Source organism: Pseudomonas sp. Marseille-Q7302, assembly GCF_965111925.1.
Window position 1 is genome coordinate 4,339,853 of the sequence record NZ_CBCOPK010000001.1, and the last position, 56,954, is coordinate 4,396,806.

Sequence of the window (56,954 nt, forward strand, 5' to 3'; positions counted from 1 at the left end):
CGGATAGGTCGTGGCGGCCTGGGCGCTAAGGGCGGAAACGGATAGCAGGCCGGCGGCGAGCAGCGGTGAAAGACGGCGAAGCATGGACTCTCCTTGGGATGACGCGTCCCTTGTGGATGATGGATGTCCCCTGGCGAGGTCTGGCTCGCTTCTTACGAAGCTCACAGTGGCGCGACCGCGCCGGACTCTCACCGGCTTCCCGCCAGGGAATAGGAAGGGTCGCCGAGGGTGGGCCAGCGACGACCAGGATTCAAGCATTAAATGTTACTTTATAACAATTCCGGATCATACCAGCGCGGCGTATAGACCCATTCGCCGCCATCGGCCCGCGGAAAGCGCCGGGTATGGCTGGAGCCGAGGATCACCAGGGTGCGTGAATCCACCATGTCGCTGCGCAGGGCGCCGAGGCTGGTGTATTCGAGCCCCCCGCCGGGACGGCCGACATCGCGGCCGAGGATCACCGGGGTGGTCGCCGAACGGCAGCTGCGCAGCACGTCCAGCGCGCGCTCCAGCTGGTGCGGGCGAGCCTTGGAGATGGGGTTGTAGAAGGCCATGGCCAGGTCCGCTGCCGCGGCCTGGCGCAGGCGCTGCTCGATCACCGCCCAGGGCTTGAGGTTGTCGGACAGGGAGATCAGGCAGAAGTCGTGGCCCAGGGGCGCCCCGGCCAGGGCAGCGCTGGCCATGGCCGCGGTGATGCCCGGCAGGATCTCCAGCTCCACCGCCGCCCAGCGCGGATCATCGGCGCCTTCCAGCACCTCCAGCACCGCGGCGGCCATGGCGAAGACACCCGGATCGCCGGACGACACCATGACTACCTGGCGCCCGCTGGCAGCCAGCTCGAAGGCATGGCGGGCACGCTGCAATTCTTCACGGTTGTCGCTGGCGTGGGCCAGCTGGTCCGGACGCAAGGGACCGGCCATTTGCACGTAGGTGGCGTAGCCGAGTACGTCCTGGGCCTGGTCCAGAGCGCGGCGCACCACCGGTGCCATGAGCTCGGCCGCGCCCGGGCCGAGGCCCACCACGCTGAGGCGGCCACGGCGCTGGCCGAGGTTCTCGGCGTCCAGGGGCCGGTCATGCAGGTGCAGGGCGATGCCCCGCTCCTGGGCCCGTTCCACCGTCGTCAGGGCGAAGTCCGGCGTGTTGGCGTCGACGAATCTCAACGGCACATCCAGCGCCTGGCTGAGCTCGACCAGGCCGGGCGCGGCCATGTCTTCCGCCCGCGCCAGCAGCACCGCCACGGCACCTGGCGCATAGCCGGTGCTGGCAAGCAGTTCGGTGACGGCGGCGGCGCTGGCATCGGCGCGTACCGCCACCAGCACGGCGCGGGGATGGATGAGCAGGGTGTGGTCATCGGCACTGGCCAGCGGCGAGACCAGGATGCGCTGGTGCGCAGCGGGGTCGCGGGCCAGGGGCACCTCATCCAGCCAGGGCGCCTCGCCTTCGATGCGTACCGGGGCGCCGGCCAGCAGATCGGCCACCCGGTGCTTGGCCACGTCGACGTCGGCCAGGGCATAGCCGGCCGGTGGATCGAGCAGGCAGGTGCCGAATCTCAGCTCACCACTGGTGGTGATGGCCGGGACCACGTCCAGCAAGGTACCCAGCTGGCGAGCCAGGCGATTGGCGCCGGCCAGGCCGCCCAACAGCGGCACCACGGCGCTGCCGTCCTCGGCCACCGCCAGTACCGGCGGCTCGGCGGTCTTGTCGTCCAGTAGGGGCGCCAGGGTGCGGATGACGATGCCGGCGGCGCAGAGCACCAGCAGCGGCCGCTGCTGGCGATAGAGGTCGCGCAGATGGTCGCCGAAAGCGGTGTAGGTCACGTCGCCCTTGACCCGCCCGGCCAGGCCGTGCACCAGGCTGCCCGGCAGGCCAGCCTGCAGGCGGCGGGCAGTGGCCAGGGCGCCGGGGCCGAGGATGACGATGGCCGGGCTCAACCCTTCCATTTCACCCCCGGTACCACCACCAGCGAGAAATACGGCGAGGCCATGGGGTCGACCTCGTCCAGCGCGACGATGCGCTGGTTGTCCATGGTGGCGCGTTCGATGTAGCGGGCGCGCTCGTCCAGGCCCAGGTCGCGCAACACCTGGCGCACCTTCTCGAAGTTGCGCCCGAGCTTCATCACCACGGCGGCGTCGGCGCTCGCGAGACGTGCCTTGAGCTCCTCGGCGGAGAGCACCCCGGAGAGCACCGTGAGGGTCTGGTTGCGATAGACCAGCGGCAGGCCGAGCATGGCGACACCGCCGAGCATGGAGCAGACCCCCGGCACCACCTGGGCCTCGTAGCGCTCGGCCAGGCGGTCGTGCAGGTACATGTAGGAGCCGTAGAAGAAGGGATCGCCTTCACAGATCACCGCCACGTCACGGCCGGCGTCCAGATGGTCGGCCACCTGGGCGGCGGCGGTGTCGTAGAAGTCGGCAATCACCGTCTCGTAGGACAGCGGCGGCGCCAGCTTCTCGGTGGTCACCGGATAGACCAGCGGCAGGCGTTGCTGGCCGTCCAGCAGATAGCCCTCGATGACGCCATAGGCATTGCCGCCCTGGCCCGCGTTGGCCTTGGCCTTGGCGACGAAATAGGCCACCACCGGCGCGCCCTGCAGGAGGCGCAGGGCCTTCAGGGTGATGAGTTCCGGATCGCCGGGGCCGACGCCCAGGCCGAGCAGGCGGCCGGCCATCACTCCACCTCCGTGGCCAGGGCATTGACCGCTGCCGCGGCCATGGCACTCCCGCCACGTCGGCCGCGCACGATGACGTAGGGCACGCCGCGACTGTCGGCGGCCAGGGCGTCCTTGGACTCCATGGCGCCGACGAAGCCCACCGGCATGCCGAGGATCAGCGCCGGCCTGGGCGCCCCGGCGTCGAGCATCTCCAGCAGATAGAACAGCGCCGTGGGGGCGTTGCCGATCACCACCACGCTGCCGGCCAGGTGCGGCCGCCAGCGCTCCAGGGCCACCGCCGAGCGGGTGTTGCCCTGGGCCACGGCCAGTTCGCGGATGCCCTCGTCGTGCAGGGTGCAGATCACCTGATTGGCGGCCGGCAGCCGGGTGCGGGTGACGCCCTCGGCGACCATGCGCGCATCGCAGAGGATGGGCGCGCCGGCCGCCAGGGCCGCGCGACCGGCCGCGCCGGCGCCCGGGGAAAAGGCCAGGTCCTGGACCACGTCGACCATGCCGCAGGCGTGGATCACCCGCACGGCGAGCTTTTCCAGGTCGGCGGGGATGGCCGAGAGATCGGCCTCGGCGCGGATGGTGGCGAAGGATTGGCGATAGATCGCCTGGCCGTCGCGTTCGTATTCAAGCATCACTAGGACTCCGGGCCAGCCAGGCGGCGGCCTCGTCGAGGGACAGATGGGTGGCGCGCCGTCGGCCCGGGCCGGGCTGGGTAGCGTCGCGCACGAAGAGGTCATAGCGGCCGGAGGCCACGGCCAGCAGGGTATGGGGGGCCTGTCCGGCCAGGGCGCAACTGCGCGGGCAGCCGGAGAGGTGTACCTCCACGCCTGCCGGCAGCCGCTCGGCCAGGCGCAGGGCGTCGCCCTTGGTATCGGCCTGGCCCTTGGCACAGCCTTGGCTGCCGGTACAGGCGATCAGCCGGGCCAGGGGCGCGGCGGGGTCGGTGGTCAGGTCCAGGGTGCCCAAGGCCGCGAGCAGGTCCGGCGCCGTGCCGACCGGCACATCGGGTAGCAGCAGGCCCTGCCAGGGCGTCAGGTGCAGTTCGCCATTGCCGTGGTGCTCGGCGAGTTCGGCGACCGCTGCCAGGGTCATGGCCGGCAGCCGCCCCAACGCGGGCTGGGCACCGACCCAGCAGAGGCCCGCCTGGCGCTGCGGATGACTGCCCAGGCGCCGCGCCGTTGCCGCTGGCGAACGAGGGGTAGCCGGAGCCGGCAGCAGGTCCAGTCCAGCCAGTAGCTCCGCAACCGGATGCTGCGCCAGCAGCTGGCGCATGCGGCTCTGCTCAGGGCCGGCGAGGTCGAGAAAACGGTGCAGCAGGGCTGCCACCGCCGCCCTCTCGCGCCCCGTGGGGATCAGGCCCAGCGGCGCATCCAGCGGGGTACCGGCCAGACCGAGGAGATAGCCTTCGGCGTGGGCCGACAGCCAGACGTCATGGGCATGGTCGAGCCGTGCCAGGGCCTCGCCGCCGTCCAGTTGCAGGGCGAACTTGGGCGACAGGCCATGCAGGCGGCGATCGCCTTCCAGCAGCGCGAGCAGTTCGGCGGCCAGGGGACGGACGTCCCGCCGTTGCTGCGGATCGCGGCCCGCGGCGGGGCTGAGCAGCACGTTGCGCACGTCGTCGGCGGCTGGATCGCTTGGGCCCAGACCGGCGGCCTGCAGCGCGGCCACCAGGGCGTTGGCGCCGTCCGGGCGCACGCCACGCAATTGCAGGTTGGCTCTGTTGGTCAGTTCCAGCACACCGCTCGCCCAGCGCTGGCTGGCCGCGGCGATGGCCCGCGCCTGGATCGCCGTGAGGCGTCCGCCCGGCAACTTCACCCGGCACAGGCCGCCATCGCGGGCGGGCACGATGCGCAGCAATCCCGGACAGGCCGAAGGCCGCGGGACGAGGGCGGAAGGAGACGGAGGATTCACGGCGGAAGGTCGGGCTGGACGGGGAAAGAGGCTATTATGCCCGCTTTGGTGCGACACGTATGCTCGTGTTGTGCTTGGTCGACCAGCTTAGTCTTGGCGCCGAAACCCTTGTTCTACAGGGGTTTGAAGCCTAAATAAAGCACGAGAGCCGGCTCTGCCGCGCCTGATTCGACCCACTTGTGGGGACAATGCGATCCCTGCTTGCCAGGGTAAGTACGTCTCAAATTTGGCCATTTTTTGGCTATAAATTGATCAATCAGACGTAACAGAGAGCAGTTTCCACCAAGGAAATTGTATCTAAACGTAACAAGACTCCCTGCGGGTGATTTGACCCCGCAAGGGGTCAATCCATCTTTGGGATGCCTTGGTATCATTTGGCCCATGCCAACGTCGTGAGACGTTAGGGTATCTCGTCCAAGCACGGAGCAACCGCTCCGCTGTGCATTGCTCAACTTCGCTGACATAGGAAGTACCGAGCCTGGCATGTACCTGCCAGTTCACTACATCGGCATGCGTCGGGGGCCAACCCTGGGGTGTGAAGCCCGATCGACAATGTCCTATCCCGTAAGGGACACGCTTGACTGGCAACAGCTTCGTGAAGCTTCCGAACTGCACGGAAGCTTAGGGCTAGTGACCCAACCCGTATGGTTAACGCATGTGAACCGTTGCTAGACCCCTCGTAAGCATAACTGGGCCTACGGCAGTTAATAGGCCCTGGCCAAAATCGGCAAAGCAGTCTGGCGCTCGTTGTCAAAGCTAACGACGCGGTACCACTACGACTGTCGGGGGAGAGACGGAACCTAACCGGGGAATCGATGCACAGCGGGGAACGTGGCAATCCCGACCACCCGCCTAACCAGCAACATCGGAAGGCAGGCAATCCGCAAGGAAAGCTGTTGGGTGTGGGGAATGGGAGGGTGCAAAAAGCGAATGGCTGTCTGTAATGGGCGGCATATCGGTTGAAACATCATCGACAGGGGCAACCCTGGCTGACGTGCACCTGGTTTACGGGCGCATGATCTAGTGCTGATTTCCAGCGAAACGACCCTAGGGGTGACTTCAACCCCTAGGGGGAGAAGTCCGTCCCGAAGGTTACTGACCTGAGGAGGACTGTATGAATACGCAACCAGCAACATCGGTTTCGTCTGCGTCTCCTGACGGCGTGAAGGGCTGGCACGATCTCGATTGGGCCAAGATCCAAATCTCCGTTCGGAAAACGCAGTTGAAGATTGCGCAGGCAACAATGGCCGGTGACTGGCGTAGGGTTAAACGCCTACAACGGTTACTGACCCATTCGTTTTATGGTCGCTGTTTGGCTGTAAGACGGGTGACTGAAAACCGGGGTCGCAAGACTCCGGGCGTTGATGGAGAAACCTGGGGGACGCCTCCAGCCAAGCTCTACGCCGCGAAGCGTCTATCGGAGAAACGAGGCTATCGGCCCAAACCGCTAAAGAGGGTTTGGATACCGAAGCCAGGGAAGAAGGAAAAGCGCCCGCTAGGTATACCGACGATGTTTGATCGGGCCATGCAAGCGCTCTACCTGTCAGCCCTGGAACCCGTCATCGAAAGCACCAGCGACCCGAAAAGTTTCGGCTTCCGGCCGGATCGCTCGACCGCTGATGCGATGGTTGAAATCTTTCAGTTAATGTCGAGAGACGACTCACCTATGTGGGTTCTGGAAGGTGACATCAAGGGGTTCTTCGACAACATCAATCACGAGTGGCTGTGCCAGAACGTCCCTATGGACAAGAAGGTACTGCGGCTGTGGTTGAAGGCCGGGGTAATTGACCGGCGACACTTCATGGCTACGGAGGCCGGGACGCCACAAGGCGGGATTATTTCGCCCTGTTTGGCTAACGCCACCCTTAACGGCTTGGAGATGCAGCTCAAAGGCCATCTGGCCAGAAAGCTAGCGGGTACCGACGCCGATACGCCCAGAGTGCATGTGGTGCGATACGCGGACGACTTCATCATCACAGCAGCTACCAAAGAGCTGTTGACTGACGAGGTCATACCTTGGGTCGAGCAATTCCTGTCAGTACGAGGGGTGAGCTTGTCCGAAGAGAAAACGCAGATAACCCACATCCTTCAGGGCTTCGATTTCCTAGGGTGGAATTTCAGGAAGTACGTCCCGAAGTCGCCTTACCGCCGGACCAAGCTATTCATCAAGCCCTCGAAAAAGAACATCTCAACGTTCTATCGCAAGGTTAGAGAAATAGTAAAAACCAGCGGGGCATTGACTCAGGAAGAGCTAATCGGACGCCTGAATCCGGTGCTGAAAGGGTGGGCTCAATACCACTCTCCAGCCGTAGCAAAGAAAGCCTTCAGCCGGTTAGACAGCTTGATCGTCTGGTTGCTGCGAAGGTGGGCGAAGCGCCGTCATCCGAAGAAGCAAGCTAATTGGTGCCGGAATAAATACTTCCACTCCATAGGCAAGCGAAATTGGGTTTTTGCGCATCCCTACAGAGGTAAGAAGGGTGAACGCAAGTTCTGCCAGCTATACCAGCTAGCGGACACTGAGATAAGGCGACAACCGCGGCTATCGGGTGGGTACCATCCATACGATGCGAAACACGAAGAGAAATGGGAAAAACTAAGAGTTCGACGAATGCAGCACAAACTGCATTTCAGAAAACAAATCCTGTATCTCTTCACGCGGCAGAAAGGACTCTGCGCCTTATGTGGTCACGCGGTAAATAAGGAAACTGGCTGGGACGACCATCACGTCATTCGACGGGTGGACGGCGGCAAGGACACCCTGAAAAATCGCGTGCTCATACACCCTAACTGCCACTCGCTGGTGCATAGCCAGCGGCAACAGGTAACCCTGAGATATAGCGGTCTATGATGTTAGGATCGCACGTCACAGTTGCCGGCCAGCCTATGGCTGGTTTTTCGTAAGCTTGAGCCGTGTGCTGCGAAAGTCGCAAGCACGGTTCTTAGGGGGCCCCGGGTCAGATAATGACTCCGGGGCCACCCGACCCCGACCCCTTGAAAACGGCCGGTCGGCTGACGTTCGATGAGGTTTGTTCATGATCCCCTGGCTGACCGTGGTGGGTATCGGCGAAGACGGCTACCCCGGCCTGGGCAAAAGCGCCCGGCGCGCCCTATTGGAGGCGCAGGCCGTCATCGGCGGCCCACGCCAGCTGGCGCTGCTGCCACCCTGCATCCGCGCCGTCCGCGAGCCCTGGCCGCAACCCTTCGCCCTCGCCCCCGTGCTGGACCGTCGCGGCACCCCGGTCTGTGTGCTGGCCAGCGGCGATCCCATGCTGTTTGGCGTTGGCGCGAGCCTCTCGCGCCAACTGTCGGCCGACGAACTGCAGGTGCTGCCAGCGCCCTCCTCCTACTCCCTGGCCGCTGCGCGCCTGGGCTGGCCCCTGCAGGAGATCGCGTTGCTGTCGGTGGTGGCACGGCCCCTGGCCGGGGTGGTGCGCCACCTGCATCCCGGCGCGCGCCTGCTGGTCTTGAGCAACGACGGCCACAGCCCCGCCGCCCTGGCCGCCCTGCTGGTGGACCAGGGCTTTGGCGCCAGCCAGCTGCAGGTGCTGGAGCACCTGGGCGGTCCGCTGGAGCGACGCATCGCCGGCCGCGCCGAGGCCTGGTCGCTGACCGAGGCGGCGGCGCTCAACCTGGTGGCCATCGAAGTCCTGAGCGAGACCGGTGAGGCCGGCCTGCCCCTCACCCCGGGCCTGCCGGACGACGCCTATCGCCACGACGGTCAGCTGACCAAGCGCGACGTGCGCGCCGTGACCCTGGCGCGCCTGGCCCCCCGCCCCGGCGAACTGCTGTGGGACGTGGGCGCCGGCTGCGGCTCCATCGGCATCGAATGGGCGCGTAGCCATTCCAGCTGCCGGGCGCTGGCCGTCGAGGCCGATGCCGGACGCCAGGCACACATCCTCTACAATCGCGACCACCTCGGTGCGCCGGCGCTGCAGCTGGTGGCCGGTCAGGCACCGGAGGCACTGACCGGCCTGGCGACCCCGGACGCCATCTTCATCGGTGGCGGCCTCACCGCGCCCGGGGTCCTGGATGCCTGCTGGACCGCCCTGCGGCCCGGCGGTCGCCTGCTGGCCAATGCCGTGACCCTGCAGACCGAAGCCGCCCTGGTGGCCTTTCGCGAATGTCATGGCGGCGACCTGACCCGCCTGCAGGTGGCCCAGGCCCAGCCGCTGGGCGCCTTCGACACCTGGCGCGCGGCGCTGCCCATCACCCTGCTGCACAGCCGCAAGCCCCATGCGTGACGAAACCCCCGAACAGCCCGCGCCCCTGCGCACCGGCCTCACCACCGGCAGCTGCGCCACCGCCACCAGCCTGGCGGCGGCCAGCCTGCTGCTGGGCGAGACGCCCGGCGATGCGGTGGAGATCGAGCTGCCCAAGGGACGGCGGGTCCTCATGCCCCTGGCCCACTGCCAGCGGCTGGAAGGCGGCGCCCAAGCCGGTACCTTCAAGGACGGTGGCGATGATCCGGACGTGACCCACGGCGCCCTGGTGTTCGCCCAGGTACGCCTGAGCACCACGCCGGGGATCGGCTTCCACGCCGGCCCCGGCGTCGGCACCGTGACCAAGCCCGGGCTGGTGCTGGCGGTGGGAGAACCGGCGATCAATCCGGTACCGCGGCAGATGATGACCCGCCACCTCGGCGAACTGGCACAGCGCCACGGCTATGGTGGCGGCTTTTCCGTGACCGTGGGCGTCGAGGGCGGCGAACACCTGGCGCTCAAGACCATGAACCCGCGCCTGGGCATTCTCGGCGGCCTGTCGATCCTTGGCACCAGCGGCATCGTCCGGCCCTTTTCCTGCGCCGCCTACATCGCCTCCATCCACCAGGGCATCGACGTGGCTCGCGCCAACGGCCACGGCCATCTCGCCGCCTGCACCGGCAACGCCAGCGAAGACGCCATGCGCCGTCGCTACGGCCTGGAGGAAACCGCCCTGATCGAAATGGGTGATTTCGCCGGCGCCGTGCTCAAGCACCTGCGCAAGGCGCCGGTGGCGCGCCTGAGTCTGTGCGGCGGGTTCGGCAAGATCAGCAAGCTGGCCGCCGGCCATCTCGACCTGCACAGCCGCAGCTCCAGCATCGACCTGCCACAGCTGGCCGCCTGGGCCGCCGCGCTGGGCGCCGACGCGGACCTGCAAGCCGCCATGATCGGCGCCAATACCAGCCAGCAGGCACTGCAACTGGCCCAGGCCGCCGGCATTCCCCTGGGCGATGCCGTCTGCCGCCAGGCGCTGGCCTTCGCCCGTGGCATCGTCCCGGCAGGCGTGGCGCTGGAGGTCCTGGCCATCGACCGCCAGGGCGGTATCGTCGGAGAAGCCCAATGAAGATCCTCTTGCTCGGGGGTACCACCGAAGCCCTGGCCATCGCCCGCCAGCTGCCGGCGAATGCCCTCTACAGCCTGGCCGGCCTCGGCCGCGTGCCCCAGGACCTGCCCTGCCAGGTGCGGGTCGGCGGCTATGGTGGCGCCGAGGGGCTGGGCGCCTTTCTCCGCAGTGAAGGCATCGACCTGCTGCTGGACGCGACCCACCCCTACGCCGCACAGATCAGCCACAACGCCGCCCAGGCCGCAGCCCGGACGGGTGTTCCCTGCTGGGCCCTGCGGCGCCCCGGATGGCAGGCCGGTCCGCAGGACGACTGGCGCGAAGTGACCGACTGGGCCGAGCTGCAGCGAGCCCTGGCACCTTTCGCCCGGCCCTTTTTCACCCTGGGTCGCGAGCCGCTGGAGCATCTCCAGGAGATTCCCGGCGGGCAGTTCTGGACCCTGCGCCTGCTCGATGCCCATCCCGGCCACGCGCGGGCACGGATCATCGCCGACCGCGGTCCCTTCGCCCTGGAGGCCGAGCGCGCGCTCTTCGCCCAGGCCGACTTCGATGTGCTGATCAGCAAGAACAGCGGCAGTGCCGCTACCCAACCCAAGCTGCAGGTGGCCCGCGAACGCGGCCTGCCGGTGCTGATCCTGCGCCGGCCTGCCCTGCCCAGCGTCGACCGCGAATTCGCCAGCGTCGCCGAATTGCTCGCCGCCCTGGCCGAGGAAACCCCATGACCGTCCATTTCATCGGCGCCGGCCCCGGCGATCCCGACCTCATCACCGTCAAGGGTCAGCGGCTGATCCGCCAATGCCCGGTGATCCTCTATGCCGGCTCCCTGGTGCCACAAGCGGTGCTGGAAGGTCACCAGGCCGAGACGGTGATCGACACCGCCAGCCTGGATCTCGACACCATCGTCGGGCATCTGGCCGCCGCCCATGCCCGAGGCCAGGACGTGGCCCGGGTGCATTCCGGCGATCCTTCGCTGTACGGCGCCATCGGCGAGCAGATTCGCCGCCTGCAGGCGCTGGGCATTGCCTACGAGATCGTCCCCGGCGTGACCGCCACCGCCGCCTGCGCCGCCCTGCTGGGTTGCGAGCTGACCCTGCCCGGCGTCAGCCAGACGGTGATCCTCACCCGCTATGCCAGTCGCACGGCCATGCCGGAAGGCGAGGCGCTGGCCGACTTGGCCCGCCACCGGGCGACCCTGGCCATTCACCTGGGCGTGGGCCAGCTGGAACGCATCGTCGCCGACCTCCTGCCGCACTACGGTCCCGCCTGCCCGGTGGCCATCGTCCACCGCGCCAGCTGGCCGGATCAGGACAGCGTCCAGGGCACCCTGGCCGACATCGTCGAGCGGGCGCGAGACAAGGATTTCCGTCGCACGGCGCTGATCCTGGTGGGCGAGGTGCTGGCGCCGGGGGATTTCAGCGATTCCAAGCTGTATCGGCAGGGGCCGGGGTGGCACCCGTAGGTTGGGCTGAGGCGGCTCCTCCGCCGAAGCCCAACACAAGGCGGCACCGTTGGGCTTCGCTGCGCTCAACCCAACCTACAGGCGTCCTGCTCTAATAACCCGCCCCACCCTCGCCGCCGCTGACGATGGCCACGCCCGAACTGGTCCCCAGACGGGTCGCGCCGGCCTCCAGCATGGCCTGGGCGGTGGCCCGGTCGCGGACGCCGCCGGAGGCCTTCACGCCCATCTCCGGGCCCACCTCCTCGCGCATCAGCCGCACGTCGTCGAGGGTCGCTCCGCCGTGGCCGAAACCGGTCGAGGTCTTGACGAAGGCGACCCCGAGATCGCGACAGATCCGGCAGGCTTGGCGCTTCTGGGTCTCGTCGAGCAGACCAGTCTCCAGGATCACCTTGAGCGGTACCGCGCCGCAGGCCGCCTGGACGGCGGCGATGTCGGCGGAGACCTCTTCCAGCAGGCCATCCTTGAGCCAGCCGATATTGAGCACCATGTCGATCTCCCCCGCCCCGGCGACGATGGCCCGCTCGGCTTCATAGGCCTTGGCCGCGCTGAGCCCGGCGCCGAGCGGAAAGCCCACCACCGCGCAGACCTTGACCGCGCTGCCGGCCAGTTGCGCCGCGGCGTGGGGGACCTGGGCGGAATTCACGCACACCGAGTAGAAGCCATGGGTACGCGCCTCCTGGCACAGGCGGTCGATCTGGGCGCGGCGGGCATCGGCGGCGAGCAGGGTGTGGTCGATGGTCTTGGCGAGTTCGCCGGGTTCAAGCTGCATGGGGCCTCCTCAGGCACGGGTAGCGTATGATCGGATCAGAATTCTTTGTTCGTGTGGCCTGTACGTCTTGTCGGACTCCCGTAGCACCTCTCATGGATAGCAAGAAAGCCGCTCGGCTCAAGCTGATGCACCAGGCGTTGCAGGACCAGCACGCCATTCACCTGCGCGAGATGGCCCAGCTGCTGGGTGTCTCGGAAATGACCCTGCGCCGCGACCTGCGGCTCCCGCCGGACGGCCTGCGGCTGCTCGGCGGTCATGTCACCCGCGATGTCGGCGGCAGCGAGGCGCCCGGCTACCAGGTGGTGGAACAGGACCTGCGCCAGGTCGAGGAAAAGCGCCGCATCGGTCGGCTGGCCGCGGCCCAGATCCGTGCCGGCGACACCATCTTCCTCGATTGCGGGACCACCACGCCCTTCGTGGTGGACTTCATTCCCGATGACCTGGAGTTCACCGCCGTCTGCCACTCGCTCAATGTGCTGCTCAAGCTGCAGCAGAAGGTCAACTGCACCCTGGTGGTGTGCGGCGGGACCTTCCAGCGCAAGAACCAGATCTTCGAGAGTCGCCTGGAGACCGGAGTGCTCGATGGCGTCCGCCTCACCCATGCCTTCGTCTCGGCGGCCGGGGTGAGCGCGGACTTCGGCGTCACCTGCTTCAACTTCAACGAGGTCGAGGTCAAGCAGAAGGTCCTGCGCCAGGCCCAGCAGCGGCTGCTGCTGGTCGACCATACCAAGTTCGACGTGGTGCGCGCCGCGCATTTCGCGGCGCTCAGCGACTTCGATGGGGTGGTCAGCGACGGGCGCATCCCGCGCAGCTATCGCGAACGGATCGAGGCGAACGGCGCGCAACTGCTCACCTGATCCGCGTTGGGTCGGCCAGGCGCGTCAGCAGCGCCTCGCGTTCGGCGGCGGCGAGGTAGCCGGTGCGCACGCTGAAGGCCCGCCGTTCACCCGGTTGCAGCTGCTGCACCTGGCCCTTGGCGGTCTCGGCCAGATAGCCCTCCGGCTCGCAGGTCGCCGGCAGCACGAAGGCCGCCACCTGCTGGTCGGGGTTGTGCAGCACCCAGCGCGTGGCATGGGGCAAGCTCTCTGGGCGATAGGCCGTGTAGAAGGCCGCGCCGCCCGGTTGCTCCAGTAGGAAGTGCGCCTCCCCTGCCGCGTCGGTACCCGGCGCATCGATGAAGCTGACGATTTCCGGCTGGTAGCGCTCAGGCGCATCCAGCACCCGCAGCCGTTCCGAATCTTCGGCCAGCTCGGCGATGAAAGCCTGCCAGTCGGCGGTCGGCCGCACATGAGCCGGCACGCTGGTGCGTACCCGGGTACGGGCCACGCCCAGCGGCTCATGGAAGCGCCCGCCGGGTACGTAGGCGTAGTTCATGTGCGCCATGTACATGAGGTCCATGGGCTGACCGGCCTGGTTTTCCACCTCGAGGCCCAGTTCGAACACGGCGGTTTCCGGCCTCAGGGTCACGCTGGGTTGGGCGCGATAGCGATCGCCAAAGCCCATGGCGTAGTCATGGCGACCGCCCAGGCGCAGGAAGTCACCCTCCGCGTCCCGGCCCAGCTCCAGCCAGGCTTCGTCCAGCGGCGCGCAGGGCAGTTCGCCGTGCAGCTCGTGGCTGTCCTCCGGCGCCGGGCAGCCGTTGCGCAGCACCCCGGCGTGGAACATGAAGCAGCCATAGGTCTCGATGATCCGCCGGGTCGGCCGCGGCTGGTCGAACAGCCCGGGCATGGTCAGGCGGCAGCCGTCGAAGGTGGCATCCCAGACCATCTGCCCCTGATAGGGCAGCACGACCAGCCGGCCGCGGCGATTCTCCAGGACCAGGGCGCGGACCCCGGAAGGATAGGTCCAGGCGCGCACCTGGAAGGCGTCGCTGTCGAGCAGGACCCGCTCGCCAGCACTGAATTGCTCCGGTTGCAGAGGGAGACGTACGGACATGCGGGCGTTCTCCTCAGGCAGTCTGGGCAGCGCCCACCGGCAGCCGCTCGCTGGCCGGATGACGCAGGCAGTAGAGGGCGTAGGCGACGATCACCGTGAAGCACAGCAGGGGCACCGAATAGGCCAGCTGCATGTTGCCGCCGGTGTAGTCGGATAGCAGGCCCTGGAAGATCGGGATCACCCCGCCACCGACGATGCTCATCACCAGCAGCGAACCGCCGAATTCGGTATCGCGACCGATGCCGTCGACGGTCAGGCCATAGATGGTCGGCCAGCAGGGGCCAAGGAAGATGCTCACGCCCACGGCGGCGTACACCGCGGTGATGTTGGGCACCAGGATGGTGTAGGCCAGCAGGGCGATGCACAGCACGCCGTAGACGCCCAGCACCTTGGCCGGATGCCAGCGGCGCATCAGCAGGTTGGCGATCAGCTTGCCGACGAAATAGGCGGCGAAGGTGGTGAGCAGGAACCAGGAGGCGCTGCGCTCGTTCATGCCGCCGAGCTGCATGGCCAGGCGGATGGTGAAGCTCCAGACGCCGACCTGCGCGCCGACATAGAGGAACTGCGCCAGCACGCCAAAGACGAAGCGCGGATTGCGTCTCAGCCGACCCAGGCTGGCGGCCATGCCGTCGCCCTCGCTGCGGACGGCATCGTTGCCCTTGCAGGCCGGATAGCGGGTACAGGCGATCAGCACGAAGATCAGCACCAGCACGCCGATCATCCACTGGTAGGGCGTCAGGGTGGCCTGGATCATCTGCAGCTGCTGGGCGGCGGCCTCGGCGGGATTCATCTGCAGCAGCTGCGCCTGGCTGGCGTCGCCGTCCTTGAACATCACGAAGCTGCCCACGTAGACACCGGTCATGGCGCCGAAGGGGTGAAAGGTCTGGGAGATGTTCAACCGGCGGGTGCCGGTCTCGCGCGGCCCGAGCAGGGTCGAGTAGGTGTTGCAGGCGGTCTCCAGGAAGGACAGCCCCGCGGCGATCACGAACAGCGCCAGCAGGAACATGCCGTACTTGGCCATGGAGGCGGCCGGAAAGAACAGCAGGCAGCCGACCATGTAGAGGAACAGGCCGAAGAGGATGGTCGTCTTGTAGCTAAAGCGCCGCACCATCAGCGCGGCCGGCAGGGCCAGGAAAAAATAGCCGAGGTAGAAGGCCGACTGGACGAAGGCGGTCTGGAAATCACTGAGCAGGAAGGCCTTCTTGAAGTGGGCGATGAGCACGTCGTTCATGCTCGCCGCGGCGGCCCAGAGGGCGAAGATGCAGCACAGCAAGATAAAGGCGAACCAGGGCGTGCGGTTCAGGTAGTAGCCGTCGGCGCTGGGCCGCAGGGGTGACTGGCTCATTGTTGTTCTCCGTAGGGGTGCCAGGGTGGGGGATCGCCGACCTTGCGTCAGAGATCCAGGGACGCGAGGTAGTCTTCGAAGACCGCAGCCTCGGGATAGGAGGTCTGGGTGCCGCGCCCGGTGACCGACAGTGCCGAATAGGCCACGGCCCGCTGCATGGCGTCCCGCAGGCCGAGGCCCTGGACGCGGCCATGGGCGAAGCAGCCGATGAAGGCATCGCCGGCGCCGGTGGTGTCGATGGCCGCCACCTGCTGGCCGGGGAGGCTGAATTCGCCCTCCTCGCCCACGTACAGCGCGCCCTGGGCACCGAGGGTGACCACCACATGGCGGATGCCGCGACCGGCCAGCACCCGCGCGGCGGCGAAGGCGCTCTCGCGATCCTGCACGGGCAGACCGCTGACCAGGGCCAGCTCGGTCTCGTTGGGGACGAAGTAATCCAGCCGGGCGAGATGCGCGGCGCTCAGGTCGGCCACCGCAGGGGCCGGATTGAGCAGCACGGGGATACCCAGCCGCCGGCCGCAGTCGATGGCGGCATAGACGGTCTCCAGGGCGATCTCCAGTTGCAGCACGATCAGCGCGCAGTCGCGTAGATCGGCTTCCGCGGCCTGGATGTCGGCCGGGCCGAGGGCGGCGTTGGCGCCCTTCACGATGAGGATGCTGTTGTGCGAGTCGGGCTGGACGAAGATCGGCGCCACCCCGCTGGAGCGACCCGGCGCGCAGGTCACGTGACGGGTGTCGATGCCGAAGCGGCGGAAGTTGGCCAGAGTGTTGTCGGCGAAGAGATCATCGCCGACCTTGGTCACCATCAGCACCTCGCTACCCAGCTTGGCCGCGGCGACCGCCTGGTTGGCGCCCTTGCCGCCACAGCCGAGGGCGAAGTCCGGCGCTTCCAGCGTCTCGCCCTGCACGGGTAGCCGCTCGATGTAGGTGATGAGGTCGACCATGTTGCTGCCGATGACCGCGATTTTGCCCATGCCGAGCGCGCCTCCGTTTTCTTGATGTTATTAAATTAACGGTTTTTGTTAATTTTCCATCATAGATACTGCAACTCCGGGCACAGCTCAAGCGCCGGTGATCGCCCACGGACGACACCGGGCCGCCAGGACTTAAGGCTGGGAGCTGCGACACGAAATGCGGGAAGCGGAGAGATCAAGCGGCGGAGCGATACGGCAGCGGGAAGCGGCGCACCGGGGACCCGGTGCGCGCGGAGAGGATCAGTGAAACACTTCGGCGATGAAGGCCGCGCCGATGAAGGTGCCGAAGCTGGCGATCAGCGAAACCACCACGATGCGCCAGCCGAGGCGGCGGAAGGCCGGGATGTCCTTGGCGATGGACAGGCCGGCGAAGGCCAGCATGGGGGTGATCAGCGCCATGATGCCGACCGCGTTGTGGGCGGCGGTGATCTGCGGCGCCAGCGGGCACCAGGGCGAGGTCAGGAACATCGCCACCAGCGACACCCAGCACACCGCCGGCACCTTGCGGCGAAACAGCTGGCAGAGCAGTTCGCCGACGAAGGCCGCCAGGATCATCACCGCGACGCCCAGGAAAGCAGCCGGTGGCAGGGTCTTGCTCATCACCAGGGTCGCCAGCAGCGCCAGGGCACCCGAGGCCAGCCAGGCGCTGAAGCGTGCCGACCAGCCCAGTTCCACGGGTTCGTCCACCACGGCGGCATCCACCGAACTCTGCTGGAAGGAGGCCTTGGTGGTACGGCCAATGCGCGGCTCCATCACCCGGTAGCCCCAGATCGCCAGCGGCAGGGAGATGAACAGGGTGAAGTAGGTGCCCAGGGTCAGGGTGATGAGGTTGGCGGCGGCGGCCAGGGCCATGACCTCCTTGGCCACCTCGGCGGTCTGCTGGGCGGCGATGGCACCGGCCGCGGCGGCCATGATGCTGCCCGAGCCCAGGCCGGCGCCCATGGCCAGGGAATAGGGGTGGAAGATGTTCAGGCTGGCGATGAAACCGGCCACGATGGCCATGAACACCGCGCCGAACAGGGTGCCGGTCAGGTACTCGGCGAGCACGCCGCGACCTTCCGGGGAGTCCATGCCATAGCGTTCGCTGATGATCGCCAGGCTCGGTTCGCGCCCCACCGAGAAGGTGGCACCGATGGCCTCGCGCTTGATGCCCAGCAGCAGGGCCACCGGCAGACCGAGCAGGATGGTGCCGACGAAATGCCCCAGCTCCTGGAAGGCCAGTGCCCAGCCGGCGGCGATCACCGTGGGCAGCGAGCCACCCACCACCAGGCCGAGCTTGGCGATGAACACCAGCAAGGCGTATTGCAGAATGGCCGCCGAGCGCACCTGGGCGCCGCGGTCGATACCCAGACCCAGCGGCATGCGCTTACCGACCTGCCCCACCGCCGCACCCAGCAAGAGCGCCCAGATCATCGGCAGCAGCACCACCTTGCCCGGCCCCAGCGGTATGGTGAGGGAGCCGATCAGCTCGGCGATCAGCAGCACCAGCGCTGCCCAGATGTAGAGTCTGACGGTATTGCTGACGGCTCGGTCCTGGCCCACGGCCAGCATCGGATTGGCGCTCATTCTTCCCCCTGCGGCCCGCTCGCGGGCTCGGTTGTTGGTATGGTTGGCAGTCGCGAGCAGCGAGGCCCGCTGGGCAGAAAAGGGCTCCTCAAGGGAGCAGGACCCGGTCGTTCTGGAGGTCTGGTCGAGGGCGTACGCCTGGCGCGCCAGAGGGAAGAAGCCCGGCGCGGACAGTGTCTCGCATGGGACTTCTTACCGCTTCAGGGCTCTGCGTCGAGGGCCTCGGCCAGGCCGGGCGGCCGTGGTCTTGGCCCGAGTATGGACAGCGGCCTGTTCTCTCTCCAATACTGGAAATGGCCTTTTCCGTTGCCTTTAAGAGAACACACGGATGCGTGGAATTCACGAACAGCGCTTGCATTATTTCGTCGAGGCGGTGCGCCTGGGGAGCGTGCGCGCTGCGGCTGACGCCCTGGATATCGCCCCGTCCGCGGTCAGCCGGCAGATCGCCCAGGTCGAGGCGGAGCTGGGCGTCGACCTGATCGAAAGACACCGTCGCGGCATCACCCCAACCGAGGCCGGGCGCCTGGTGCTGGACTATTTCCGCCAGCGCCAGACCCAGCTCGACGGCCTGAGGGACGCCATCTCCGATCTCCAGGGACTGCGCACCGGCCGTGTGGTGCTGGCCATCGGCGAGGGCTTCATCGGCGACCTGTCGCGCAGCCTGGGCGACTTTTCCGCGCGGCATCCGGAGATCGAGGTCAGGGTCAATGTGGTGGGTACCAACGAGGTGATCCGCCAGGTGATGGAAGACGAGGCGCAACTGGGGCTGGTGTTCAATCCGCCGCGCGATCCGCATCTGCGCGTACATGGCAGTCGCGAGCAGCCGCTCTATGCGCTGGTAGCACCAGGGCATCCGCTGGCCGGGGCCCGGGCGCCCGTGACCCTGGCGGAGCTCGGCCAGCATCGCCTAGCCGTGCCGGATATTTCCTATGGCATCCGCCAGATGCTCGACGCCGTGGAGCAGGCCGCCGGCCAGCGCCTGGCGCCGACCCTGACCTGCAACACCTTCGCCCTGCTCAAGCACTATGCCCAGCAGGGCGGCGTGACTCTCTTGCCGCTGTTCGCTGCCACTCAGGAGCTGGACAGCGGCGCCTTGCGCGCCCTGCCCCTGGCTGATCCGGGCTTCGCCCGCGCCCACGTCGAGCTGGTGACCCGCCTGGGCCGCAAGCTCAGCCGCGCCGCGGACGAGTTGCGCACGGCCATGGTGCAGCGGATGACCGCCTTTCGCTGAGCGTCGGCTCAAAGCCAGCTGCACGTCGGCCAAACTGCGTTGAAGATGCCTTCGGAATGCTCATTTACCACTTGTAAACTCGCCCGCGAGTCCGATCCGCTTCCTCAGGCCTCTTCGCGGGGCCGCCCAGGCCTTGTTTGGCTCTAGCTCGCAAGGCTTTAGGCTTTGACCAAACGCTGAAGACTAATCAGGCGGGCAGTTCCTGGCGCACCAGCTCGGCCCACAACCGCACGGCCGGTTCGATGATGGCGTCGTTGAAGTCATAGGCCGGATTGTGCAGCGGTGCCGAGGGTCGCTCACCATCGACACCCAGCCAGAGATAGGCTCCCGGACGCGCCGCCAGCATGAAGGCGAAATCCTCGGAGGCCATGGACGGTGGCACGCCGTCACTGACCCGCTCGGCGCCAAAGGCTGTCACCGCCGCCTGACGCACCCGCGCCGCCTGCTCGGGATGGTTCTCGGTCACCGGATAGCCGCGGGTGAACTCCAGCTCGCCGCGCACGCCCTGGGCCAGCGGCGCCTGGGCGACGATCTCGCCGATCAGCCGCTCCACCTCGGCACGTACCGCGCCATCCAGGCAGCGCACCGTGCCCCTGAGCCGCGCCACCTCGGGGATGACGTTGATGGCCTCCCCCGCCTCCATCATGGTCACGCTGACCACCGCGGCAGCCAGCGGTGAGATCCGCCGGGCGACGATGGTCTGCAGCTGCAGGATCAGGTCCGCCGCGGCGACGATGGGATCACGCCCGCGCTCGGGCATGGCCGCGTGGCAGCCCTTGCCGGTGAGGGTGATGGCGAAGGTGTCCAGCGAGGCCATCATGGCGCCCGGATTGACCACCACCTGGCCGGCCGGCAATCCCGGCCAGTTGTGCAGGCCGTAGATAGCGTCCATGGAGAAGCGCTCGAACAGGCCGTCCTCGATCATCTTTTGCGCGCCGCCGAGATTTTCCTCGGCGGGCTGGAAGACGAAATAGAGGGTGCCGCGGAAGTCGCGGTGCTCACTCAGATGGCGCGCCGTGGCCAGCAGGATGGCGGTATGGCCGTCATGGCCGCAGGCGTGCATGCGCCCGGCGGCGGTGGAGCGGTGGGGAACGTCCCCCACCTCCTGCATCGGCAGGGCGTCCATGTCGGCGCGCAGCCCCAGGCTGGGGCCCTCGCCATGACGCAGTACCCCGACCACGCCGGTGCCACCGAGGCCGCGATGAACCTCCAGGCCGAAGCCCTCCAGCAACTCGGCCACCCGCGCCGCGGTGCGGTGCTCGGCGAAACCCAGCTCGGGATGGGCGTGGAAATCGCGACGCCAGCTGCGGGCGTCGTCCAACAAGGCTTGATGGATAGTCATCTGTTACTCCAGGCTGGCGCCATAGCCGAAGCCGGCGGCGGGCACCGCGGCGGTTTCCACCCAAACGCTCTTCACTTCGCTGTATTCGCGCAGGGCGTCGAGTCCCGAGGAGCGACCGTAGCCGCTCTCGCCGTAGCCGCCGAAAGGCGAGCTGACGTGGATGGTCTTGTAGCCGTTGACCCAGAAGGTACCGGCGCGCACGCCGCGCGCCACCCGGTGGGCACGACCGACATCGCGGGTCCAGACCGCCCCGGCCAGGCCGAAGCGGCTGTCGTTGGCGATGCGGATGGCATCGGCCTCGTCCTTGAACGGGATAGCCACCACCACCGGCCCGAAGATCTCTTCCTGGGCGCAACTCAGGCCATTGTGGCCAGCCAGTACCGTGGGATTGACGTAGTAGCCCGTCCCGGCCGGCAACGGCTCGACGCCATTGGCCACCAGCCGTGCGCCCTCACCGAGGGCACCTTCCACCATGTTCCTGACGTGGGCGAACTGCTTGGCGTTGTGGATCGGGCCGATCTGCGTCTCGGGATCGCTCGGGTCCCCCACCTTGAACTGGCTGGCGGCGCGAGCCACCGCCTGGATGAAGCGCTCGTAGATGGACTCCTGCACCAGCAGCCGCGAACCCGACACGCAACTCTGGCCGGCGCCGGAAAAGATCGCTGCCTGGGCGCCGCGTACGGCCAGGTCCAGGTCGGCGTCTTCGAAGACGATGTTGGCCGATTTGCCACCCAACTCCAGCACCACCGGGATGCAGCGCTGGGCCGCGGCAGCGGCGATGTGCCGGCCGGTGGCCGGCGAGCCGACAAAGACCACCTTGCGGATGTCGGCATGGGCGATCACCTGCTGGCCGACGGTATGGCCCTGGCCGGCGAGCACGTTGACCAGGCCCTTGGGCGCACCGGCGCGTTCCACCAGCACGCCCAGCAGCAGCGATGTCACCGGAGTCAGCTCGGAAGGCTTGAGGATCACCGCGTTGCCGGCGGTGATGGCCGGGGCGATCTGCCAGCCACCGGTAAAGATGGGTGCGTTCCAGGGGGTGATCTGCAGCACCGTGCCCAGGGGTTCGTAGGTCACGTAGTTGAGGTGGCTGGTGGGCACCGGGATGACCTCGCCGTGCAGCTTGTCAGCCCAGCCGGCGTAGTACTCGAACATCTCGGCGACCTTGAGCACCTCGACGCGGGCATCACGGATCGGTTTGTTGGCGGTCAGCGATTCCAGCTGCGCCAGGACCTCGGCCTCCTCGCGGACCAGGGCGCCAACCTTGTAGATGATGCGCCCGCGCGCCTGGGCGGTCAGGGCGCGCCACTCCTCGCGTGCCCGGCGGGCGGCGGCATCGGCGCGCTCGACCACGGCCAGGTCGGCATCGGGGTAGCTGTAGGCCGGGCTGTCGTCATGGGCGCTGCGCACGGTGATCCGCTCGCCGCTGCCATCGACGAAGGCGCCGTCCACGTAGCTGGCGACCTGCTGGCGGTCGCCCCAGAAGGGCTTGAGCAATTCCAGTGTTTTGGCGTTCATCATGATCATTCCCCCTTGCCGAACAGGTCTTCGCTGGTGCGTCGCGCGATGGCGCAGAAATCCTCGCCATCGGCCAGGGTCTCGGCGCTGGCCTTCCAGGCCGTGGCCGTGGCCGCGGCCAGCGGCAGGTCGAGGCCGAGTTCGGCGATGAGCTGCTGGGCCAGGCCCACGTCCTTGCGCATCAGGCCCATGGTGAAGCCGGAGTCATAGGCCTTGTTCAGCACCCAGGTGGGGAACATGCCCTGGCTGGCGGCGCTGCGCCCGGAGCCGGCATTGATGCCTTCGAGCAGCTTCTCCGGGGCGACCCCGGCACGGGCGGCCATGGTCACCGCCTCGGCGGTGGTGATCAGGTGCGCCGCGGCCAGCAGGTTGTTGGCGATCTTGGCGATGTTGCCGGCGCCCACCGCGCCGATGTGCACCCGGGTCGCGCTCATGGCTTCCAGCGCCGGCAATGCCTTGGCCAGGGCTGCCTCGCTGCCGCCGATGACCATGGTCATGTTGCCGGCCGCGGCACCGGCGGGACCGCCGGAGACCGGGGCATCGAGGAAATCGGCGCCGACCTCGGCGAAGGCCGCCGCTACCCGGCGGCTGGTCTCGGGGGTGGAGGTGGTGGTGTCGACCACCACGGTGCCCGGCCGCACGCGGCTGACCAGGCCTGCCTCGCCCAGGCACACGGCCTCCACGTGCTCGGCCTTGGGCAGCGACAGCACGATCACCTCGCTGGTGGCGGCCAGGGCCGCCAGATCACCGGCGATGGCCACGCCCTGGGCGGCGACCCGCTCGCAGGCGGCGCTGGAGGGATCCAGGCCGGTGACGGCCACGCCCTTGCGCGCCAGAGTGATCGCCATGTTGCCGCCCATGTTGCCGAGTCCGATGACCCCGACCTGCCTGCCCATGCCTTGTTCCTCTTCTTCGAATGGGTGGTGACCGCCCCTGTGGCCGGCCCCTGGCGATTGAGTATGGGAGGCGCCAGGCATCACCACCAATACGGCATTCGGACTTTCATGTTGCGCAAAAGGCAACGGCAAACGAGGGCACCAGCATCGTGCAAAGGCGCCGTCAGAGGGCACTGCCCAGCCCCAGGCTGGTGCAGGGCAACTGGTCACAAACGCCTAGGCTACAGGCAAGAGGCTAGTCGCCATGCGCCTTGCCGAGGCCTGGCACAGTTCCTGAAAAGCGCCCTGGCGGGCCAGCAGCCCAGCCCAACAACAGCGCACGTTCGCTTAGGAGCCTTTCGCATGAAGCGCCGCCCTCTACTGAAGACCACCCTTGCCGCCTCCGCCCTGCTCATGAGCGGCCTGTTCCCCTGGAGCGCCGCCCACGCCGCGGACACCATCAAGGTCGGCATCCTGCATTCGCTGTCCGGCACCATGGCCATCTCCGAGACCTCGCTCAAGGACATGGCGCTGATGACCATCGACGAGATCAACGCCAAGGGCGGCGTGCTGGGCAAGAAGCTGGAACCCGTGGTGGTGGATCCGGCTTCCAACTGGCCGCTGTTCGCCGAGAAGGCGCGCCAGCTGGTGACCCAGGACAAGGTGGCGGTCACCTTCGGCTGCTGGACCTCGGTCTCGCGCAAGTCGGTGCTGCCGGTCTACGAGGAACTCAACGGCCTGCTGTTCTACCCGGTGCAGTACGAAGGCGAAGAGATGTCGCCCAACGTCTTCTACACCGGCGCGGCGCCGAACCAGCAGGCCATCCCGGCGGTGGAATACCTGATGAGCGAAGAAGGCGGCGCGGCCAAGCGCTTCTTCCTGCTGGGCACCGACTACGTCTATCCGCGCACCACCAACAAGATCCTCAGATCCTTCCTGCACAGCAAGGGCGTGCAGGACAAGGACATCGAGGAGGTCTACACCCCCTTCGGCCACAGCGATTACCAGACCATCGTCGCCAACATCAAGAAGTTCGCCGCGGGCGGCAAGACCGCGGTGGTCTCCACCATCAACGGCGACTCCAACGTGCCCTTCTACAAGGAACTGGGTAACCAGGGCCTGAAGGCCACCGACGTGCCGGTGGTGGCCTTCTCGGTGGGCGAGGAAGAACTGCGCGGCATCGACACCAAGCCGCTGGTGGGCCAGTTGGCCGCCTGGAACTACTTCGAGTCGCTGGATAATCCGGTGAACAAGAAGTTCGTCGAGGCCTGGAAGGCCTACGCCAAGGCCAAGAACCTGCCCAACTACCAGACCGCCGTGACCAACGACCCCATGGAAGCCACCTACATCGGCATCCACATGTGGGCCCAGGCCGTGGAAAAGGCCGGCAGCACCGACGTCGACAAGGTCCGCAAGGCCATGGCCGGCCAGACCTTCGCCGCGCCGGACGGCTACACCGTGAAGATGGACGAGAAGAACCACCACCTGCACAAGCCGGTGATGATCGGCGAGGTCCAGGACGACGGTCAGTTCAACGTCGTCTGGCAGACCGAAGGCCCGGTCCGCGCCCAGCCCTGGAGCCCCTACATTCCCGGCAACGACAAGAAGTCCGACGAACCGGTGAAGAGCGGCAAGTAACGGCCAACCCTCACCCCCGGCCCCTCTCCCCGAGGGAGGGGGAAGCGAAGCCTGAAAGGTGGCACCCCGCTCTTACCCCCTCTCCCCTTGGGAGAGGGTTGGGGTGAGGGGAAAAGCCGCTCCGAGGCCAACAGCTCTTCCCCCTCTCCTTCTGGGAGAGGGCCGAGGTAAGGGCCAAGGCGCCTCCCGCCAAAACAGGAAATACCCGCAACACCACCGCTCCGCTCCTCCCCCTCTTCCTCTGGGAGAGGGCCGGGGTAAGGGCTCGCCAGCGCACCCGGCCAGACCGCCAGGTGCCCGGCACCAGAAACGAGGCCACGCCCGTCCTCCCCCGGGAGACGACGCGCAGGAGCCTTTACCCACAGACGAGGCCGAGCATGTCCCTACGCCTTTTTCTTCTGCCCCTGCTGTTGCTGCTCGCCGGCACCGCCCAGGCCGGCCCTGCCGCCGAGCTGGCCGCCGCCAGCGCCAGCGACCAGGCCAAGCTCCTGCAGGCATGGGCCGCCGAACCCGACACCGCCCAACTCCCGGTCCTCCAGGCGCTGCAGGACGGCCGCTTCTATGTCGACGAAGACCGGCGCCCGTTCTACAAGATCGGCGATAGCTACAGCGCCGCCGAAGGTGACGCCACTGCCCCCACTGGCACGGCCAAGCAGATCCGCCTGAACAACCGCCTGCGCATCCTCATCAGCGCCGCCCAGGCCAGCGGCGGGCTGCTGTCAACGGATGCCAGCGTGCGCCTGACCGCCGCCCAGGCCCTGCGCCAGGAGGCCAAGCCCGAACAGCGCCCCTTCCTGGAAAAACGCCTGCAGACCGAGGCCGACAAGGAGGTGAAGACCGCCCTCGCCGCCGCCCTGGCCACTCTGCAGCTGACCGATCCCGATCCCGCGGTACGCCTGGCCGCGGTGCGCCTGCTCGGCGAGTCCGGCGAACCCCAGGCCAGGACCCGCCTGCAGGCCTTGCTCGACCCGGCCGTGGAAACCAACGAAGACGTCCGCAAGGCCGCCGCGACCGGCCTTGCCCAGGTCGAGCGCAAGCTACTGCTGGGCGACCTGCTCGGCCAGGCCTTCACCGGGCTGTCGCTGGGCTCCATCCTGCTGCTGGCCGCCCTGGGCCTGGCCATCACCTATGGCCTGCTCGGCGTCATCAACATGGCCCATGGCGAGATGCTGATGCTGGGCGCTTACAGCACCTATGTGGTGCAGCTGACCCTGCAGCGCCTGGCCCCCGAATGGCTGGCCTGGTATCCGCTGCTGGCGCTGCCGGTCGCCTTCGCCGTCACCGCCGCCATCGGCATGGCGCTGGAACGCACCGTGATCCGCCACCTCTATGGCCGCCCGCTGGAAACCCTGCTGGCCACCTGGGGCATCAGCCTGATGCTGATCCAGGCGGTGCGGGTGCTGTTCGGTGCCCAGAACGTCGAGGTGGCCAACCCGGCCTGGCTGTCCGGCGGCATCCAGGTGCTGCCCAACCTGCTCCTGCCGTGGAACCGGGTGATCATCCTCGGCTTCGTGGTCTTCGTGCTGATCCTGACCTGGACCCTGCTGAACAAGACCCGCCTGGGGCTGAACGTGCGCGCCGTGACCCAGAATCGCAACATGGCCGCCTGCTGCGGCGTCCCCACCGGCCGCATCGACATGCTCGCCTTCGGCCTCGGCTCCGGCATCGCCGGTCTCGGTGGCGTGGCCCTGTCGCAGATCGGCAACGTCGGCCCGGACCTCGGCCAGAGCTACATCATCGATTCCTTCCTGGTGGTGGTGCTCGGCGGCGTCGGCCAACTGGCCGGCAGCGTGCTGGCGGCCTTCGGCCTGGGGATCGTCAACAAGATCCTCGAACCCCAGATCGGCGCCGTGCTGGGCAAGATCCTCATCCTCGGCCTGATCATCCTGTTCATCCAGAAGCGGCCCCAGGGCCTGTTCGCCCTCAAGGGGAGGGTCATCGATTGAACCAGCCACTCGCGCTTACCGCCGTGCAGAAGGCCGGCCCGCGCCTGAGCCTGGCCGTGCTCGGCCTGGCCCTGGCCGTACTGATCGCCCTGCCGCTGCTGTCCCTGCTGCCAGTCGACAATGCCTTCCAGGTCTCGGCCTACACCCTAACCCTGGTGGGCAAGATCCTCTGCTACGCCATCGTCGCCCTGGCGCTGGACCTGGTCTGGGGCTATGCCGGGATGCTCTCCCTCGGCCACGGGCTGTTCTTTGCACTGGGCGGCTACGCCATGGGCATGTACCTGATGCGCCAGGCCGCCGGCGACGGTCTGCCGCCGTTCATGAGCTTTCTCTCCTGGACCAGTTATCCGTGGTTCTGGGCCGGCACCGACCATTTCCTCTGGGCGCTGTGCCTGGCGGTGCTTGCCCCCGGTCTGCTGGCCCTGGCGTTCGGCTTCTTCGCCTTCCGCTCGAAGATCAAGGGCGTCTACTTCTCGATCATGACCCAGGCGCTGACCTTTGCCGGCATGCTGCTGTTCTTTCGCAACGAGACCGGCTTCGGCGGCAACAACGGCTTCACCGGCTTCACCACCCTGCTGGGCTTTCCGGTGGCCGCCCAGGGTACCCGGGCAGTGCTCTTCCTGCTCACCGTGGCCCTGCTGACCGCCAGCCTCTGGCTGGGCTGGCGCCTGGCGCAGAGCAAGTTCGGCCGCATCCTCACGGCGATCCGCGACGCCGAGAACCGGGTGACCTTCTGTGGCTACGATCCGCGCGGCTTCAAGCTGTTCGTCTGGGTGCTCTCGGCGGTGCTCTGTGGCCTGGCCGGGGCGCTCTATGTGCCCCAGGTGGGCATCATCAACCCCAGCGAGATGGCCCCGACCAACTCCATCGAAGCGGCCATCTGGGTCGCCCTCGGCGGCCGCGGCAGCCTGATCGGCCCGGTACTCGGCGCCGGCATCGTCAACGGTGCCAAGAGCTGGTTCACGGTGGCCTTTCCCGAATACTGGCTGTTCTTTCTCGGCGCCCTGTTCATCGTCGTCACCCTCTATCTGCCGCGTGGCGTGATCGGCCTCATCAAGAAGGAGCGCGACGCATGAAAGCCGCCCCCATTCCCCCCACAGCCGCGGAAGTGCTCGATCCCGGCATCGGCGCCGAAGCCAGCGGCCTCGGCCATCGCGCCGGCAAGGGCCTGGATACCCGCCACGGCACCATCCTCAGCCTGGAAGGCATCGAGGTCAGCTTCGACGGCTTCAAGGCCCTGCGCGACCTCAATCTCTACATCGGCGTCGGCGAATTGCGCTGCATCATCGGCCCCAACGGCGCCGGCAAGACCACCATGATGGACGTCATCACCGGCAAGACCCGTCCCGACCGTGGCAGCGCCTGGTTCGGCGAGACCCTGGACCTCACCCGCCTGCAACCGGTGGAGATCGCCCAGGCCGGCATCGGCCGTAAATTCCAGAAGCCCACGGTGTTCGAGGCGCTGACCGTCTGGGAAAACCTGGAGCTGGCGCAGCGAACCGACAAGTCGGTCTGGGCCAGCCTGCGCGCGCGGCTCTCCGGCGAACAACGTGATCGACTGGAGGAGGTGCTCACCACCATCCGCCTGCAGGACTCCCGCGGCCGCACCGCCGGGCTGCTCTCCCACGGCCAGAAGCAATTCCTCGAGATCGGCATGCTGCTGGTGCAGGAGCCGCAACTGCTGCTGCTCGACGAACCCGTGGCCGGCATGACCGACGCCGAGACCGAATTCACCGCCGAGCTGTTCAAGTCGCTGGTGCCCCGGCACTCGCTGATGGTGGTGGAGCACGACATGGGTTTCGTCGGCAGCATCGCCGACCACGTCACCGTGCTGCACCAGGGCCACGTCCTCGCCGAAGGCTCGCTGGACCAGGTCCAGGCCAACGATCAGGTGATCGAGGTGTATCTGGGGCGCTAGCGCGCGGTCGCGCCCCTGCCCGTAGGTTGGGTTGAGACGGCTCCACCGTCGAAGCCCAACACCGATACGGACCGGGAGCGTTGGGCTTCGCTCCGCTCAACCCAACCTACGTCGGCAGGCCACCCAGCCTGTCGGAGACCAGACAACCGGCCGAGGCCCCCCATGCTCCAGGTCAACGAACTTCATCAATACTACGGCGGCAGCCACATCCTGCGTGGTCTGTCCTTCGACGCCCCCATCGGCGAGGTCACCAGCTTGCTCGGCCGCAACGGCGTCGGCAAGACCACCCTGCTGCGCTGCCTCATGGGCCTGATCCCGGCCAAGCGCGGCAGCGTCACCTGGGAAAACCAGGACATCACCAGCCGCAAACCGCACCAACGGGTGCAATCCGGCATCGCCTACGTGCCCCAGGGCCGCGAGATCTTCCCGCGCCTCACCGTCGAGGAAAATCTGCTCATGGGCCTGTCGCGCTTTCCCGCCCGGGACGCCCGCGAGGTGCCGGAGTCCATCTATGAACTTTTCCCCGTGCTCCGGCAAATGCGCCAGCGCCGCGGTGGCGACCTCTCCGGCGGCCAGCAACAGCAACTGGCGATTGGCCGCGCCCTGGCCAGTCGCCCGCGACTGCTGATCCTCGACGAACCCACCGAGGGCATCCAGCCCTCCGTGATCAAGGAGATCGGCACCGTCATCGCCCACCTGGCCAAGCGCGGCGACATGGCCATCCTGCTGGTGGAGCAGTTCTATGACTTCGCCAGCGAACTGGCCGATGGCTACCTGGTGATGTCTCGTGGCGAGATCGTCCAGCGCGGTCGCGGTGCCGACATGGAGGCCAAAGGGGTGCGCGGACTGGTGGCGATCTAGGTCACCAGGGCCGATAATCGAACGCTTCCGGCGCAACGCCCCGGCGGCGGATTGACGAAATTAACCAGCTGGTACATTTTCTCTGCAACGCCGGGCGCTGGTCCGCCCGGCCAGATGACAACAGAGAGAACGCCATGTCGCGCCGCATCCTGGTCCTAAACGGCCCCAACCTCAATCTGCTCGGCACCCGGGAACCCGCCACCTACGGCCACGAGACCCTGGCCGACGTCGCCGAGCTGTGCGCGACCGCCGCCGCCGAGGGCGGCTACGAGGTGGACTTTCGCCAGACCAACCACGAAGGGGAACTGCTCGACTGGATCCACGCTGCCCGCGGCGCCTACGCCGGGGTGGTGATCAATCCCGCGGCCTGGACCCACACCTCGGTGGCCCTGCGCGATGCCCTGGTGGCTAGCGAACTGCCGGTCTACGAGGTGCACCTGTCCAACGTCCATCGCCGCGAAGCCTTCCGCCACCATTCCTATGTCTCGGGCATCGCCGTCGGCGTCATCTGCGGCCTCGGCAGCCAGGGCTATCGTGCCGCCATCAGCGCCCTCATCGCCCACCAGGGAAACTAAGTCCATGACCGCACCCACCTCCGTCCTCGCCGGCCTCATCGGCGCCGGTATCCAGGCCTCGCTGACGCCCGCCATGCACGAACGCGAAGGCGACGCCCAGGGCCTGAGATACCTCTACCGCCTGATCGACCTGGATGCGCTCGGCCTCGGCGCCGACGCCCTGCCCGAGCTGCTGCAAGCGGCCCAGCGCACCGGCTTCACCGGCCTCAACGTCACCTTCCCCTGCAAGCAGGCGATCATCCCGCTGCTCGACGATCTCTCGCCCGAGGCCCGCGGCATCGGCGCGGTAAACACCGTGGTGCTGGCCGCCGGCCGTACCGTGGGTCACAACACCGATTGCCTGGGCTTCGCCGAAGGCTTTCGCCGCGGCCTGCCGGACGTGGCCAAGCGTCTGGTGGTGCAACTGGGCGCCGGCGGCGCCGGCAGCGCCGTGGCCCACGCCCTGCTCGCCGAAGGCGTGGACCAGCTGTTCATCTTCGACGTCGAGGTCGAGCGCGCCCAGGCCCTGGTGGACAACCTGACCCGCCACTTCGGCCCCGGCCGCGCCGCGGTCGGCACCGACCAGGCCGCCACCGTGGCCGCCGCCGATGGCCTGGTCAACACCTCGCCGGTGGGCATGGCCAAGCTGCCCGGCCTCCCGCTGTCTGCGGAGCTGCTGCACCCTGACCTCTGGGTCGCCGAGATCATCTACTTCCCGCTGGAAACCGAACTGCTGCGCCAGGCCCGCGCCCTGGGCTGCCGCACCCTCGACGGCGGCACCATGGCCGTGTTCCAGGCGGTCAAGGCCTTCGAACTCTTCAGCGGCCGCACCGCCGACGCCGACCGCATGCAGGCCCACTTCGCCGAATTGCGCGGATAAATCCCAGCGTTGGGCTTCGCTGCGCTCAACCCAACCTACGCCATCTGTAGGTTGGGCTGGGACAGCCCCACCGTCGAAGCCCAACACCCCCCACCTGACCTATCACCCATAAAAAAGGGGAGGCCTCGGCCTCCCCTTTATCATCTCATCGCCTCAGCGCGGCATATTCGGCTGGCGCCGCGACTTCTTGCGCGGACCGCCCTTGGCATAGCCGGCGGCCTGGCCTTCCTGGCCCTTGTCCCAGGCTTTGCTGCCGTCGCTGGCGCGGGGCGGCAGACCGGTATGCTGGGTGAGGATGCGGCCACCGCCTGTCCCGGTTTTCTTGCTGCCCACCGGGGTGGAGTTCTTGCGCCGGGCACTCTGGTAGCTGCCATCGCCCACCGGCTGGGTGGCCGGGATCAGCTGGTGCTTGCCCGGACCGATCAGGTCGGCGCGCCCCATCTCCTTGAGCGCCTCGCGCAGCATCGGCCAGCCCTTGGGATCGTGGTAGCGCAGGAAGGCCTTGTGCAGGCGGCGCTGCTGGTCGCTCTTGACGATGGTCACGCCGTCGCTCTTGTAGGTGACCTTGCGCAGCGGATTCTTGCCCGAGTGATACATGGCCGTGGCGGTGGCCATCGGCGAGGGATAGAAGGCCTGGACCTGATCCGCGCGGAAGCCGCTGCGCTTGAGCCACAGGGCGAGGTTCATCATGTCCTCGTCGGTGGTGCCCGGATGCGCGGCGATGAAGTAGGGAATCAGGTACTGCTCCTTGCCCGCCTCCTTGGTGTACTTCTCGAACATCTGCTTGAAGCGGTCATAGCTGCCGATCCCCGGCTTCATCATCTTGTCCAGCGGACCGCGCTCGGTGTGCTCGGGCGCGATCTTCAGGTAGCCGCCGACATGATGGGTCACCAGTTCCTTGACGTACTCGGGCGATTCCACGGCCAGGTCGTATCTCAGCCCCGAGGCGATCAGGATCTTCTTCACCCCCGGCAACGCCCGCGCCTTGCGGTACAGCTCGATCAGCGAGGAGTGATCGGTGTTGAGGTTCTCGCAGATGCCGGGGAAGACGCACGACGGCTTGCGGCAGTGACGCTCGATCTCCGGATCCTTGCAGGCGATGCGGTACATGTTGGCAGTCGGCCCGCCAAGGTCCGAGACCACCCCGGTAAAGCCCGGTACCTTGTCACGCATCTCCTCGATCTCGCGGATGATCGAGTCGTGGGAACGATTCTGGATGATCCGCCCTTCGTGCTCGGTGATGGAGCAGAAGGTGCAGCCACCAAAGCAGCCGCGCATGATGTTCACCGAGAAGCGGATCATCTCGTAGGCCGGGATCTTTTCCTTGCCATAGGCCGGGTGCGGCACGCGCGCATAGGGCATGCCGAACACATAGTCCATTTCCTCGGTGGTCATGGGGATGGGCGGCGGCGTGAACCAGACGTCCACGTCGCCATGCCGCTGCACCAGGGCGCGGGCGTTGCCCGGATTGGTTTCCAGGTGCAGCACGCGGTTGGCGTGGGCATAGAGCACCGGGTCGTTGCGCACCTTCTCGAAGGACGGCAGGCGGATCACCGTCTTCTCGCGGGTCATGCGCGGGCTTTCCAGCAGCTGCACCACCTTGGCTTCGTTGGGATCCTCGACCTCCCCCTTGGCCTGCTCGATGGCGCAGGCCTCGGTGTCCTGCGTGTTCACGTAGGGATTGATGATCTTGTCGACGCGGCCGGGACGGTCGATGCGGGTCGAGTCGACCTCGAACCAGCCGGCTGGGGTATCGCGGCGGACGAAGGCGGTGCCCCGCACATCGGTGATGGACTCGACGCGCTCGCCACGCGACAGCCGCTGGGCGATCTCGACCACCGCCCGCTCGGCGTTGCCATAGAGCAGGATGTCGGCGGTGGCGTCCATCAGGATCGAGCGGCGCACCTTGTCCTGCCAGTAGTCATAGTGGGCGATCCGGCGCAGCGAGGCCTCGATGCCGCCAAGCACGATCGGCACGTGGCTGTAGGCCTCCTTGCAGCGCTGGCTGTAGACCAGGCTGGCGCGATCCGGACGCTTGCCGGCGACATTGCCCGGGGTATAGGCATCGTCGGAGCGGATCTTCTTGTCCGCGGTGTAGCGGTTGATCATCGAGTCCATGTTGCCCGCGGCCACCCCGAAAAACAGATTCGGCTCGCCGAGCTTCATGAAGTCATCCTTCGACTGCCAGTCCGGCTGGGCGATGATGCCCACGCGGAAGCCCTGGGCCTCCAGCAGGCGGCCGATGATGGCCATGCCAAAGGACGGATGATCGACGTAGGCGTCCCCGGTGACGATGATGATGTCGCAGCTGTCCCAGCCGAGTTGGTCCATCTCCGCCCGACTCATGGGCAGGAAAGGCGCCGGACCAAAGCACTCGGCCCAGTATTTCGGATAGTCGAACAGCGGCGTGGCGGCTTGCATGGCAGCTTCCGGGAAAGGGGTGTTTTTGGGAGGGCGCGAAGAATAGCACAAAAAATGACCAGTTCAGCCCCCGGACATCGATTGCCTTTGGCTATCGAGCGGCTGCCTTGGCCCTGCCCTCACCCCAGCCCTCTCCCCGCGGGAGAGGGAGCAAAAGCCCCCGGTGTCCCTGCTTTCTCCCTCACTCATTGGGGTAGGCCCGGGGTGAGGGACGCTCACCGGCAATGCCCTTCCGCCGTAGGGTGGACAACAGCGCAGCCTTGTCCACGCGCTACCTCCCGTGATAGCGAGGACGAAGGACACTCCGCAACAATCCTCCCACCGAAGCACGCTCTTCCCCCTCTCCCCCTGGGAGAGGGCCAGGGTGTGGGGCAATACACTTCCGCCGTAGGGTGGACAACGGCGCAGCCTTGTCCACGCGCTATCTCCCTTGATAGCGAGGACGAAGGACACTCCGCAACAGCCCCCCTACCGAAGCACGCTCTTCCCCCTCTCCCCCTGGGAGAGGGCCGGGGTGAGGGTCCCTGGGCACCAGGACCAGGTCCCTGGCGACAGGAGTGCTACCATAGCCGCCCGCCCTTCTCTGCCACCGAGACACCCCCGTCCATGTCCCAGCCCCAACCCGCCGCCGGCCAGTTGCAGCGCGGCCTGAAGAATCGTCATATCCAGCTGATCGCCCTCGGCGGGGCCATCGGCACCGGCCTGTTCCTCGGCTCGGCCGGGGTACTCAAGTCGGCCGGACCGGCGATGATCCTCGGCTACGCCATCGCCGGCTTCATCGCCTTCCTGATCATGCGCCAGCTCGGCGAGATGATCGTCGAGGAGCCCGTGGCCGGCTCCTTCAGCCACTTCGCCAGTCGCTACTGGGGCCGCTTCCCGGGCTTTCTCTCCGGCTGGAACTACTGGGTGCTCTATGTACTGGTGGGCATGTCCGAACTCACAGCGGTGGGCAAGTACGTGCAGTACTGGTGGCCCGAGGTGCCGACCTGGGCCAGCGCCCTGGTGTTCTTCGTGCTGGTCAACGCCATCAACCTGTTCAACGTGAAGGCCTTTGGCGAGACCGAGTTCTGGTTCGCGCTGATCAAGGTGGTCGCTATCCTCGGCATGATGGCCTTCGGCCTCTGGCTGCTGATAAGCGGTAGCGGCGGGCCCGAGGCCTCGGTGAGCAATCTCTGGAACCATGGCGGCTTCCTGCCCAACGGCTGGAGCGGCCTGTTCGCGGTGCTGGCGATCATCATGTTTTCCTTTGGCGGCCTGGAGCTGGTAGGCATCACCGCCGCCGAAGCCGACCAGCCGCGCACCGTGATCCCCAAGGCCATCAACCAGGTGGTCTGGCGCATCCTGATCTTCTACGTGGGCGCCCTGACCATCCTGCTGTCGCTGCACCCCTGGGACGAGCTGGTGCACAGCATCGGCGCCGGCGGTGACGACTATGCCGGCAGTCCCTTCGTGCAGACCTTCGCCCTGCTCGGCAGCGACACCGCCGCGCACCTGCTCAACTTCGTGGTGCTGACCGCGGCCCTGTCGGTCTACAACAGTGGCGTCTACTGCACCAGCCGCATGCTCTACGGCCTGGCCGAACAGGGCGATGCCCCGCGCGCCCTGCTGCGCACCAATCGCCAGGGCGTGCCCCTGCTGGGCATCGCCGTGTCCTCGGCGGTGACCCTGCTCTGCGTGGTGGTCAACTACCTGCTGCCGCAGAATGCCCTGGAGCTGCTGATGTCGCTGGTGGTGGCCTCTCTGGTGATCGCCTGGGCGCTAATCAGCCTGACCCACCTGAAATTCCGCGCCGCCCAGCGCCAGGCCGGCCGCCAATCGCACTTCCCGGCCTTCTGGTCACCGGTGGTCAACTGGCTGTGCCTGGCCTTCGTCGGCATGATCCTGGTGCTGATGCTGCGCATCCCTGGCATCGCCGTGTCGGTCTATGCCATCCCGGTCTGGCTGGCCTTCCTGTTCATCTGCTACAAGCTGCGCCGGGGCTGATCGCCTTCGTCCCCGTAGGTTGGGCTGAGCGAAGCGAAGCCCAACACCTGCATCAGGCACCGCTCGTTGGGCTTCGACGATGGAGCCGTCTCAGCCCAACCTACCTCGCTACTCGAACGGCACCCAGGGCCGTTGCGGCTTCATGATGATGCAGCCGTCCTCGCCCACCGCCCAGATGTCATAGAAACGATTGTCCACCAGTCGCGTGGCGGCGCCGGGCACGGCCACGCGTTGGCTGCAGCTGTCGCTGTCGGCATCGTCGATCACGCCCAGGTCCAGCAGCCGCTCGGCGATCATGAAATTGCCTGGCGACAGGCCGAGGATGAAGGGCAAGGCCGGCAATTGCTCGAAGGTCTTCTGCGCCAGCGGCAACCAGGCCACTTCCAGCGGACCACCGGTCCAGAGCATGCGTTTGAGCGGCCGCAGCTCCGGACGACTGCTGAGGTCATGGTGCAGCTCCTGGACGAAACCGCGCTCGAAGCTCTTCTGCGCCGAGAGCACCTGCCCATAGGCATAGGCCAGCGACAGCATCCACAGCACCGGCAGCACCAGCAGCCAGGTCAGCCGAGGATGAAGGCGCCCCAGCAGTTCGTGGGCCAGCAACAGCGCCAGGGTCAGGATTACCGCCAGACCCATCAGGGTCCGGGCTTCGAGGATGAAGTCGCTGAACAGCAGGGTGATGCCGGCCACGCAGAAGGCCAGCACCGGCAGGGTCGCGCCATACAGCAGCAGGGGTAGCAACGCCCGCCGTCCGTAGGCCCGGGCATAGGCCAGGGCGCCCAGGCCGTAGCCAATCATGGCCAGGCCACCGAACAGCCACCACAGCCAGAGGTTGCCCAGGGTGATCAGCAGGCCAACGCTGTGCAGCACCTCGCCCAGCCGGTGCCAGAGCTCGGGCAGCACCTGGCCGCCCACACCGGCATGCCGAGTGGTCGCCATCAGCTGGTAGGCGGTGAGGTAGTAGAGCCCGCAGCCCAGCAGCAGCTGCAGGCCCTGGCGCACGACCAGGCGCAGGGCCTGCTCTGGCGCCTCACGGCGCTGCACGACGCGGATCAGCTCCAGGCAGCAGAGGCCGATGAAGACATTGAGTGCCACCTGGTAGAAGGCGATGGCCGCCGCCAGCAGCGCCGCCGGTACCAGCAGGGCCAGCGCCGTATGGCGACTGCGAAAGATCACCGCGTAGATCACCGCCACCAGACTCAGGGCCATGGTCGGGCCATCGTACTGGTAGGTCAGATTGCCCAGCCAGAACGGCGAGAACCACAGCGGCAGGAGAGCCAGACACTGGGTCGGTCGCGGCGCGCCGAAGCAGTGCCGTGCGAGATCGGTCAGCGCCCAGGCCGCCGCGGCGCAGGCGATCAGCAGCGGCAGGGGAAACAGATTGAGGGTGCTGCCACTGAAGGTCAGCAGCCGATAGAAGACCTCGGTCAGCACCCGCCCCTGCTGGCGCCATTCAGGCCCGTTCTGCAACTGGATACGCCAGTTGTCATCGACATAGGGAAAGTCGACCAGGATGAAAGGCAGGACGAACAGCAGCAGCGCAGAGAAGAACAATGCCCGGGTCTGCACCGGGGTCAGCGTCTGGGGCATGGCGGCGGATCCGAATCCGGCTTCGACACGGGACGCAGCCGCCACCACCCGAAGCGATAGCGGCGCCGGCTGCGGAAGGATCAGTCCTGCAGGGCCAGCCGGCAGATCCGCTCGCAGAGCTCGTCGAAGTCGATGCCCATGGCCGCGGCCGATTGCGGCAGCAGGCTGGTGGCGGTCATCCCCGGCAGGGTGTTGACCTCCAGGCACCACAGCTGTCCTTCGGCGTCCAGGCGGAAGTCGGCGCGGCTGTAGCCATCGAGCTTGAGCGCCCGGTGCGCGGCCAGGGCCAGCCGGCGCGCTTCTTCGGCGATCGCGGTCGAGACCTCGGCAGGAAACACTTCCACCGCGCCCTTGGGCTGGTACTTGCTGGTGTAGTCGAACACCCCGCTCTGGCCAAGGACGATCTCGCCCACCGCCAGCGGCTGGTCGCCCAGCACGCCCACGGTCAGCTCGCGACCGGCGACGAAACGCTCGATCATCACCTCGCGGTCATAGCGCAGCGCCAGCTCGATGGCGGGCTGCAGGTCCTCGGCACGACTGACCTTGCTCAGACCCACGGTGGAGCCCTGCTGGCTGGGTTTGACGATCACCGGAAAGCCCAGGGTCTCGGCCACGGTCGCGGCGTCCACGGGCGCCATCAGCCAATCGGCGGTGGGTACCCCGGCAGCACGGAACAGCCGCTTGCTGAGGTCCTTGTCCATGGCCACGGCGCTGCCCACCCGGCCGCTGCCGGTGTAGCGCAGCTCGGCCAGGTCGAGCAGGGTCTGCAGCGTGCCGTTCTCGCCGGTCCCACCGTGCAGGGCGAGGAACAGCAGATCCTGGTCGCCCAGCTGAGCGCGGCTGAGCACCGCACCGGCATCCTGGCCGCGCATCCGCACCAGCGCGGTCCGCTCCGGCGGTTCGAGGCCGACGCGGGCTTCCAGCAGCGCCCGCTCGGCATCTTCGTCGAGCAGACCCAGGGCGGTGTCCACGGTCACCACCTGGTGCCCGCGCCGGCGCAGGGCCGCCACCACCTGGGCACCGCTGGCGATGGACACGTCGCGTTCTTCGCTGGTGCCACCGAGCAGGACCGCGATCTTCAGCTTGTCCTTGACCATCATTCGTCCTCGAAAACGTAGCTGCCGGGCGCGAGATTCTCGAACCGGGTGTATTTGCCGATAAAGGCCAGCCGCGTGGTGCCGATCGGGCCGTTACGCTGCTTGCCGATGATGATTTCCGCCACGCCCTTGTACTCGGTCTCCGGGTGATACACCTCGTCTCGGTAGACGAACATGATGACGTCGGCGTCCTGCTCGATGGCGCCCGATTCACGCAAGTCGGAGTTCACCGGCCGCTTGTTCGGCCGCTGCTCCAGCGAGCGGTTGAGCTGGGAAAGGGCCACCACCGGGCAGTTGAATTCCTTGGCCAGGCCCTTGAGCGAGCGGGAGATCTCGGAGATCTCGTTGGTGCGGTTCTCGCCGCTGCTGCCGCCGATCTGCATCAGCTGCAGGTAGTCCACCATGATCAAGGCCAGGTCGCCGTGCTCGCGCACCAGGCGACGGGTCCGGGCGCGCATTTCCGAAGGACTGATGCCGGCGGTATCGTCGATGAACAGCTTGCGGTCGTTGAGCAGGTTGACCGCCGAGGTCAGGCGCGGCCAATCGTCATCGTCCAGCTTGCCGGAGCGCACCTTGGTCTGGTCGATGCGACCGAGGGACGACAGCATCCGCAGCACGATGGAGTCGGCGGGCATCTCCAGGGAGAACACCAGCACCGCCTTGTCGGTACGCAGCACCGCGTTCTCCACCAGGTTCATGGCGAAGGTGGTCTTGCCCATCGACGGGCGACCGGCAACGATGATCAGGTCCGCCGGCTGCAGGCCGCTGGTCTTCTCGTCCAGGTCGGCGAAGCCGGTGGAGACGCCAGTGATGGCATCGCTGGAGTTGAACAGGGTATCGATGCGGTCGATGGCCTTGGTCAGGATGTCGTTGACCCCGATCGGACCACCGGATTTCGGCCGCGCCTCGGCGATCTCGAAGATCTTACGCTCGGCTTCGTCGAGCAGCTCGTTGGCCCCGCGCCCTTCCGGGTTGTAGGCGCTGTCGGCGATGTCGGCGCTGATGCCGATCAACTGCCGCAGGGTAGCCCGCTCGCGCACGATCTGCGCGTAGGCCTTGATGTTGGCCACCGAGGGGGTGTTCTTGGCCAGCTCGGCCAGATAGGCCAGGCCGCCCACCTGGGGCAGCTGGCCTTCGTTGTCCAGCTGTTCGGACAGGGTCACCACGTCGAACGGCTGGTTGCGCTCGGCCAGACGGGCCACGGCGCGGAAAATGAGGCGGTGGTCGTGGCGATAGAAGTCGCCATCGGACACCTGATCGAGCACACGCTCCCAGGCATTGTTGTCCAGCATCAGACCACCCAGTACGGCTTGCTCGGCCTCGATGGAATGCGGCGGAACCTTGAGGGCAGCGGTCTGCAGATCGTACTGCTCGGGCAGGGAAATCTCGTTCATGCGCAGGTCTTGGGCCCCCATTGCGGGCGGCGAAATGATTTTTCGGACGGCAGAAAAGACAAAGGGCACGTCACTGCCTTGGCAATGACGTGCCCGATTGTCGACAGACCGGCGCCGGGGCGCAAGTCCGCCAGTCAGGCGACGGCGCGCTTATTCAGCGACAACGACGACCTTGACGGTGGCTTCGACGTCGGTGTGCAGGTGCACTTCGACATCGTATTCGCCGGTGTTGCGCAGCGCGCCGTTGGGCAGGCGAACTTCGCTCTTGTCCAACTCGACGCCAGCGGCGCTGACGGCTTCGGCGATGTCGCGGGTGCCGATGGAACCGAACAGCTTGCCTTCGTCGCCGGAGTTGGCGGCGATGGTCACGGTCAGTTCAGCCAGCTTGGCGGCACGGGCGTCGGCCTGGGCCTTCTTCTCGGCAGCCTGCTTTTCGAGCTCGGCGCGACGAGCTTCGAAAGCCTCGACGTTGGCAGCGGTAGCTGCGGTGGCCTTGCCCTGCGGCAGCAGGAAGTTACGAGCGTAACCGCCCTTGACGTTCACTTTATCGCCCAGGTTGCCCAGGTTGGCGATCTTTTCCAGCAGGATGACATCCATTGAGTCTTTCCTCTTAACTTTTAACCTTCACCGTCCGCGGGCCCCTGCGGCTCTTGCGCAGACCGCCCACGAAAATCGAACACGCTATCGATCACAGCCAGAATCACCAACAACGGATAGATCAACTGCCCAAACAGCAACAGCGTCACGTACAGCCCCACCAGCCAGAAACCCGCCAGGCGCTTGGCCGCCACCAGCCCGTGTAGCAGGGCGATGCCGGCGAAGGCCAGCGGCACGCTGCACAGCGGGGTCAGCAGGCCAAGCCCGCTGCCCAGGTTCGGCGCCAGCACCAGCAGGGCCAACAGGCCGAGCGCGATGGCCGGACGCAGACGCAGCACGCGAAACTCGCGGCCGAACCCCTTGGGGTTGTACAGCGCCGCCTGCCAGTAGCGCCCCAACATCAGGCACAGCAGGCAGGTGATCTGGAAGAACGCCGCCATCAGACCGGTCAGCACGGGCAGCAGCAACTGCTGCAACTGCGCCTGCTTTTCCGGCGGCAACTGCGCCGCGCTCGGGCCCAACACCTGGGGCAGCAACCGGCGGATTTCCTCCGCCAGCTGCGCGATGCCCTCGGCATAGACCTGTCCCAGCACCAGGGCGAAGATCAACCCCAGAGGGACGCTGGCCAGAAGCACCCGCGTCCAGGACAGGCTCTGGCGCAATACCGCCGCCAGAAGCGTCGAACCCAGCAACACCAGCACGATGCTGGCATCACCCAGATACAGCCAGAACAGCGCTGGCAGCAGGGCCCAGACCAGCACCCCGGCCGCCGCGGCAGGTCCCCGGCGCAACAGCACCAGGCTGCCACCGGCAGCGGTCATCCAGTACAGCAGCGGCACGACTGCGCCCAGCACCACCACGAGGGTGGCCTGAGTACGGCCGCGCATGATGAACTCAGCCAGAGGCCGCATGCCGTGTTTATCCGTTATTCGTGATCAGGCGTCGATCAACGACCGTGGCTGTCGGTGTAGGGCAGCAGGGCCAGGTAACGGGCACGCTTGATGGCGGCGCCCAGCTGACGCTGGTACTTGGCCTTGGTGCCAGTGATACGGCTCGGGACGATCTTGCCGGTTTCGGAGACGTAGGCTTTCAGGGTGTTGAGATCCTTGTAGTCGATCTCTTTCACGCCTTCGGCGGTGAAACGGCAGAACTTACGACGACGGAAGAAACGTGCCATGACAATGATTCCTCGCTAGATCCAGATTACTCGGCGCTGTCGGCGTCGTCGGAGTTGCCTTCGGCGGACTCGGACTCGGACTCGGCAGGACGCTCGCGACGCTCGCGACGCTCGTTGCGGTTTTCTTCGGCCTTGAGCATCTCGGATTGACCGGTGACGGCCTCGTCACGGCGCAGGATCATGTTACGGATCACGGCGTCGTTGTAGCGGAAGTTGTCTTCCAGCTCGGCCAGGGCCTTGGCGCTGCACTCGATGTTCATGAGTACATAGTGAGCCTTGTGAACGTTGTCGATGGCGTAAGCCAGCTGACGACGGCCCCAGTCTTCCAGGCGATGGACTTTGCCACCGTCTTCTTCGATAGCCTTGGTGTAGCGCTCGACCATGCCGCCCACCTGTTCGCTCTGGTCCGGATGAACCAGGAACACGACTTCGTAATGACGCATTTAATGCTCCTTACGGGTTGCAGCCTGCCGCGGAAACGCGGTCAGACAAGGAGTGAATAGTTCGGATGACTTGCCCAGCGGAATGCGGACGCACTCCGGGCAAGGGGCAACATTCTAGAGAAGGGCACCGAGGGGCGCAACCGCAGGCATGACCGGCGCGACCGCCGGGCAGCCACTGGCACTCAGCGTTGCACGTCGGCCAGGGCTTGGCGGATCTTGTTCAGATCATAGGGCTTGATCAGCACCCCGACCCGCGCTTCCATGCCTGGTTCGCGCTCGAAGGCATAACCCGAGGCGACGACGATGCGCAGCGTCGGATCCATCGCCAGGGCGCGCCGGGTCAATTCGATCCCGGACATGCCGCCCAGCCCGATGTCGGTGAACAGCACATCGTGTTCACGTTGCGGCAGCAACTCCAGGGCAGCTTCCGCCGAGGCGACGGCCGTGACCTGATGGTCCAGCTCCTCGATGACTTCCGTGGTCAGCATGCGCAACGTGGCATCGTCTTCGACAAGCAGCACTCGCAAGCCTACCGGCTCTTGGATCTCCTGACTCACGCGGGCATCCTCTTGTTGACAGGCCTCGCCCCGGGGTTTCCCGAGGCGAGCCCGATATTCTGCGCACTGCAGCGCGTTTCGTATAGTCCGACACGCGCCGCGCAGGTGCCCAGACGTTTCCTCATGTTCACCGTCAGGAGGCTTTGGTACGCCGCTGACGCACGGCCTCGAACAGGCAGACACCGGTCGCGACCGAGACATTGAGGCTGCTGACACTGCCTGCCATCGGCAAACGAGCCAGATGATCGCAATGTTCGCGGGTCAGCCGACGCATGCCCTTGCCCTCGGCACCCATGACCACGACCGTTGGTCCGCTCATGTCCACCTCATAGATCTCCTGGGTCGCCTCACCGGCGGTCCCGACGATCCACAGGCCGCGCTTCTGCAGCTTTTCCAGGGTACGTGCCAGGTTGGTGACGGCCACCAGCGGCAATACCTCGGCAGCACCACAGGCCACCTTGCGCACCACCGCGGTCAGGGTGGCGGACTTGTCCTTGGGCACGATCACGGCTAGGGCCCCGGCGGCATCGGCACTGCGCAGGCAGGCACCGAGGTTGTGCGGATCGGTGACGCCATCGAGTACCAGCAGCAGCGGCGGACCTTCGGCCCGGTCGAGCAATTCCTCGAGCATGGCCTCGCCCCAGACCTGGCTGGGACTGACCTGGGCCACCACGCCCTGGTGCACGCCCTCGGCCAGCTCATCGAGCAGCGCCCGCGGCTTGGTTTCCACCGCCAGGCGCTGACCAGCGGCCAGCTCCAGCAGGGCTTCGACTCGCGGTTCGCGCCGCCCTTCGGCGATCCAGAGTTGCTTCACCCGCCGCGGATGGAAGCGCAGCAGCGCTTCCACGGCGTGGATACCGTAGACGGTTTCCAGCTGGCTCATGCGTCATCCTTGGGGCGCGACTGACCCTTGCGATGAGGCTTCTTGGCCTTGGTCCTGCTCTTGGCCGCGGCCTGAGCCTGGCCTTCGGCCTTGGGCTTGGCCGCGGATTTCTTCTTGGCGGCAGCGGCCTTGGACTTCTTGACCTTGGCCTCCACCGCGGCAGCGCCTTCGGCGGCGGCATCCTGTGCCTGGCGCCCTGCCGGAGCCGTACGCGCCTTGGCCGTGGCACTGGCCGTGCCCTTGCCAGCCTTACCCTTGTCAGCCTTGCCCTGGGCCGTGGTCTTGCCCTGGGTACCGGCCTTGCCCTGGGCGGTGGTCTTGCCCTGGGTGCCGGCCTTGCCCTGGGCGGTGGTCTTGCCCTGGGTGCCGGCCTTGCTCTGACCGCTGGACTTGCCCTTGGCCTTGGGCTTGCCGCCCTCGACCTTGGCTTCCGCCAGCAGCGCCTGCTTCACCGCGCGACTGCGCTTGACGTCGGTATTGCCCAGCAGCTTGTCGGCCTGCTCCAGCAGTTCCGGCGATACCGAGGTAGCCGGTGCCTCTGGCGTCGGGGCGACGGCCTGCGCTTCCGCTGGCGCCTCGCGGCGACGACCGCGACCGTCACGCTTGCGACGCGGCTCGCGCTCTTCCCGCACACGCGGCGCCCCGGCACTGGCCGGCAGCACGAAGTCGATCTTGCGTTCGTCCAGGTCGACGCGAGCCACCACCACCTCGAGGGGATCACCCAGGCGATAGCTGCGGCCGCTGCGCTCGCCGGAGAGGCGATGGTGAACGCTGTCGAAGTGGTAGTAATCGTCGGGCAGCGCGGTGACGTGCACCAGGCCCTCGACGAAGACCTCGGACAGCTCGACGAACAGGCCGAAACCGGTCACCGCGGTGATGACGCCGGCATAGGTTTCGTTGACGCGATCCTTCATGAACTCGCACTTGAGCCAGTTGGAGACGTCCCGCGTGGCTTCGTCGGCGCGGCGCTCGGTCATGGAGCACTGCTCACCGAGCTGATCCAGGCGCAATTCGTCGTAGGGATAGATGCGCGCCTTGGCCATGCTCGTCGCGCCTGCGCGCTTGACGTGCTTGGTCTCCAGCTTGGAGCGGATCACGCTACGGATCGCCCGATGCACCAGCAGATCCGGATAGCGCCGGATCGGCGAGGTGAAATGGGTATAGGCCTCGTAGTTGAGACCGAAGTGACCGTTGTTGTCCGGGCTGTAGACCGCCTGGCTCAGCGATCTGAGCATCACCGTCTGGATCAGCCGGAAGTCCGGCCGCTCGCGGATCTGCTGGAGCAGCGCCTGGTAGTCCGACGGCACCGGATTGGCCTTGCCCTTGGTCAGGGACAGCCCCATTTCGCCGAGGAACTGGCGCAGATTGGTCTGCTTTTCCAGGGGCGGCGCGTCATGCACCCGGTACAGGGCCGGCACCTTGTGCTTCTCGAGGAATTTCGCAGTGGCCACGTTGGCGCACAGCATGCATTCCTCGATCAGCTTGTGGGCATCGTTGCGCTGGGTCGGGCGGATCTCGGAGATCTTGCGGTCGGCGCCAAAGACGATGCGGGTGTCCTGGGTGTCGAAATCGATGGCACCCCGTACGTGACGGGCAGCCAGCAGCACCTTGTACAGGCTGTAGAGCTGCTCCAGGTGCGGCACCACCTCGCCGAGCTGCTTGCGCAACTGCTTGCCTTCGGTCGACTTGGGCTGCTCCAGCACCGCCGAAACCTTGTTGTAGGTCAGGCGCGCGTGGGAGTGGATGACCGCCTCATAGAACTGGTAGCCGGTCATGCGCCCGGAAGCGGCGATGGTCATCTCGCAGACCATGGCCAGGCGATCCACCTGGGGATTGAGCGAGCAAAGGCCGTTGGACAGGGCTTCCGGCAGCATGGGGATAACCCGCTCGGGGAAATACACCGAGTTGCCGCGCTTCTCCGCCTCGGCATCCAGCGCCGAACCGACCTTGACGTAGTGGGAGACGTCGGCGATGGCGACGTACAGCCGCCAGCCGCCCGACTTCTTGGCCTCGGCATAGACGGCGTCATCGAAGTCGCGAGCGTCTTCGCCATCGATGGTCACGAAGGGCAGCTGACGCAGGTCGATGCGCTTCTGCTTGTCCTTCTCCTCGACCTCGGGCTTGAGCTTGGCGGCTTCCTTCTCGACGGCCTTGGGCCATTCGTTGGGGATGTCGTAGCTGCGCAGCGCCACCTCGATCTCCATGCCGGGCGCCATGTAGTCGCCGAGGATCTCGACCACCTCGCCCTGGGCCTGACGGAAGGTGGTGGGCCATTCGTCGATACGCACCTGCACGAACTGACCATGAGCGGCGCCGCCGTGCTTGCCTTCGGGCACCAGTACCTGCTGACCGATCTTGGGATTGTCCGGCACCACGTAGGCCAGGCCGCTCTCCTGGAAGAAGCGACCGACCAGGGATTCGTGCGCCCGGGTGACCACCTCGACCAGGCCGCCTTCGCGGCGACCGCGACGATCATGGCCGGCAACCCGCGCCAGGGCGATGTCGCCATCGAACACCAGGCGCATCTGCGACGGGCTGAGGAAGAGGTCGTCGCTGCCGTCGTCGGGGATCAGGAAGCCGAAGCCATCGCGATGGCCGGCGATGCGTCCGCGCACCAGGTCCAGCTTGTCGATGGGCGCATAGGCGCCACGGCGGGTATAGATCACCTGACCATCGCGCTCCATGGCACGCATGCGGCGCCGCAGGGCTTCGAGCTGGTCCTCGGTGACGAGGCCGAATTCCTCGGCCAATTGAGGCCGTGTGGCCGGAGCGCCGCGATCGGCGAGATGAGCCAGAATGAGTTCGCGACTCGGAATGGGGTTATCGTACTTTTCCGCTTCCCGGGCGGCCTCGGGATCGAGGGATTGCCAATCGGCCATCAGTCTGGGGTTACCTTCTAAGTCTAGGTTCGGTAGGAGCTGCCATGGAACCTATTGAAACGTGAAAACAGCGCAATAGTTAGCCTGGCATGCTCAATAAAATATTTTTCACAGCAGGGGTTTACAAGCAAACGCCCCCTGAGTAAAGTGCCGCCCCACGACGCCGTGAGCAATCACGACGCCGGAGATGAGCAATCATCGCCTTGAGTGCCCAGGTGGCGGAATTGGTAGACGCACTAGGTTCAGGTCCTAGCGGTGGCAACACCGTGGAAGTTCGAGTCTTCTCCTGGGCACCACTCATTATAGTCGATCGATTTGCAGATCGGTCGACGAAAAGCCGGCGCTAGCCGGTTTTTTAATCCTGAAACCCGCAAGGGTGACAGGAAGCGATCAGAAGTCGCACTGCAGGCCCAGGTGGCGGAATTGGTAGACGCACTAGGTTCAGGTCCTAGCGGTGGCAACACCGTGGAAGTTCGAGTCTTCTCCTGGGCACCAATACCAAGCGGACGATCCCTGATCGGACGCAACAGAACAAACCGGCTTCGGCCGGTTTTTTCTTGCCCGCGAAAAGGCGCGGGCCTCCCCTACGCCTTGAATTGTCCCAGACTGCCGCGCAGCTGAGCAGCCAGTTCCGCCAGGGTACGACTGCTGTCCGCAGTAGCCGCCACCGACTCGGCTGCACGCAGCGCCTCGCCATGGATGATCTCGACTCGCTGCCGCACCGCTGCGGCACCCGCCGCCTGGCGCTGGGCGGCCTGGGCAGCCGTGCTCATGCTGGCATGTACCTGATCCACTGCGCGATGGACATCCTGCTGGATGCGCTTGCTGTCGCGCAGCACGGCCAACCCGCTGCTGGCCTGCTGCCGCGCCTCGCCTATGGCGGCGACGGCCTCGCGCGCCCCTTCCTGCAGTCCGGCGATGTGCGTCCGGATGCTGCCGGTGGATTCCTGGGTCTTGCTGGCCAGCGCCCGCACCTCGTCGGCAACCACCGCGAAGCCACGGCCGCTCTCGCCGGCTCTGGCCGCCTCGATGGCCGCATTGAGCGCCAGCAGATTGGTCTGCTCGGCGATCCCGCGGATCACGTCCAGCACCACCTCGATCTGCTCGCTTTGCGCGGCCAGCCGCTCGATCACCTGGGCACCCGATTCGACCTGGGTCACCAGCCCCTCGATACCTTCGGCCACCTCGGTGGCGATCCGGGCATTGCTCTGGGCAGAGCTGCGGATGGCTTCCACCTGCTGCAACGCGCCCTGCATGGCCAGGCTTTCGCCCTCGGCCTCCGCGGCGATGCCGGACAAGGCCTCCAGGCTGCGGGCCACCTCTTCGCGCTGACGCAGCGCTGCCGCTTCGGCGGTGGCGCTGCTGCCGGCCAGGCCACGAATTTCCTCGCCGGTACGTGCGGCGACGCCATGGGCCTCGCCCACCAGCGGCTGCAATTTGGCCAGGAAGCGATCGACCGCCCCACCCAACGCCTGGATCTCATCGCCCTGCCCCAGCTGCAGGCGGCGGGTCAGATCCCCCTCCCCGGCCGCCAGATCGTCCAGCGCCCGCTGCAGCACGCCGATCCGGCGCAGCACCCGCCGACCCAGCACCAGCGCCACGGCCACGACCATCACCATGCCAACCACGATCAGCCCCAGGGCGATCTGCCAGCGCAGCGCGCCCGCCAGGGCGGCGACCGTCTCACCGGCATTGCGACTCATGGCCAGGGCGGCCTGACGGGTACCTTCCAGACGCGTCGCCAGAGTCGCGGCACTGCCCTTGGCGGCTGCCGTCACGCTACTGGAGACCAGACCGCCGGCGTCATCGACCAGGGTCTTGAAACTCTGGTCCAGGGCCGCGCCAGTACGCTCGATGACCTGGGTGGAAAAGCCCACCACCACCTTGCCGATTTCCACGCCGTTGGGACTGATGGAGGCATCCACGCGATAGACCGACGGATCCCGGGTCGCGGCATCCAGCACCTTGGCCAGGGCGCCCTCGCCCTGCCCCATGGCGAGCAGGCGCGCCACGCGCTCATCCTGACGATTGAGATAACGAGTCAGATTCTGGCCCTGGGCATCCTGGAAGACCACGAACAGCACCTCGGGATTGCCCTGCGCCCGGCGCGCCAGGTCGGACAGCGCCGGTACATCGGCATCCCACATCGCCTTGGGCGCCACACCCGCCAGCAACTCGGCCAGATTCTGCGCATTGCTCTTGAGGGTAGCGGTCAGGGTTTCACCCACCTGCTGCCGCTCGCGCGCCAGGCGTTGCGCAAGCCCCTCGGCCAGCCGCGTGCGGGTCTGCCCGGCCAGCTCGGCAAGACTGCCATCCACCTCGCCGCCGGCCTGGCGCAGGGTATCGGCGAGCTGCTCGGATTCACCGGACAGGCGCGCAGCCAAACCGGACTGCAGGCCCTTCACCGCATCCTGGGTCAGCCATAGCGCCAGGCCCACCTGGAGAACGACGGCGAGCAACAGACTGATGAATACCGGCAGCAACAGACGGCTGCGCAGCAGCGACAAGAGAAACGACATGGGGGTCTCCAGCGGCGAGGGACATTTACAGGCTGTCGGCCAACTCGAGAAGAGCTGGAGCCGCAGCGATAAATAGCCATAGCAATATGCTGGCCATTTCGGACCAGCGGCCGTCCCCGACCTACCAGCGTCTCTCGCACCCCGAAAACAGAAAAGCCCCGCGGGGCGGGGCTTTTCAGGCTGCATCCTTTTAGCGCATCAGGCGAAAGGATGGCGCAGCACGATGGTTTCCTTGCGATCCGGACCGGTCGAGACAATGTCGATCGGCGCCTCGACCAGCTCGGCGATGCGGCGGATGTAGGCCTGGGCATTGGCCGGCAGCGCCTCGAGGCTCTGGGCGCCTACGGTGGATTCGCTCCAGCCCGGCATGTCTTCATAGACCGGCTGCAGACCGATGTAGCTGTCTGCGTCGGTGGGCGCCTCGGTCAGCAGGTTGCCGGCAGCGTCCTTGTAGCCGGTGCAGATGCGCACGGTTTCCAGGCCATCGAGCACGTCCAGCTTGGTCAGGCACAGGCCGGAAATGCTGTTGATCTCGATGGAGCGACGCAGGATGACGGCGTCGAACCAGCCGCAACGGCGCGGACGGCCGGTAACGGAACCGAATTCATGCCCCTGCTTGGCCAGGTAGGCACCAGTCTCGTCGAACAGCTCGGTCGGGAAGGGACCGGAGCCGACGCGGGTGGTATAGGCCTTGGTGATGCCGAGGATGTAGTCCAGGTACAGCGGACCCACGCCGGAACCGGTCGCCACGCCACCGGCGGTGGTGTTGGAACTGGTGACGAAGGGATAGGTGCCGTGGTCGATGTCCAGCAGGGTGCCCTGGGCGCCTTCGAACATCAGGTTCTCACCGGCCTTGCGCAGCTCGTGCAGACGGCTGACGACGTCCATGACCAGCGGCTGCATGACCTTGGCGTGCTCCATGGCCTCGTCGTAGGTCTTCTGGAAATCCACCGGCGGCTCGTTGAAGTAGTTCTGCAGGACGAAGTTGTGGTAGTCCAGCACTTCCTTGAGCTTGACGGCGAAACGCTCCGGGTGGAACAGATCGCCGACGCGCAGACCGCGACGGGCGATCTTGTCTTCGTAGGCCGGACCGATGCCGCGACCGGTGGTGCCGATCTTGGCTTCGCCGCGGGCCTTCTCGCGGGCCTGATCCAGGGCCACGTGATAGGGCAGGATCAGCGAGCAGGCCGAGCTGATGCGCAGGCGCTCGCGCACCGGTACGCCACGGGCTTCCAGCTCACCGACTTCCTTGAACAGGGCTTCCGGAGAGAGCACCACGCCATTGCCGATCAGGCACTGGGTGTCGGCGCGCAGGATGCCCGAGGGAATCAGCCGCAGGATGGTCTTCTGACCATCGATGACCAGCGTGTGGCCGGCGTTGTGGCCGCCCTGATAACGCACCACGGCAGCGGCCTGGTCGGTCAGCAGGTCCACGATCTTGCCCTTGCCCTCATCACCCCACTGGGTGCCCAGGACGACGACGTTCTTACCCATAACCTTATCCCCTGTCAGGAAGATTTCTGTCGGCCAGGCCGACGATGCTCACGTTCACCCGGATGCCAGATCCGGTGTTTAGGAATTCAAGGGCACCACGACCCAGGCACCCTGCTGCTCGACCAGACGGCGATCGCAGCCCGAGCTGTGCAGCTGGTCCGCGTCGTCATGGCCGGTAGCCTGAACCACCCGCTCGCCCGCGGCACGCAATTCACGCACGGCCTGCCAGAGTACCGGCACATGGCCTGCTGGCGCCCAGATGCCGCGGCGCGGCTCGTCCAGCACGGCGGTGCCCAACTCGACGAGGGTCTTCAGGTCGGTGGAGAAGCCGGTGGCAGGCCGCGAACGGCCGAAGTCGGCGCCGATGTTGTCATAGCGCCCGCCCTGGGCGATGGATTGCCCGGTGCCAGGCACGAAGGCGGCAAAGACCACGCCAGTGTGATAGTGATAGCCACGCAGCTCGCCCAGATCGAAATACAGCGGCACGCCCGGGAAACGACCCTTGAGCGATTCGGCCAGAGCGATCAGTTCGTCCAGCGACTGCAGGACGCCTGCGGGCGCATCCGTCAGCCGCTGGCGCGCCTGGTCGAGCACCGCAGCATCGCCGCTGAGCTCAGCCAGGGCACGCAGCCAGCCGCGCTCGGCGGCAGGCAACTCGGCGGTCAGCTCGGCGATCTCGTCCACCGCCTTGCGCTGCAGGGCATCGAACAACTGCTGCTCGCTGGCGCCGGAAACACCGGCTGCCTGGCACAGGCCGCGATAGATCCCCACATGCCCTAGATCCATGTGGACATCGGGCACCTGGGCCTGCTCGAGCACGTCGAGCATCAGGCTGATGACCTCGAGATCACCCTCGCTGCCGGGCACACCATAGAGCTCGGCGCCAACCTGGATCGGACTGCGCGAGGTGGACAGTGCCCGCGGACGGGTATGCAGCACGCTGCCGGCATAGCACAGTCGGCTAGGGCCGCTCTGTTTGAGGCTATGGGCTTCCATGCGCGCCACCTGGGGCGTGATGTCGGAGCGAAAGCCCATGAGGCGACCGGAATTGGGATCGGTCACCTTGAAGGTGCGCAGCTCCAGCTCCTTGGCCGCACCGGTGAGCAGCGATTCCAAGAATTCCAGGTGCGGGGTGATGACGAACTCATAGCCCCAGCAATGGAACAGTTCCAGTACCCGGCGACGAGCACCCTCGATGCGCGCCGCGTCGGGCGGCAGGATTTCCTCGATACCGTCAGGCAGCAGCCAGCGGTCTACCGTAGCCATTAGGCCTCTTCTCCATGTCATGGATCGGCACGCGGCTGCCGAGGTCGGCGCGGTGGATTCCTGGAGAATCCTGCCACCGGATCGAGCCGCTCTGCCGTGGATTGCTACCCGGATCAGCCAGGGCGTCGCCCTTCCACGGGTTTCGTACGGACGCAAAAAAGCCGGGGATGGCCCCGGCTGATTCATGATAACACGAAAAAATCGGCGATCGGGGATGAACGACGAGCGAAGCCTAGTCGCCGTTCATCCCCAACCTCACTGTCCAGGGCTCTGGAAATACTTGAAGAAATCGCTCTTCGGATCGAGCACCAGGACATCGCTCTTGCTGGAGAAGCTGGAGCGATAGGCCTGCAGGCTGCGATAGAAGGAGAAGAACGAAGGATTCTTCGAGTAGGCCTGGGAATACACCTGGGCCGCCTGGGCATCACCCTCACCGCGAGCCTGCTCGGCCTGACGGTAGGCTTCGGCCAGCAGCACGCGGCGCTGACGATCGGCGTCGGCACGGATGCCTTCGGCCAGCTCACGACCCTTGGCGCGGTGCTCACGGGCTTCCCGCTCGCGCTCGGTGCTCATCCGCTCATAGACGCTGCGACTGACTTCCTTGGGCAGGTCGATGGCCTTGACGCGTACGTCGAGCACCTCGATACCCAGCTCCTGATTGGCCATCTTGTTCAGCGCCGCGGTCAGCGAACCGACCATGGCATCACGCTCGCCAGACACCACCTCATGCAGGGTGCGACGACCGAACTGGTCGCGCAGACCTGCTTCCAGGCGGCGCAGCAGGCGCTCGTCGGCGATCTGCTTGAGACCCGAGGTCGCGGTGTAGTAACGATCGGCATTGAAGATGCGCCACTTGGCGTAGGCATCCACCATCACCGCCTTCTTTTCCAGCGTCAGGAAGCGCTGCGTCGGGGTATCCAGCGTCTGCAGACGCGCATCGAACTTGCGCACCCGGTTGACGTAAGGAATCTTGAAGTGCAGGCCGGGCTCCAGGTTGGGCTCGACCACGCGACCGAAGCGCAGCATCACCGCACGCTCGGTCTCCTTCACCACGAACAGACTGCTCCAGGCCGCAAGGCCCAGAACGACCACGACGATCAGCGCGGCCAGCGATTTATTGCTCATCAGCGGCTCTCCCTCGTACGCGCTTCGGTGGACTGCGGCAGATTGCGAATGACCGAGGCGGCCGTGTCGCTCGACGCCGCCGGGGCAGCGCCACCACTGATGGCCGAGGTCGGTGCCGGAGCACGGTTCTGCATCAGCTTGTCGAGCGGCAGATAGAGCAGGTTCTGACCGGCCTGACCGGTGACCATGATCTTGCTCGACTGGCCAAGCACTTCCTGCATCGTCTCGATGTACAGACGCTCACGGGTCAGCTGCGGATTGGCCGCGTACTGGACCGCCAGCTGGCTGAAGCGCGAGGCATCACCCTGGGCACGGGCCACGACTTCGTCGCGATAGCCGTTGGCTTCCTCGATGATGCGCTGGGCAGCACCGCGGGCCTCCGGGATCACGCCGTTGGCATAGGCTTCGGCCTGGTTCTTCTCGCGCTGCTCATCCTCGCGGGCACGGATCACGTCGTCGAAGGCTTCCTGAACTTCACGCGGCGCAGCGGCGCTCTGGATGTTCACCTGGGTCACGGTGATGCCGGTCCCGTAGGTATCGAGGAAGCGCTGCAGCCGCTCGCGCACATTGGTGGCGACCTGCTCGCGGCCATCGGTCAGCAACTGATCCATGGTCGAGGAGCCGGCCACGTGGCGCACGGCGCTGTCGGTCGCCTGCTGCAGGCTGACCTCGGGCTGGTCGACGTTGAGGACGAAGTCCTTGAGGTTGGTGATGCGGTACTGGACGGTCAGCGGCACCTCGACGATGTTCTCGTCCTGGGTCAGCATGGCGCCCTGCTTGCTGTAGGCCCGCTCACGGGTCACGTTTTCCTGGTACTTGGTCTCGAAGGGCGGGAAGTAGATGTTCAGGCCGGGCCCTACCGTCTCATGGTATTTGCCCAGGCGCAGCACCACTGCCTGCTCCTGCTCGTCCACGACGTAGACGGCGTTGTACAGCCAGAGCGCGCCGATCAGCAGTACGCCCAGGAGCAGCAAGCCTTTGCCGCCCCCTGAGCCGAGGCTGTCGCCGCCGCTGCCACCGGAACGCTTCTTGCCGCCGACCAGGCGATTGATGCGGTCCTGAAATTTACGCAAGGCTTCGTCGAGATCCGGCGGCCCCTTGCGTCCACCATTGCCGCCACCGTTGTTGTTGCGGCCGCCCCAGGGGTCTTGATTGTTCGAGTTGCCACCGGGCTCGTTCCAAGCCATAGCGCTCTCCCTACTGATAACGCGAAAGCGCGCCGAAATGGCGCGCCGACCAATGCTACCGGATGGCCCCTGCCCGAACAAAAGCGCCGAGCGGGGGTTTATTGCAAAACATGTTGCTGGATAAAGACTTCCGGCTCTTCACCGGCCCGGCTGAGCAGTCGATTGAGTTCGGCGCGGGGTACTCGTACAGACAACAGGATGTTGCCTTCGTCATCGTGATCGTCCTGCCTGACCACGCCCAGCTCGAACAGCTGGGCACGCAACCGGGCATGCCGCTGGGGCAGGCGCAGCACGCCGACGAAGAGATCCTCACCGAGCAATTCGGCGACGGCCTGACCGACCAGCTCCAGACCGCGACCTTCGCGCGCCGACACCCAGACCCGGATCGGACGACCAGTTTCGTCGTCGCGCTGGATATGCGGCTCGACCCCGTCGAGCAAATCGAGCTTGTTGTAGATCTCCAGCATCGGCAGCTCATCGGCCCCGATCTCGTGCAGCACCGCCTCGACCTGCTCGATCTGCAGCTGGCGATCATCCTCGTGGGCATCGATCACGTGCAGCAGGAGATCGGAGTTGCTGGATTCCTCCAGCGTCGCACGAAAGGCTTCCACCAGCTTGTGTGGCAGATGGCGGATGAACCCCACGGTATCGGCCAGCACGATCGGCCCCAGATCCGGCAGCTCCAGACGGCGCAGGGTGGGATCCAGGGTGGCGAACAGCAGGTTGGCGGCGTAGACACCGGATTCGGTCAGGCTGTTGAACAGGGTGGACTTGCCGGCGTTGGTGTAGCCGACCAGGGACACCGAGGGGATCTCGGCACGGCGGCGCCCGCGACGGGCCTGCTCGCGTTGGCTGCGCACCTTGTCCAGGCGCTGGCGGATCTGGCGGATGCGGATCCGCAGGAGACGGCGGTCGGTCTCCAGCTGGGTTTCACCCGGACCGCGCAGACCGATACCGCCCTTCTGGCGTTCGAGGTGGGTCCAGCCGCGTACCAGCCGCGTGCTCATGTGCTCGAGTTGGGCGAGCTCCACCTGCAGCTTGCCCTCGTGGGTCCGGGCGCGCTGGGCGAAGATATCGAGAATGAGGCCGGTGCGATCCAGGACGCGGCACTCGAAGGCTTTTTCGAGATTACGTTCCTGACTGGGCGTGAGGTCATGGTTGAAGATGACCAGATCGGCGGCATGGGCGTGCACCTGATCGTGCAGTTCCTCGACCTTGCCGGTGCCGATAAGAAAACGCGCGGTCGGCTGGCTGCGATTCACCGTGACGAAAGACACGGTCTCCGCACCCGCCGATCGCGCGAGCTCGAGAAACTCCTGAGGATCTTCGCGCGCCTCGGGATGCAGGCCTTCCAAATGGACCAGAATGGCCCGCTCACCACCTTCGTGACGCTCGAAGAACAACAGGGCGCTCCTCTTGTTATTTATTCGCTATCCGACTCGCTCGTCTCGGAGCTGGGCAGACGGACCGGGCGGCTCGGCACCACGGTGGAAATCGCATGTTTGTAGACCATCTGGCTCACGGTGTTCTTGAGCAGAATCACGAACTGGTCGAAGGACTCGATCTGACCCTGCAGCTTGATACCGTTGACGAGATAGATGGAAACCGGAACGCGCTCTTTACGCAGGGTGTTCAGGTAAGGGTCTTGTAGCGAATGCCCTTTTGACATCGTGTCGCTCTCCTAAAGAAATGAAAATACCGATCTGGCGACATGCCAGTTTCCGCTGCCCACCATGGACACGCGGACAAAAACGATTCAGCTGCGGGGCGATATGGTGGCGCCGGCCAGGCATTTCAAGATCCGTGGCAGATTGTCACAAGCCAGGCTGTCGAAGGTGTTCGCGGCGGGCCAGCCACGTAACCAGGTCAACTGCCGCTTCGCCAACTGCCGCGTCGCCGCTACGCCACGCGCCACCATCTCCTCCCGCGAGCATTCCCCTTCGAGGAACTCCCACACCTGACGATAGCCCACGGATCGCATGGAGGGCAGACCAAGATGCAGATCGGGGCGTTCCCGCAAGGCTGAGACTTCGTCGATGAGGCCCTGTTCCAGCATCAGGCGGAAGCGCTCGGCGATACGCGCATGGAGCACCTCACGCCGCGCAGGCGCCAGGATCAATTGGGCAACAGTATAGGGTAATTGCGTCTGGGGCGCCCCGTTCGAATCGGCATTGGCGCGCAATTGCAGCGCGCGATGCTCGGTCATTGAGCGGCCGCTGACCCGGAACACCTCCAGCGCGCGCAAGAGACGCTGGGGATCATTGGGATGAATGCGTGCCGCCGACACCGGATCGACCTCGGCCAATTGCCGATGGATCTCACCCCAACCTGCCGCAGCCGCCTGGGCTTCGATCTCGGCGCGCACCGCTGCATCGGCGCTGGGCATGTCGGCCAGGCCTTCGAGCAGGGCCTTGAAGTAGAGCATGGTGCCACCTACCAGCAGGGGGATGCGGCCGGCGACGGTGATTTCGGCCATGGCGGCCAGGGCATCGGTGCGAAATTCGGCGGCGGAATAGCTCTCGGCCGGATCGCGGATGTCCACCAGCCGGTGCGGGTGGGCGGCCAGCAGCTCGGCGCTGGGCTTGGCGGTGCCTATGTCCATGCCGCGATAGATGAGCGCCGAATCGACACTGATCAGCTCGACGGGCAGCAGCCGTGCCAGCTCGATGGCGAGGTCGGTCTTGCCGGAGGCGGTCGGCCCCATGAGAAAGATGGCGGGCGGCAGGGGGGCGGTCATGAGGGAGTCTCGAAGGGCGCCGCGCAGCACGCAGCGGAGCGGTCAACGGCCGCGCAGGAAGAGTTTGTCCAGATCGTCCAGGCTGAGCTGGGCCCAGGTGGGACGGCCGTGGTTGCATTGGCCGCTGCGCTCGGTGGTTTCCATGTCACGCAGCAAGGCATTCATCTCCGGCAGGGTCAGCCGGCGGTTGGCGCGCACCGAGCCGTGGCAGGCCATGGTGCCGAGCAATTCGTTGAGGTGCGCCTGGATACGATCGCTGGTGCCATAGTCGAGCAGATCGGCGAGTACATCCTGCACCAGCCGCGCGGCCTGGGCCTGCTTGAGCAGCGCGGGGATCTGGCGGATGGCCAGGGTTTCGGGGCCCAGGCGCTGCAGTTCGAAGCCGAGGCGCTCGAACCACTGGCCGTGCTCTTCGGCGCAGTCGGCCTCGCGCTCGCTGACCGCCAGGGATTCCGGCACCAGCAGCGGCTGGCCGCGCAGGCCTTCGCTGGCCATGGCTACCTTAAGGCGCTCGTAGGTGATGCGCTCGTGGGCGGCGTGCATGTCCACCAGGATCAGGCCCTGGGCGTTCTCGGCCAGGATGTAGATGCCCTTGAGCTGGGCCAGGGCATAGCCCAGCGGTGGAACGTCGCCCTGCTCTGCCGGCAGGGACGCAGCCTCGGCACCCTCTGGCAGCGGCGCGAAAAAGGCCTTGTAGGCGCTCTGCACCTCGGCCACCGGCGCGCCCGCATAGGGCTGCGGGGTGGGCGCGTAATGCGCGGCGCCACCCGATCCGCCACCATTGGCGAAAGGCTGGGCAGGTGGCGCAGGACTGTCGTGCAAGACGGCGGCGGCCAGGCGCATCTCGCCTTGGGGACCGAATTCACCGGCGGCCGGACCACTCAGGGGCGCCGGCGCCGTGG

At 66.5% G+C, this 56,954-nt stretch carries 47 protein-coding genes, 2 tRNA genes, 2 pseudogenes and 1 riboswitch (2 of these 52 running past the window's edge); of the genes and pseudogenes, 17 read left to right on the forward strand and 34 right to left on the reverse strand.

Annotation, left to right across the window (positions count from 1 at the left end):
• The 5 genes from ACWPW1_RS20220 to cobG form a co-directional block, all read right to left on the reverse strand.
• Window positions 1–84: the 5' end (the start) of an ABC transporter substrate-binding protein gene (locus ACWPW1_RS20220; RefSeq protein WP_454253828.1), read on the reverse strand. 933 nt of this gene lie to the left of the window's left edge; only the first 84 of its 1,017 coding nucleotides appear in the window; it begins with the start codon at window positions 82–84; the stop codon falls past the left edge of the window.
• Between the two features lie 31 nt (window positions 85–115).
• Window positions 116–263, reverse strand: a riboswitch (cobalamin riboswitch).
• Window positions 264–269: 6 nt separating this feature from the next.
• Window positions 270–1,940, reverse strand: coding sequence for a precorrin-3B C(17)-methyltransferase (gene cobJ, locus ACWPW1_RS20225; RefSeq protein ID WP_454253829.1), 1,671 nt, complete (start codon window positions 1,938–1,940; stop codon window positions 270–272).
• Window positions 1,928–2,668 (reverse strand): precorrin-2 C(20)-methyltransferase, encoded by a 741-nt coding sequence (locus tag ACWPW1_RS20230; RefSeq protein ID WP_454253830.1) that lies wholly within the window; start codon window positions 2,666–2,668, stop codon window positions 1,928–1,930. Before ACWPW1_RS20230 ends, cobJ begins: the two co-directional genes overlap by 13 nt.
• Window positions 2,668–3,294 (reverse strand): precorrin-8X methylmutase, encoded by a 627-nt coding sequence (locus tag ACWPW1_RS20235; protein ID WP_454253831.1) that lies wholly within the window; start codon window positions 3,292–3,294, stop codon window positions 2,668–2,670. Before ACWPW1_RS20235 ends, ACWPW1_RS20230 begins: the two co-directional genes overlap by 1 nt.
• Window positions 3,287–4,573, reverse strand: a complete 1,287-nt coding sequence (cobG, locus tag ACWPW1_RS20240) for a precorrin-3B synthase (RefSeq protein WP_454253832.1) — start codon at window positions 4,571–4,573, stop codon at window positions 3,287–3,289. Before cobG ends, ACWPW1_RS20235 begins: the two co-directional genes overlap by 8 nt.
• A gap of 1,114 nt (window positions 4,574–5,687) precedes the next feature.
• Between cobG and ltrA the strand changes: the two genes are divergently transcribed.
• From ltrA to cobM, 5 genes are all read left to right on the forward strand, one after another.
• Window positions 5,688–7,421, forward strand: a complete 1,734-nt coding sequence (gene ltrA / locus ACWPW1_RS20245) for a group II intron reverse transcriptase/maturase (protein ID WP_454253833.1) — start codon at window positions 5,688–5,690, stop codon at window positions 7,419–7,421.
• Window positions 7,422–7,605: 184 nt separating this feature from the next.
• Window positions 7,606–8,814, forward strand: a complete 1,209-nt coding sequence (gene cbiE, locus ACWPW1_RS20250; protein WP_454253834.1) for a precorrin-6y C5,15-methyltransferase (decarboxylating) subunit CbiE — start codon at window positions 7,606–7,608, stop codon at window positions 8,812–8,814.
• Window positions 8,807–9,895, forward strand: a complete 1,089-nt coding sequence (locus tag ACWPW1_RS20255; RefSeq protein WP_454253835.1) for a cobalt-precorrin-5B (C(1))-methyltransferase — start codon at window positions 8,807–8,809, stop codon at window positions 9,893–9,895. Before cbiE ends, ACWPW1_RS20255 begins: the two co-directional genes overlap by 8 nt.
• Window positions 9,892–10,614 (forward strand): cobalt-precorrin-6A reductase, encoded by a 723-nt coding sequence (locus tag ACWPW1_RS20260; protein WP_454253836.1) that lies wholly within the window; start codon window positions 9,892–9,894, stop codon window positions 10,612–10,614. The genes ACWPW1_RS20255 and ACWPW1_RS20260 overlap by 4 nt, the downstream gene beginning before the upstream one ends.
• Window positions 10,611–11,351, forward strand: coding sequence for a precorrin-4 C(11)-methyltransferase (cobM, locus tag ACWPW1_RS20265; RefSeq protein WP_454253837.1), 741 nt, complete (start codon window positions 10,611–10,613; stop codon window positions 11,349–11,351). Before ACWPW1_RS20260 ends, cobM begins: the two co-directional genes overlap by 4 nt.
• Window positions 11,352–11,442: 91 nt before the next feature.
• Here the strand turns inward: cobM and deoC are convergent, their stop codons facing one another.
• Complete coding sequence (gene deoC, locus ACWPW1_RS20270) at window positions 11,443–12,120, reverse strand: deoxyribose-phosphate aldolase (RefSeq protein ID WP_454253838.1); 678 nt, start codon at window positions 12,118–12,120, stop codon at window positions 11,443–11,445.
• Between the two features lie 92 nt (window positions 12,121–12,212).
• Here deoC and deoR point away from each other — a divergent pair, with 92 nt between their 5' ends.
• Complete coding sequence (gene deoR, locus ACWPW1_RS20275; protein WP_059316362.1) at window positions 12,213–12,977, forward strand: DNA-binding transcriptional repressor DeoR; 765 nt, start codon at window positions 12,213–12,215, stop codon at window positions 12,975–12,977.
• On the opposite strand, the gene ACWPW1_RS20280 is transcribed toward deoR, so the two are convergent.
• The 4 genes from ACWPW1_RS20280 to ACWPW1_RS20295 form a co-directional block, all read right to left on the reverse strand.
• Window positions 12,970–14,055: an aldose 1-epimerase family protein gene (locus ACWPW1_RS20280; protein WP_454253839.1), complete on the reverse strand. Its 1,086-nt coding sequence runs from the start codon at window positions 14,053–14,055 to the stop codon at window positions 12,970–12,972. The two genes, deoR and ACWPW1_RS20280, sit on opposite strands and share 8 nt — an antisense overlap.
• Before the next feature lie 13 nt (window positions 14,056–14,068).
• Window positions 14,069–15,400: an L-fucose:H+ symporter permease gene (gene fucP, locus ACWPW1_RS20285; protein WP_257705134.1), complete on the reverse strand. Its 1,332-nt coding sequence runs from the start codon at window positions 15,398–15,400 to the stop codon at window positions 14,069–14,071.
• Between the two features lie 47 nt (window positions 15,401–15,447).
• Complete coding sequence (rbsK, locus tag ACWPW1_RS20290) at window positions 15,448–16,374, reverse strand: ribokinase (RefSeq protein ID WP_454253840.1); 927 nt, start codon at window positions 16,372–16,374, stop codon at window positions 15,448–15,450.
• Between the two features lie 240 nt (window positions 16,375–16,614).
• Window positions 16,615–17,940 (reverse strand): DUF3100 domain-containing protein, encoded by a 1,326-nt coding sequence (locus ACWPW1_RS20295; protein WP_454253841.1) that lies wholly within the window; start codon window positions 17,938–17,940, stop codon window positions 16,615–16,617.
• Window positions 17,941–18,268: 328 nt separating this feature from the next.
• Between ACWPW1_RS20295 and ACWPW1_RS20300 the strand changes: the two genes are divergently transcribed.
• Window positions 18,269–19,171: a LysR family transcriptional regulator gene (locus ACWPW1_RS20300; protein WP_454253842.1), complete on the forward strand. Its 903-nt coding sequence runs from the start codon at window positions 18,269–18,271 to the stop codon at window positions 19,169–19,171.
• 187 nt (window positions 19,172–19,358) lie between these two features.
• Here the strand turns inward: ACWPW1_RS20300 and ACWPW1_RS20305 are convergent, their stop codons facing one another.
• From ACWPW1_RS20305 to ACWPW1_RS20315, 3 genes are read right to left on the reverse strand one after another with little or no spacing between them, the layout of a single operon-like run.
• Entirely contained in the window at window positions 19,359–20,513 is a 1,155-nt protein-coding gene (locus tag ACWPW1_RS20305) for a M20 aminoacylase family protein (protein ID WP_454253843.1), read from the reverse strand.
• Between the two features lie 3 nt (window positions 20,514–20,516).
• Complete coding sequence (locus ACWPW1_RS20310; RefSeq protein WP_454253844.1) at window positions 20,517–22,034, reverse strand: aldehyde dehydrogenase family protein; 1,518 nt, start codon at window positions 22,032–22,034, stop codon at window positions 20,517–20,519.
• Between the two features lie 2 nt (window positions 22,035–22,036).
• Window positions 22,037–22,927 (reverse strand): NAD(P)-dependent oxidoreductase, encoded by an 891-nt coding sequence (locus ACWPW1_RS20315; protein WP_454253845.1) that lies wholly within the window; start codon window positions 22,925–22,927, stop codon window positions 22,037–22,039.
• A gap of 342 nt (window positions 22,928–23,269) precedes the next feature.
• On the opposite strand from ACWPW1_RS20315, the gene urtA reads away from it, so the two are divergent.
• From urtA to ACWPW1_RS20350, 7 genes are all read left to right on the forward strand, one after another.
• On the forward strand, window positions 23,270–24,544 hold the full coding sequence (urtA, locus tag ACWPW1_RS20320) for an urea ABC transporter substrate-binding protein (RefSeq protein ID WP_231355765.1): 1,275 nt from the start codon (window positions 23,270–23,272) through the stop codon (window positions 24,542–24,544).
• A 377-nt stretch (window positions 24,545–24,921) separates the two neighbouring features.
• Window positions 24,922–26,490 carry an urea ABC transporter permease subunit UrtB gene (gene urtB / locus ACWPW1_RS20325; RefSeq protein WP_454253846.1) on the forward strand — a complete coding sequence of 523 codons (1,569 nt, stop codon included), beginning with the start codon at window positions 24,922–24,924 and terminating at the stop codon, window positions 26,488–26,490.
• A complete protein-coding gene (urtC, locus tag ACWPW1_RS20330; RefSeq protein ID WP_454253847.1) occupies window positions 26,487–27,566 on the forward strand; it encodes an urea ABC transporter permease subunit UrtC in 1,080 nt (359 codons plus the stop codon). The genes urtB and urtC overlap by 4 nt, the downstream gene beginning before the upstream one ends.
• Complete coding sequence (urtD, locus tag ACWPW1_RS20335) at window positions 27,563–28,408, forward strand: urea ABC transporter ATP-binding protein UrtD (RefSeq protein ID WP_434775139.1); 846 nt, start codon at window positions 27,563–27,565, stop codon at window positions 28,406–28,408. The genes urtC and urtD overlap by 4 nt, the downstream gene beginning before the upstream one ends.
• 162 nt (window positions 28,409–28,570) lie before the next feature.
• Window positions 28,571–29,269 (forward strand): urea ABC transporter ATP-binding subunit UrtE, encoded by a 699-nt coding sequence (urtE, locus tag ACWPW1_RS20340; RefSeq protein WP_454253848.1) that lies wholly within the window; start codon window positions 28,571–28,573, stop codon window positions 29,267–29,269.
• A 134-nt stretch (window positions 29,270–29,403) separates the two neighbouring features.
• Complete coding sequence (gene aroQ, locus ACWPW1_RS20345) at window positions 29,404–29,844, forward strand: type II 3-dehydroquinate dehydratase (protein WP_454253849.1); 441 nt, start codon at window positions 29,404–29,406, stop codon at window positions 29,842–29,844.
• 4 nt (window positions 29,845–29,848) lie between these two features.
• On the forward strand, window positions 29,849–30,703 hold the full coding sequence (locus tag ACWPW1_RS20350) for a shikimate dehydrogenase (protein ID WP_454253850.1): 855 nt from the start codon (window positions 29,849–29,851) through the stop codon (window positions 30,701–30,703).
• Between the two features lie 153 nt (window positions 30,704–30,856).
• Here ACWPW1_RS20350 and ACWPW1_RS20355 read toward each other — a convergent pair whose 3' ends face one another.
• Window positions 30,857–33,124, reverse strand: a complete 2,268-nt coding sequence (locus ACWPW1_RS20355; protein ID WP_454253851.1) for a YgiQ family radical SAM protein — start codon at window positions 33,122–33,124, stop codon at window positions 30,857–30,859.
• A 606-nt stretch (window positions 33,125–33,730) separates the two neighbouring features.
• On the opposite strand from ACWPW1_RS20355, the gene ACWPW1_RS20360 reads away from it, so the two are divergent.
• Window positions 33,731–35,107 carry an amino acid permease gene (locus tag ACWPW1_RS20360; protein WP_313648623.1) on the forward strand — a complete coding sequence of 459 codons (1,377 nt, stop codon included), beginning with the start codon at window positions 33,731–33,733 and terminating at the stop codon, window positions 35,105–35,107.
• A gap of 108 nt (window positions 35,108–35,215) precedes the next feature.
• On the opposite strand, the gene ACWPW1_RS20365 is transcribed toward ACWPW1_RS20360, so the two are convergent.
• The 10 genes from ACWPW1_RS20365 to rnr form a co-directional block, all read right to left on the reverse strand.
• A complete protein-coding gene (locus ACWPW1_RS20365; protein ID WP_313648622.1) occupies window positions 35,216–36,697 on the reverse strand; it encodes a glucosyltransferase domain-containing protein in 1,482 nt (493 codons plus the stop codon).
• 80 nt (window positions 36,698–36,777) lie between these two features.
• A complete protein-coding gene (locus ACWPW1_RS20370; protein WP_434776660.1) occupies window positions 36,778–37,794 on the reverse strand; it encodes a D-alanine--D-alanine ligase in 1,017 nt (338 codons plus the stop codon).
• Window positions 37,794–39,188 (reverse strand): replicative DNA helicase, encoded by a 1,395-nt coding sequence (gene dnaB / locus ACWPW1_RS20375; protein ID WP_017642919.1) that lies wholly within the window; start codon window positions 39,186–39,188, stop codon window positions 37,794–37,796. Before dnaB ends, ACWPW1_RS20370 begins: the two co-directional genes overlap by 1 nt.
• A 150-nt stretch (window positions 39,189–39,338) precedes the next feature.
• On the reverse strand, window positions 39,339–39,785 hold the full coding sequence (gene rplI / locus ACWPW1_RS20380) for a 50S ribosomal protein L9 (RefSeq protein ID WP_059231672.1): 447 nt from the start codon (window positions 39,783–39,785) through the stop codon (window positions 39,339–39,341).
• Between the two features lie 20 nt (window positions 39,786–39,805).
• Complete coding sequence (locus ACWPW1_RS20385; RefSeq protein ID WP_434775145.1) at window positions 39,806–40,696, reverse strand: hypothetical protein; 891 nt, start codon at window positions 40,694–40,696, stop codon at window positions 39,806–39,808.
• A gap of 35 nt (window positions 40,697–40,731) precedes the next feature.
• Window positions 40,732–40,962, reverse strand: a complete 231-nt coding sequence (rpsR, locus tag ACWPW1_RS20390) for a 30S ribosomal protein S18 (RefSeq protein WP_059316384.1) — start codon at window positions 40,960–40,962, stop codon at window positions 40,732–40,734.
• A gap of 26 nt (window positions 40,963–40,988) precedes the next feature.
• Entirely contained in the window at window positions 40,989–41,405 is a 417-nt protein-coding gene (gene rpsF, locus ACWPW1_RS20395) for a 30S ribosomal protein S6 (protein WP_007161146.1), read from the reverse strand.
• Window positions 41,406–41,587: 182 nt separating this feature from the next.
• Window positions 41,588–41,962 (reverse strand): response regulator, encoded by a 375-nt coding sequence (locus ACWPW1_RS20400; protein WP_007161147.1) that lies wholly within the window; start codon window positions 41,960–41,962, stop codon window positions 41,588–41,590.
• 133 nt (window positions 41,963–42,095) lie between these two features.
• The gene (gene rlmB / locus ACWPW1_RS20405) at window positions 42,096–42,845 is read right to left on the reverse strand and encodes a 23S rRNA (guanosine(2251)-2'-O)-methyltransferase RlmB (protein WP_059316385.1); all 750 of its coding nucleotides are present in this window, start codon (window positions 42,843–42,845) and stop codon (window positions 42,096–42,098) included.
• Window positions 42,842–45,724 carry a ribonuclease R gene (rnr, locus tag ACWPW1_RS20410; RefSeq protein ID WP_454253852.1) on the reverse strand — a complete coding sequence of 961 codons (2,883 nt, stop codon included), beginning with the start codon at window positions 45,722–45,724 and terminating at the stop codon, window positions 42,842–42,844. The genes rlmB and rnr overlap by 4 nt, the downstream gene beginning before the upstream one ends.
• 209 nt (window positions 45,725–45,933) lie before the next feature.
• Here rnr and ACWPW1_RS20415 point away from each other — a divergent pair.
• Both ACWPW1_RS20415 and ACWPW1_RS20420 read left to right on the forward strand, forming a co-directional pair.
• A tRNA-Leu gene (locus tag ACWPW1_RS20415) sits at window positions 45,934–46,020 on the forward strand.
• 112 nt (window positions 46,021–46,132) lie between these two features.
• Window positions 46,133–46,219 (forward strand) — tRNA-Leu (locus tag ACWPW1_RS20420).
• 89 nt (window positions 46,220–46,308) lie between these two features.
• Here the strand turns inward: ACWPW1_RS20420 and ACWPW1_RS20425 are convergent.
• The 10 genes and pseudogenes from ACWPW1_RS20425 to mutL form a co-directional block, all read right to left on the reverse strand.
• Window positions 46,309–46,824, reverse strand: a pseudogene (locus tag ACWPW1_RS20425) (methyl-accepting chemotaxis protein); the annotation flags it as partial.
• Between the two features lie 342 nt (window positions 46,825–47,166).
• A pseudogene (locus ACWPW1_RS20430) lies at window positions 47,167–48,429 on the reverse strand (HAMP domain-containing protein); the annotation flags it as partial.
• 12 nt (window positions 48,430–48,441) lie between these two features.
• Window positions 48,442–49,737, reverse strand: a complete 1,296-nt coding sequence (locus ACWPW1_RS20435; protein WP_059316388.1) for an adenylosuccinate synthase — start codon at window positions 49,735–49,737, stop codon at window positions 48,442–48,444.
• 78 nt (window positions 49,738–49,815) lie between these two features.
• A complete protein-coding gene (locus ACWPW1_RS20440) occupies window positions 49,816–51,003 on the reverse strand; it encodes an ATP phosphoribosyltransferase regulatory subunit (RefSeq protein ID WP_454253853.1) in 1,188 nt (395 codons plus the stop codon).
• 255 nt (window positions 51,004–51,258) lie between these two features.
• Window positions 51,259–52,128, reverse strand: a complete 870-nt coding sequence (gene hflC, locus ACWPW1_RS20445; RefSeq protein WP_017642910.1) for a protease modulator HflC — start codon at window positions 52,126–52,128, stop codon at window positions 51,259–51,261.
• Complete coding sequence (gene hflK, locus ACWPW1_RS20450) at window positions 52,128–53,315, reverse strand: FtsH protease activity modulator HflK (RefSeq protein WP_271653209.1); 1,188 nt, start codon at window positions 53,313–53,315, stop codon at window positions 52,128–52,130. Before hflK ends, hflC begins: the two co-directional genes overlap by 1 nt.
• 98 nt (window positions 53,316–53,413) lie before the next feature.
• A complete protein-coding gene (hflX, locus tag ACWPW1_RS20455) occupies window positions 53,414–54,718 on the reverse strand; it encodes a ribosome rescue GTPase HflX (protein ID WP_271653210.1) in 1,305 nt (434 codons plus the stop codon).
• Between the two features lie 20 nt (window positions 54,719–54,738).
• Window positions 54,739–54,984: an RNA chaperone Hfq gene (hfq, locus tag ACWPW1_RS20460; protein ID WP_007161156.1), complete on the reverse strand. Its 246-nt coding sequence runs from the start codon at window positions 54,982–54,984 to the stop codon at window positions 54,739–54,741.
• An 87-nt stretch (window positions 54,985–55,071) separates the two neighbouring features.
• The gene (gene miaA / locus ACWPW1_RS20465; protein WP_454253854.1) at window positions 55,072–56,052 is read right to left on the reverse strand and encodes a tRNA (adenosine(37)-N6)-dimethylallyltransferase MiaA; all 981 of its coding nucleotides are present in this window, start codon (window positions 56,050–56,052) and stop codon (window positions 55,072–55,074) included.
• 42 nt (window positions 56,053–56,094) lie between these two features.
• A protein-coding gene (mutL, locus tag ACWPW1_RS20470; RefSeq protein ID WP_454253855.1) for a DNA mismatch repair endonuclease MutL crosses the window boundary here: on the reverse strand, window positions 56,095–56,954 show its end. 1,039 nt of this gene lie beyond the right edge of the window; only the last 860 of its 1,899 coding nucleotides appear in the window; the start codon falls outside the window, past its right edge; it ends in the stop codon at window positions 56,095–56,097.

What these genes read in the sequence shown, in the direction of transcription:
- cobJ (WP_454253829.1), bottom strand. Translation starts at nt 1,940, where the DNA reads ATGGAAGGGTTGAGCCCGGCCATCGTCATCCTCGGCCCCGGCGCCCTG.
- ACWPW1_RS20230 (WP_454253830.1), bottom strand. Translation starts at nt 2,668, where the DNA reads ATGGCCGGCCGCCTGCTCGGCCTGGGCGTCGGCCCCGGCGATCCGGAA.
- ACWPW1_RS20235 (WP_454253831.1), bottom strand. Translation starts at nt 3,294, where the DNA reads ATGCTTGAATACGAACGCGACGGCCAGGCGATCTATCGCCAATCCTTC.
- ltrA (WP_454253833.1), top strand. Translation starts at nt 5,688, where the DNA reads ATGAATACGCAACCAGCAACATCGGTTTCGTCTGCGTCTCCTGACGGC.
- cbiE (WP_454253834.1), top strand. Translation starts at nt 7,606, where the DNA reads ATGATCCCCTGGCTGACCGTGGTGGGTATCGGCGAAGACGGCTACCCC.
- ACWPW1_RS20255 (WP_454253835.1), top strand. Translation starts at nt 8,807, where the DNA reads ATGCGTGACGAAACCCCCGAACAGCCCGCGCCCCTGCGCACCGGCCTC.
- ACWPW1_RS20260 (WP_454253836.1), top strand. Translation starts at nt 9,892, where the DNA reads ATGAAGATCCTCTTGCTCGGGGGTACCACCGAAGCCCTGGCCATCGCC.
- cobM (WP_454253837.1), top strand. Translation starts at nt 10,611, where the DNA reads ATGACCGTCCATTTCATCGGCGCCGGCCCCGGCGATCCCGACCTCATC.
- deoC (WP_454253838.1), bottom strand. Translation starts at nt 12,120, where the DNA reads ATGCAGCTTGAACCCGGCGAACTCGCCAAGACCATCGACCACACCCTG.
- deoR (WP_059316362.1), top strand. Translation starts at nt 12,213, where the DNA reads ATGGATAGCAAGAAAGCCGCTCGGCTCAAGCTGATGCACCAGGCGTTG.
- ACWPW1_RS20280 (WP_454253839.1), bottom strand. Translation starts at nt 14,055, where the DNA reads ATGTCCGTACGTCTCCCTCTGCAACCGGAGCAATTCAGTGCTGGCGAG.
- fucP (WP_257705134.1), bottom strand. Translation starts at nt 15,400, where the DNA reads ATGAGCCAGTCACCCCTGCGGCCCAGCGCCGACGGCTACTACCTGAAC.
- rbsK (WP_454253840.1), bottom strand. Translation starts at nt 16,374, where the DNA reads ATGGGCAAAATCGCGGTCATCGGCAGCAACATGGTCGACCTCATCACC.
- ACWPW1_RS20295 (WP_454253841.1), bottom strand. Translation starts at nt 17,940, where the DNA reads ATGAGCGCCAATCCGATGCTGGCCGTGGGCCAGGACCGAGCCGTCAGC.
- ACWPW1_RS20300 (WP_454253842.1), top strand. Translation starts at nt 18,269, where the DNA reads ATGCGTGGAATTCACGAACAGCGCTTGCATTATTTCGTCGAGGCGGTG.
- ACWPW1_RS20305 (WP_454253843.1), bottom strand. Translation starts at nt 20,513, where the DNA reads ATGACTATCCATCAAGCCTTGTTGGACGACGCCCGCAGCTGGCGTCGC.
- ACWPW1_RS20310 (WP_454253844.1), bottom strand. Translation starts at nt 22,034, where the DNA reads ATGATGAACGCCAAAACACTGGAATTGCTCAAGCCCTTCTGGGGCGAC.
- ACWPW1_RS20315 (WP_454253845.1), bottom strand. Translation starts at nt 22,927, where the DNA reads ATGGGCAGGCAGGTCGGGGTCATCGGACTCGGCAACATGGGCGGCAAC.
- urtA (WP_231355765.1), top strand. Translation starts at nt 23,270, where the DNA reads ATGAAGCGCCGCCCTCTACTGAAGACCACCCTTGCCGCCTCCGCCCTG.
- urtB (WP_454253846.1), top strand. Translation starts at nt 24,922, where the DNA reads ATGTCCCTACGCCTTTTTCTTCTGCCCCTGCTGTTGCTGCTCGCCGGC.
- urtD (WP_434775139.1), top strand. Translation starts at nt 27,563, where the DNA reads ATGAAAGCCGCCCCCATTCCCCCCACAGCCGCGGAAGTGCTCGATCCC.
- urtE (WP_454253848.1), top strand. Translation starts at nt 28,571, where the DNA reads ATGCTCCAGGTCAACGAACTTCATCAATACTACGGCGGCAGCCACATC.
- aroQ (WP_454253849.1), top strand. Translation starts at nt 29,404, where the DNA reads ATGTCGCGCCGCATCCTGGTCCTAAACGGCCCCAACCTCAATCTGCTC.
- ACWPW1_RS20350 (WP_454253850.1), top strand. Translation starts at nt 29,849, where the DNA reads ATGACCGCACCCACCTCCGTCCTCGCCGGCCTCATCGGCGCCGGTATC.
- ACWPW1_RS20355 (WP_454253851.1), bottom strand. Translation starts at nt 33,124, where the DNA reads ATGCAAGCCGCCACGCCGCTGTTCGACTATCCGAAATACTGGGCCGAG.
- ACWPW1_RS20360 (WP_313648623.1), top strand. Translation starts at nt 33,731, where the DNA reads ATGTCCCAGCCCCAACCCGCCGCCGGCCAGTTGCAGCGCGGCCTGAAG.
- ACWPW1_RS20365 (WP_313648622.1), bottom strand. Translation starts at nt 36,697, where the DNA reads ATGCCCCAGACGCTGACCCCGGTGCAGACCCGGGCATTGTTCTTCTCT.
- ACWPW1_RS20370 (WP_434776660.1), bottom strand. Translation starts at nt 37,794, where the DNA reads ATGGTCAAGGACAAGCTGAAGATCGCGGTCCTGCTCGGTGGCACCAGC.
- dnaB (WP_017642919.1), bottom strand. Translation starts at nt 39,188, where the DNA reads ATGAACGAGATTTCCCTGCCCGAGCAGTACGATCTGCAGACCGCTGCC.
- rplI (WP_059231672.1), bottom strand. Translation starts at nt 39,785, where the DNA reads ATGGATGTCATCCTGCTGGAAAAGATCGCCAACCTGGGCAACCTGGGC.
- ACWPW1_RS20385 (WP_434775145.1), bottom strand. Translation starts at nt 40,696, where the DNA reads ATGCGGCCTCTGGCTGAGTTCATCATGCGCGGCCGTACTCAGGCCACC.
- rpsR (WP_059316384.1), bottom strand. Translation starts at nt 40,962, where the DNA reads ATGGCACGTTTCTTCCGTCGTCGTAAGTTCTGCCGTTTCACCGCCGAA.
- rpsF (WP_007161146.1), bottom strand. Translation starts at nt 41,405, where the DNA reads ATGCGTCATTACGAAGTCGTGTTCCTGGTTCATCCGGACCAGAGCGAA.
- rlmB (WP_059316385.1), bottom strand. Translation starts at nt 42,845, where the DNA reads ATGAGCCAGCTGGAAACCGTCTACGGTATCCACGCCGTGGAAGCGCTG.
- rnr (WP_454253852.1), bottom strand. Translation starts at nt 45,724, where the DNA reads ATGGCCGATTGGCAATCCCTCGATCCCGAGGCCGCCCGGGAAGCGGAA.
- ACWPW1_RS20435 (WP_059316388.1), bottom strand. Translation starts at nt 49,737, where the DNA reads ATGGGTAAGAACGTCGTCGTCCTGGGCACCCAGTGGGGTGATGAGGGC.
- ACWPW1_RS20440 (WP_454253853.1), bottom strand. Translation starts at nt 51,003, where the DNA reads ATGGCTACGGTAGACCGCTGGCTGCTGCCTGACGGTATCGAGGAAATC.
- hflC (WP_017642910.1), bottom strand. Translation starts at nt 52,128, where the DNA reads ATGAGCAATAAATCGCTGGCCGCGCTGATCGTCGTGGTCGTTCTGGGC.
- hflK (WP_271653209.1), bottom strand. Translation starts at nt 53,315, where the DNA reads ATGGCTTGGAACGAGCCCGGTGGCAACTCGAACAATCAAGACCCCTGG.
- hfq (WP_007161156.1), bottom strand. Translation starts at nt 54,984, where the DNA reads ATGTCAAAAGGGCATTCGCTACAAGACCCTTACCTGAACACCCTGCGT.
- miaA (WP_454253854.1), bottom strand. Translation starts at nt 56,052, where the DNA reads ATGACCGCCCCCCTGCCGCCCGCCATCTTTCTCATGGGGCCGACCGCC.